Origin of the sequence: Arthrobacter sp. K5, assembly GCF_040448525.1 — a bacterium.
Lineage (GTDB): Bacteria > Actinomycetota > Actinomycetes > Actinomycetales > Micrococcaceae > Arthrobacter > Arthrobacter globiformis.
Genome location: NZ_CP159280.1, coordinates 1 through 57,671 on the forward strand (window position 1 = coordinate 1; position 57,671 = coordinate 57,671).

At 61.5% G+C, this 57,671-nt stretch carries 45 protein-coding genes and 12 pseudogenes (1 of these 57 running past the window's edge); 32 read left to right on the forward strand and 25 right to left on the reverse strand.

The window, feature by feature from the left end; translation table 11 throughout:
* Nucleotides 1–773: 773 nt before the first annotated feature.
* Nucleotides 774–1,165: pseudogene (locus tag ABRP34_RS22380) on the reverse strand (heavy metal-responsive transcriptional regulator).
* A gap of 275 nt (nt 1,166–1,440) precedes the next feature.
* Here ABRP34_RS22380 and ABRP34_RS22385 point away from each other — a divergent pair.
* Both ABRP34_RS22385 and ABRP34_RS22390 read left to right on the forward strand, forming a co-directional pair.
* On the forward strand, nt 1,441–2,355 hold the full coding sequence (locus tag ABRP34_RS22385; RefSeq protein ID WP_353713575.1) for an FAD-dependent oxidoreductase: 915 nt from the start codon (nt 1,441–1,443) through the stop codon (nt 2,353–2,355).
* Nucleotides 2,356–2,490: 135 nt separating this feature from the next.
* Nucleotides 2,491–2,754: a hypothetical protein gene (locus tag ABRP34_RS22390; RefSeq protein ID WP_353713576.1), complete on the forward strand. Its 264-nt coding sequence runs from the start codon at nt 2,491–2,493 to the stop codon at nt 2,752–2,754.
* An 83-nt stretch (nt 2,755–2,837) separates the two neighbouring features.
* Here ABRP34_RS22390 and istB (ABRP34_RS22395) read toward each other — a convergent pair.
* Together istB (ABRP34_RS22395) and istA are read right to left on the reverse strand one after the other, a co-directional pair.
* A pseudogene (istB, locus tag ABRP34_RS22395) lies at nt 2,838–3,654 on the reverse strand (IS21-like element helper ATPase IstB).
* A pseudogene (gene istA, locus ABRP34_RS22400) lies at nt 3,651–5,326 on the reverse strand (IS21 family transposase). Before istA ends, istB (ABRP34_RS22395) begins: the two co-directional pseudogenes overlap by 4 nt.
* 269 nt (nt 5,327–5,595) lie before the next feature.
* Between istA and ABRP34_RS22405 the strand changes: the two are divergent.
* From ABRP34_RS22405 to ABRP34_RS22415, 3 genes are all read left to right on the forward strand, one after another.
* Nucleotides 5,596–6,528: a hypothetical protein gene (locus ABRP34_RS22405; protein ID WP_353713577.1), complete on the forward strand. Its 933-nt coding sequence runs from the start codon at nt 5,596–5,598 to the stop codon at nt 6,526–6,528.
* Between the two features lie 71 nt (nt 6,529–6,599).
* Nucleotides 6,600–7,211: a hypothetical protein gene (locus tag ABRP34_RS22410; protein ID WP_353713578.1), complete on the forward strand. Its 612-nt coding sequence runs from the start codon at nt 6,600–6,602 to the stop codon at nt 7,209–7,211.
* A 2,595-nt stretch (nt 7,212–9,806) separates the two neighbouring features.
* On the forward strand, nt 9,807–10,922 hold the full coding sequence (locus ABRP34_RS22415) for a pentapeptide repeat-containing protein (protein ID WP_353713579.1): 1,116 nt from the start codon (nt 9,807–9,809) through the stop codon (nt 10,920–10,922).
* 895 nt (nt 10,923–11,817) lie between these two features.
* On the opposite strand, the gene ABRP34_RS22420 is transcribed toward ABRP34_RS22415, so the two are convergent.
* A complete protein-coding gene (locus tag ABRP34_RS22420; RefSeq protein WP_353713580.1) occupies nt 11,818–12,510 on the reverse strand; it encodes a hypothetical protein in 693 nt (230 codons plus the stop codon).
* A 448-nt stretch (nt 12,511–12,958) separates the two neighbouring features.
* Nucleotides 12,959–13,852 carry a LysR family transcriptional regulator gene (locus ABRP34_RS22425; RefSeq protein WP_353713527.1) on the reverse strand — a complete coding sequence of 298 codons (894 nt, stop codon included), beginning with the start codon at nt 13,850–13,852 and terminating at the stop codon, nt 12,959–12,961.
* A 280-nt stretch (nt 13,853–14,132) separates the two neighbouring features.
* Here ABRP34_RS22425 and ABRP34_RS22430 point away from each other — a divergent pair.
* The 7 genes and pseudogenes from ABRP34_RS22430 (at nt 14,133) to ABRP34_RS22460 (ending at nt 19,486) form a co-directional block, all read left to right on the forward strand.
* Nucleotides 14,133–15,554: pseudogene (locus ABRP34_RS22430) on the forward strand (NAD-dependent succinate-semialdehyde dehydrogenase).
* Nucleotides 15,551–15,949, forward strand: coding sequence for a carboxymuconolactone decarboxylase family protein (locus ABRP34_RS22435; protein WP_353713529.1), 399 nt, complete (start codon nt 15,551–15,553; stop codon nt 15,947–15,949). Before ABRP34_RS22430 ends, ABRP34_RS22435 begins: the two are co-directional and overlap by 4 nt.
* Nucleotides 15,946–16,854: an NAD(P)-dependent oxidoreductase gene (locus tag ABRP34_RS22440; RefSeq protein ID WP_353713530.1), complete on the forward strand. Its 909-nt coding sequence runs from the start codon at nt 15,946–15,948 to the stop codon at nt 16,852–16,854. Before ABRP34_RS22435 ends, ABRP34_RS22440 begins: the two co-directional genes overlap by 4 nt.
* A complete protein-coding gene (locus tag ABRP34_RS22445; RefSeq protein WP_353713531.1) occupies nt 16,847–16,972 on the forward strand; it encodes a hypothetical protein in 126 nt (41 codons plus the stop codon). The genes ABRP34_RS22440 and ABRP34_RS22445 overlap by 8 nt, the downstream gene beginning before the upstream one ends.
* Nucleotides 16,965–18,074, forward strand: a complete 1,110-nt coding sequence (locus tag ABRP34_RS22450) for a zinc-binding dehydrogenase (RefSeq protein WP_353713581.1) — start codon at nt 16,965–16,967, stop codon at nt 18,072–18,074. The genes ABRP34_RS22445 and ABRP34_RS22450 overlap by 8 nt, the downstream gene beginning before the upstream one ends.
* Before the next feature lie 204 nt (nt 18,075–18,278).
* Nucleotides 18,279–18,860: an MFS transporter gene (locus ABRP34_RS22455; RefSeq protein ID WP_353713582.1), complete on the forward strand. Its 582-nt coding sequence runs from the start codon at nt 18,279–18,281 to the stop codon at nt 18,858–18,860.
* Nucleotides 18,824–19,486 (forward strand): MFS transporter, encoded by a 663-nt coding sequence (locus ABRP34_RS22460; protein ID WP_353713667.1) that lies wholly within the window; start codon nt 18,824–18,826, stop codon nt 19,484–19,486. Before ABRP34_RS22455 ends, ABRP34_RS22460 begins: the two co-directional genes overlap by 37 nt.
* A gap of 111 nt (nt 19,487–19,597) precedes the next feature.
* Here ABRP34_RS22460 and ABRP34_RS22465 read toward each other — a convergent pair.
* Nucleotides 19,598–19,847, reverse strand: a pseudogene (locus tag ABRP34_RS22465) (helix-turn-helix domain-containing protein); the annotation flags it as partial.
* A gap of 186 nt (nt 19,848–20,033) precedes the next feature.
* On the opposite strand from ABRP34_RS22465, the gene ABRP34_RS22470 reads away from it, so the two are divergent.
* A complete protein-coding gene (locus ABRP34_RS22470; protein ID WP_353713583.1) occupies nt 20,034–20,879 on the forward strand; it encodes a hypothetical protein in 846 nt (281 codons plus the stop codon).
* A gap of 91 nt (nt 20,880–20,970) precedes the next feature.
* Here the strand turns inward: ABRP34_RS22470 and ABRP34_RS22475 are convergent, their stop codons facing one another.
* Nucleotides 20,971–22,080: an ATP-binding protein gene (locus ABRP34_RS22475; RefSeq protein ID WP_353713584.1), complete on the reverse strand. Its 1,110-nt coding sequence runs from the start codon at nt 22,078–22,080 to the stop codon at nt 20,971–20,973.
* A gap of 400 nt (nt 22,081–22,480) precedes the next feature.
* Nucleotides 22,481–23,440, reverse strand: coding sequence for a tyrosine/phenylalanine carboxypeptidase domain-containing protein (locus ABRP34_RS22480; protein WP_353713668.1), 960 nt, complete (start codon nt 23,438–23,440; stop codon nt 22,481–22,483).
* Between the two features lie 142 nt (nt 23,441–23,582).
* On the opposite strand from ABRP34_RS22480, the pseudogene ABRP34_RS22485 reads away from it, so the two are divergent.
* Nucleotides 23,583–24,875, forward strand: a pseudogene (locus ABRP34_RS22485) (IS21 family transposase); the annotation flags it as partial.
* Nucleotides 24,872–25,689: pseudogene (gene istB, locus ABRP34_RS22490) on the forward strand (IS21-like element helper ATPase IstB). The pseudogenes ABRP34_RS22485 and istB (ABRP34_RS22490), both read left to right, overlap by 4 nt.
* A 258-nt stretch (nt 25,690–25,947) precedes the next feature.
* Here the strand turns inward: istB (ABRP34_RS22490) and ABRP34_RS22495 are convergent.
* The 4 genes and pseudogenes from ABRP34_RS22495 to ABRP34_RS22510 form a co-directional block, all read right to left on the reverse strand.
* Nucleotides 25,948–26,529: an SLC13 family permease gene (locus tag ABRP34_RS22495; protein WP_353713669.1), complete on the reverse strand. Its 582-nt coding sequence runs from the start codon at nt 26,527–26,529 to the stop codon at nt 25,948–25,950.
* Nucleotides 26,530–26,546: 17 nt separating this feature from the next.
* A pseudogene (locus ABRP34_RS22500) lies at nt 26,547–27,296 on the reverse strand (SLC13 family permease); the annotation flags it as partial.
* A 360-nt stretch (nt 27,297–27,656) separates the two neighbouring features.
* Nucleotides 27,657–27,953 carry a hypothetical protein gene (locus ABRP34_RS22505; protein ID WP_353713585.1) on the reverse strand — a complete coding sequence of 99 codons (297 nt, stop codon included), beginning with the start codon at nt 27,951–27,953 and terminating at the stop codon, nt 27,657–27,659.
* Between the two features lie 142 nt (nt 27,954–28,095).
* Entirely contained in the window at nt 28,096–28,848 is a 753-nt protein-coding gene (locus ABRP34_RS22510) for an IclR family transcriptional regulator (RefSeq protein ID WP_353713539.1), read from the reverse strand.
* Between the two features lie 142 nt (nt 28,849–28,990).
* On the opposite strand from ABRP34_RS22510, the pseudogene ABRP34_RS22515 reads away from it, so the two are divergent.
* The 8 genes and pseudogenes from ABRP34_RS22515 (at nt 28,991) to ABRP34_RS22550 (ending at nt 36,604) form a co-directional block, all read left to right on the forward strand.
* Nucleotides 28,991–30,123 (forward strand): annotated as a pseudogene (locus ABRP34_RS22515) (CoA transferase).
* 32 nt (nt 30,124–30,155) lie between these two features.
* A complete protein-coding gene (locus tag ABRP34_RS22520; RefSeq protein ID WP_353713540.1) occupies nt 30,156–31,493 on the forward strand; it encodes an MFS transporter in 1,338 nt (445 codons plus the stop codon).
* A gap of 15 nt (nt 31,494–31,508) precedes the next feature.
* Nucleotides 31,509–32,911 (forward strand): annotated as a pseudogene (locus ABRP34_RS22525) (aldehyde dehydrogenase family protein).
* A complete protein-coding gene (locus ABRP34_RS22530; protein WP_353713586.1) occupies nt 32,908–34,044 on the forward strand; it encodes a zinc-binding dehydrogenase in 1,137 nt (378 codons plus the stop codon). Before ABRP34_RS22525 ends, ABRP34_RS22530 begins: the two are co-directional and overlap by 4 nt.
* Entirely contained in the window at nt 34,041–34,925 is an 885-nt protein-coding gene (locus ABRP34_RS22535; protein ID WP_353713542.1) for an alpha/beta hydrolase, read from the forward strand. The genes ABRP34_RS22530 and ABRP34_RS22535 overlap by 4 nt, the downstream gene beginning before the upstream one ends.
* Nucleotides 34,922–35,692, forward strand: a complete 771-nt coding sequence (locus ABRP34_RS22540; RefSeq protein WP_353713587.1) for an enoyl-CoA hydratase-related protein — start codon at nt 34,922–34,924, stop codon at nt 35,690–35,692. Before ABRP34_RS22535 ends, ABRP34_RS22540 begins: the two co-directional genes overlap by 4 nt.
* A gap of 127 nt (nt 35,693–35,819) precedes the next feature.
* Entirely contained in the window at nt 35,820–36,497 is a 678-nt protein-coding gene (locus ABRP34_RS22545) for a short-chain dehydrogenase/reductase (RefSeq protein WP_353713588.1), read from the forward strand.
* Complete coding sequence (locus tag ABRP34_RS22550) at nt 36,488–36,604, forward strand: hypothetical protein (protein WP_353713589.1); 117 nt, start codon at nt 36,488–36,490, stop codon at nt 36,602–36,604. Before ABRP34_RS22545 ends, ABRP34_RS22550 begins: the two co-directional genes overlap by 10 nt.
* Nucleotides 36,605–37,438: 834 nt before the next feature.
* On the opposite strand, the gene ABRP34_RS22555 is transcribed toward ABRP34_RS22550, so the two are convergent.
* From ABRP34_RS22555 to ABRP34_RS22570, 4 genes are read right to left on the reverse strand one after another with little or no spacing between them, the layout of a single operon-like run.
* Complete coding sequence (locus ABRP34_RS22555; protein ID WP_353713590.1) at nt 37,439–38,887, reverse strand: amidase family protein; 1,449 nt, start codon at nt 38,885–38,887, stop codon at nt 37,439–37,441.
* A 55-nt stretch (nt 38,888–38,942) separates the two neighbouring features.
* Nucleotides 38,943–39,890: an ABC transporter permease gene (locus tag ABRP34_RS22560; protein ID WP_353713591.1), complete on the reverse strand. Its 948-nt coding sequence runs from the start codon at nt 39,888–39,890 to the stop codon at nt 38,943–38,945.
* A 56-nt stretch (nt 39,891–39,946) separates the two neighbouring features.
* Nucleotides 39,947–41,473 (reverse strand): sugar ABC transporter ATP-binding protein, encoded by a 1,527-nt coding sequence (locus tag ABRP34_RS22565; protein ID WP_353713547.1) that lies wholly within the window; start codon nt 41,471–41,473, stop codon nt 39,947–39,949.
* Between the two features lie 22 nt (nt 41,474–41,495).
* Nucleotides 41,496–42,491, reverse strand: coding sequence for a sugar ABC transporter substrate-binding protein (locus ABRP34_RS22570; RefSeq protein WP_353713548.1), 996 nt, complete (start codon nt 42,489–42,491; stop codon nt 41,496–41,498).
* Between the two features lie 237 nt (nt 42,492–42,728).
* On the opposite strand from ABRP34_RS22570, the gene ABRP34_RS22575 reads away from it, so the two are divergent.
* On the forward strand, nt 42,729–43,415 hold the full coding sequence (locus ABRP34_RS22575) for a LuxR C-terminal-related transcriptional regulator (RefSeq protein ID WP_353713549.1): 687 nt from the start codon (nt 42,729–42,731) through the stop codon (nt 43,413–43,415).
* Between the two features lie 126 nt (nt 43,416–43,541).
* Nucleotides 43,542–44,416, forward strand: a pseudogene (locus tag ABRP34_RS22580) (IS481 family transposase); the annotation flags it as partial.
* Nucleotides 44,417–44,659: 243 nt separating this feature from the next.
* On the opposite strand, the gene ABRP34_RS22585 reads toward ABRP34_RS22580, so the two are convergent.
* The 3 genes from ABRP34_RS22585 to ABRP34_RS22595 form a co-directional block, all read right to left on the reverse strand.
* Nucleotides 44,660–44,881 (reverse strand): hypothetical protein, encoded by a 222-nt coding sequence (locus ABRP34_RS22585; RefSeq protein ID WP_353713550.1) that lies wholly within the window; start codon nt 44,879–44,881, stop codon nt 44,660–44,662.
* Nucleotides 44,882–45,208: 327 nt separating this feature from the next.
* The gene (locus tag ABRP34_RS22590; RefSeq protein WP_353713551.1) at nt 45,209–45,595 is read right to left on the reverse strand and encodes a nuclear transport factor 2 family protein; all 387 of its coding nucleotides are present in this window, start codon (nt 45,593–45,595) and stop codon (nt 45,209–45,211) included.
* A 66-nt stretch (nt 45,596–45,661) separates the two neighbouring features.
* On the reverse strand, nt 45,662–47,128 hold the full coding sequence (locus ABRP34_RS22595) for an aldehyde dehydrogenase family protein (RefSeq protein WP_353713552.1): 1,467 nt from the start codon (nt 47,126–47,128) through the stop codon (nt 45,662–45,664).
* Between the two features lie 208 nt (nt 47,129–47,336).
* Here ABRP34_RS22595 and ABRP34_RS22600 point away from each other — a divergent pair, with 208 nt between their 5' ends.
* Nucleotides 47,337–47,750 carry a GFA family protein gene (locus tag ABRP34_RS22600; RefSeq protein WP_353713553.1) on the forward strand — a complete coding sequence of 138 codons (414 nt, stop codon included), beginning with the start codon at nt 47,337–47,339 and terminating at the stop codon, nt 47,748–47,750.
* A gap of 194 nt (nt 47,751–47,944) precedes the next feature.
* Here the strand turns inward: ABRP34_RS22600 and ABRP34_RS22605 are convergent, their stop codons facing one another.
* A complete protein-coding gene (locus ABRP34_RS22605) occupies nt 47,945–48,160 on the reverse strand; it encodes a hypothetical protein (protein ID WP_353713683.1) in 216 nt (71 codons plus the stop codon).
* Between ABRP34_RS22605 and ABRP34_RS22610 the strand changes: the two genes are divergently transcribed.
* Nucleotides 48,086–49,156 (forward strand): glutamate-cysteine ligase family protein, encoded by a 1,071-nt coding sequence (locus ABRP34_RS22610; RefSeq protein WP_353713670.1) that lies wholly within the window; start codon nt 48,086–48,088, stop codon nt 49,154–49,156. The two genes, ABRP34_RS22605 and ABRP34_RS22610, sit on opposite strands and share 75 nt — an antisense overlap.
* Before the next feature lie 364 nt (nt 49,157–49,520).
* Here the strand turns inward: ABRP34_RS22610 and ABRP34_RS22615 are convergent, their stop codons facing one another.
* On the reverse strand, nt 49,521–50,867 hold the full coding sequence (locus ABRP34_RS22615) for an NAD-dependent succinate-semialdehyde dehydrogenase (protein ID WP_353713554.1): 1,347 nt from the start codon (nt 50,865–50,867) through the stop codon (nt 49,521–49,523).
* On the opposite strand from ABRP34_RS22615, the pseudogene ABRP34_RS22620 reads away from it, so the two are divergent.
* Nucleotides 50,806–51,114 (forward strand): annotated as a pseudogene (locus ABRP34_RS22620) (NAD(P)-dependent alcohol dehydrogenase); the annotation flags it as partial. The gene ABRP34_RS22615 and the pseudogene ABRP34_RS22620 overlap by 62 nt on opposite strands.
* On the opposite strand, the gene ABRP34_RS22625 reads toward ABRP34_RS22620, so the two are convergent.
* On the reverse strand, nt 51,111–51,446 hold the full coding sequence (locus ABRP34_RS22625) for a helix-turn-helix transcriptional regulator (RefSeq protein WP_353713671.1): 336 nt from the start codon (nt 51,444–51,446) through the stop codon (nt 51,111–51,113). The pseudogene ABRP34_RS22620 and the gene ABRP34_RS22625 overlap by 4 nt on opposite strands.
* Nucleotides 51,447–51,542: 96 nt before the next feature.
* Here ABRP34_RS22625 and ABRP34_RS22630 point away from each other — a divergent pair, with 96 nt between their 5' ends.
* Nucleotides 51,543–52,634 (forward strand): NADH:flavin oxidoreductase/NADH oxidase, encoded by a 1,092-nt coding sequence (locus ABRP34_RS22630; RefSeq protein ID WP_353713555.1) that lies wholly within the window; start codon nt 51,543–51,545, stop codon nt 52,632–52,634.
* Between the two features lie 28 nt (nt 52,635–52,662).
* Nucleotides 52,663–53,325, forward strand: coding sequence for an NAD(P)H-binding protein (locus ABRP34_RS22635; RefSeq protein WP_353713592.1), 663 nt, complete (start codon nt 52,663–52,665; stop codon nt 53,323–53,325).
* Nucleotides 53,326–53,461: 136 nt separating this feature from the next.
* On the opposite strand, the gene ABRP34_RS22640 is transcribed toward ABRP34_RS22635, so the two are convergent.
* Complete coding sequence (locus ABRP34_RS22640) at nt 53,462–54,190, reverse strand: TetR/AcrR family transcriptional regulator (RefSeq protein ID WP_353713556.1); 729 nt, start codon at nt 54,188–54,190, stop codon at nt 53,462–53,464.
* A 369-nt stretch (nt 54,191–54,559) separates the two neighbouring features.
* Here ABRP34_RS22640 and ABRP34_RS22645 point away from each other — a divergent pair, with 369 nt between their 5' ends.
* On the forward strand, nt 54,560–55,693 hold the full coding sequence (locus ABRP34_RS22645; RefSeq protein ID WP_353713593.1) for an APC family permease: 1,134 nt from the start codon (nt 54,560–54,562) through the stop codon (nt 55,691–55,693).
* A gap of 42 nt (nt 55,694–55,735) precedes the next feature.
* Entirely contained in the window at nt 55,736–56,089 is a 354-nt protein-coding gene (locus ABRP34_RS22650; protein WP_353713594.1) for a hypothetical protein, read from the forward strand.
* An 832-nt stretch (nt 56,090–56,921) separates the two neighbouring features.
* Here the strand turns inward: ABRP34_RS22650 and ABRP34_RS22655 are convergent.
* Complete coding sequence (locus ABRP34_RS22655; RefSeq protein ID WP_353713560.1) at nt 56,922–57,236, reverse strand: antibiotic biosynthesis monooxygenase family protein; 315 nt, start codon at nt 57,234–57,236, stop codon at nt 56,922–56,924.
* Nucleotides 57,233–57,671: the 3' portion of an N-acyl homoserine lactonase family protein gene (locus tag ABRP34_RS22660; RefSeq protein ID WP_353713595.1), read on the reverse strand. Its footprint extends 398 nt past the window's final position; only the last 439 of its 837 coding nucleotides appear in the window; its start codon lies off the right edge, out of view; the stop codon is at nt 57,233–57,235. The genes ABRP34_RS22655 and ABRP34_RS22660 overlap by 4 nt, the downstream gene beginning before the upstream one ends.

Consider the following 57,671-nt stretch of genomic DNA (forward strand, 5'->3'; position numbering starts at 1 on the left):
GTAATTCCTGATCCCACGATGATTAACCGATCCAGTGACCACGGTCGGGAAGGTCGATTTCACGTCAACGTGGCCTCTCGAAGTGGTGGGAACCCAAGTATGACTATTACGTCGAGCTTCACTCGCCGGATGGGTCCCTGCTGCAGACGCAGACCGTAACGCAGCCCACCGTTTCATTCACCGGGCTCGCCGGGGATACAACTACACCGTGGGGAAATCACTGCCCGTGCCGTCGACCCGCCAGAGGCAGACATACTGCTTTCCCCTGTGAAAAAGTTACAGCATCCACAACCCTCAAGGACTGGCCGGACATTACGCACCCCAGCGGTCACACCTTCAGGGACGCCGACGGCACCGAAGGACGATACCTTCACCATCCCTGCGGTGGTCGGCGTTGACTATCTGGTGAACGGGACGATCACTCCGCCGGGAACCCTACCCTGGCAAGGACAATTAGTCACCGCGACTGCTAGAAGGCCCAACCGGGCTACGTGCTGACCCAGGACGCTTTGACACGACATGGTCAGCCACATTCAAGGTCACCCCGTACACGGCAATTCCCGCGGCGGTGACGCTTTTGATTGTGTCAACGTGATCGGAGCCCACTAGGACGGCCCGGAACGGTACCCACCCGTCCGGACGTCCGGGGATGATGTTGTGAGGTGTCTAAGGGGTTCTTGGCGTGGTTTCTGGGTCTGTGAAAACACTGCCGCGGGTTGGGACGATACCCGGGGTCCCGGTTGTTGGAAGCTGGCGTCTGGCGGAGTAGTGCGTCAGAGGTAGCTGCAGATTTGTTCGGGATCGCAGCTTGCGTCGGTCCCGGACGCGGCAGTGGCGTGAAGGCCGGCGACGATGGATCGCAGCGCCATTAGTTCAGAAATCTGGTGGTCCAGTTCGGCCAGCTGGTTGGAGAGAAGGTCTTGGACGTGGGCGCAGGGGGCTTCTCCGGCGTCACGGAGGCTAAGAATTTCGCGCGTATTTGGGTCAGGGCGAGGCCTGCGGCCCGTCCGCGGCGGATGAATTCGAGCCTGGCCACGGAGTCGTCATGGTAGTCCCGGTAGCCGTTAGAGGATCTTTTCGCTGCCGGGAGAAGCCCGCTGTCCTCGTAGAAACGCAGCGTCTTGGTTGTCATCCCTGCCGCTGCCGCGGCCTCACCGATACGCATCATGAACTCATTTCTTAGCAGGCGGCCAGGACGGCGATTCGTTGACATTCCAGTGTAGGGGAAGGTTGAGAATGGGATGCAGAGCTGGTCTTCGGTTGAAGGCTGCACATGGCGGTCGGTTGAGCAACAGGTGTGCTGGCGGCTGCTTCCCTTCCATCTTCAGGAGTCCCTCGTGTCGGCAGCATCTTTCGATTATGACCTGGCCATTATCGGTTCCGGCGGGGCTGCTTTCGCTGCGGCCATCCGGTGCAACCAGCCGTGGCAAGCGGGTGTTGATGGTGGAGCGCAGCACTGTGGGAGGCACGTGCGTGAACACGGGCTGCATCCCGTCCAAGGCCCTGCTGGCCGCCGCGGAAGCCCGCCATGTGTCGCCCTCGATGCTTCCGGACGGTTCCCCGGTATCAGCACCTCCGCAGAGCCGGTGGATATGCCCGAACTGGTCGCCGGGAAGCGCTCACTGGTCGAATCCATGCGGTCAGAGAAGTATGTGGATCTCGCCGCGGGCTATGGATGGAACCTGCAGCGGGGGGACGGCGGTGTTCGCCGGAACCGCAGCCGCACCGGTTTTGAACATCACCGCCCCGGGCGGAACCACCGAGACAGTCAGCGCGGAACACTACCTGGTCGCGACCGGCTCCACCCCCTGGATCCCTGAAGTGCCGGGAATGGACGAGGTGGATTATCTGACGTCCACGAGTGCGATGGAGCTGCAGGACGTTCCCGCTTCGATGCTGGTGGTGGGCGGCGGGTATGTGGCGCTGGAGCAGGCGCAGCTTTTCGCCCGGCTCGGCACGGAGGTGACCATCCTGGTCCGGTCCAAGCTCGCCTCGGCCGAAGAGCCTGAAGCCGGGCATGCCCTCGCCGGTGTCTTCGCCGATGAGGGCATCCGGGTCGTCCGTCGAGCGACAGCGTCCTCGGTCCGGACCGATGAGGTGTCGGGGGACGTGGTCGTGGATGCTTCCGTCTCAGGAGGAAACGAGGAATTCAGGGCCGCGCGCCTGCTCATGGCAACAGGCCGGCGCCCGGTCACGGAGGATTTGAACCTTTGCATGGTCGGCGTTGAAACCGGGGACCGCGGGGAAGTCCTGGTCGACGGGAGCCTTCGCAGTACTAATCCGAGGATCTGGGCCGCGGGTGATGTGACGGGTCACCCGGAGTTCGTTTATGTCGCCGCCGCGCACGGGGCCTGATGGTGGAGAACGCCTTTGAGGGTGCCGGGCGTGAGGTCGATTACCGGCACCTGCCCCGGGTCACGTTTACCAGCCCTGCCCTGGCCGCTGTCGGGATGACGGACAAGGGAAGCGAACCAGGCAGGGATCCGGTGCATGTGCCGGGTTCTGCCGCTCAAATTTATCCCTCGCGCGCTGGTGAACCGTGATACCCGCGGCTTCATCAAGATCGTTGCCGACGCGGACACGGGTCGGATTGTAGGGATCACTGTCGTGGGTAAGGACGCCGGGGACATCGCCGCCGCAGGGATTTACATTCTGGAGGCCGGGATGACCGTTGATCCAGGTCGCGAATCTCTGGAGCCCCTATCTGACCATGGCCGAAGGCATCAAGATAGCAGCCCAGTCCTTCACTACTGACGTCTCCAAACTGTCCTGTTGCGCGGCATGAAGTGGTCAACGACAACCTATGTGTTCGTGGGGCGGGCGGCCGCGGCTACCTTTTAGTGCGCGTTCCTTGTCAGGCTGTGGGCGAGGCGGTAGGAATCGGTGCCGGTTTCGATGATGGTGCCGTTGAACGTCAGCCGGTCAACGATCGCGGCGCAGAGGCGCGGGTCGGTGAATGTCTTGGTCCAGCCGGAGAACGACTCGTTGGAAGCGATGGCGATGGAGTTCTTCTCTTCGCGTTCGGTGAGGACCTGGAAGAGGAGTTCGGCGCCGCGCCGGTCCAGTTCCATATAGCCGAGCTCGTCAATGCAGAGCAGAGTCCACTCGGCCGTATCTGGCGATGGTCTTGGCGAGGACTTTGTCGTCGGCGGCTTCGACGAGTTCGTTCACGAGCCGGGTGGCCAAAGTGTATTTGACCCGGTATCCCTTCTCCGCCGCGGCGGTGCCCAGCCCGATAAGCAGGTGGGATTTGCCGGTTCCGGAGTCCCCGATCAGGCATGGCGGTGCACCTTTTCGAATCCATTCGCCGGTAGCGAGGGTATGGATGGTAGCGGGGTTGATGTTCGTGTTCGCGTCGAAATCGAAATCACCGAGCCATTTATCCCGGGGAAAGTTCGCGGCTTTGACGCGTCGGATTGAGGAGCGACGGTCCCGGTCATCGCATTCGGCCAGCAGCAGCTCGGCCAGGAAGCCTTGGTAAGAGAGTTGTTCCTTCCCCGCGACGGTCAGAGCTTCGTCCAGAACCGCCCGGATGGTGGGCAGGCGCAATCGGCGGCATGCTTGGTCCACGGCCGCGACCGCGGCCTGCTCAGTCAGACCGCGGCGCCGTCGCAGGGTTGGGGTGATGGTGGTGGCCGGTGCGGTGGGGCTCATGAGATGTTTTCCTTCGACGCGGTTCCTGCGGAGTGTTCGGTGCGTTTGGCCAGCAGCTCGTCATAGGCGCTGATCGCCGGGAGCGGCCGCTTGTCTGGAGGGAGCCCGGCGATGACCGCCGCCGGGTCCATCAGCCGGCGCTGGGTCAGGCTGACAACTCGTTGCACTTTCGCTTCAGCATGAGCACCGCGATGACGGTCAGGACGGGACCCACCAGCAGGGATGCTGGAGGCATGTCGGCGGCCTTCAACCGCCACGACGTCGGCACTGACGGCACCTACTCCAAGGGCTGCGGTGATCCCTGCCTCGATGTCTTCGGCTTCCATCGATCGGTGCAGCAGCAGGACGTCAATCAGTTCACGGGTCCCCGCGGCATCACCGTTGACCCTGCGCGAGGCAGACCAGAAGGCGTCATGGGCGCTGGTGAAAGCACCCGACTCCCGCGCCCTGGCCAAAGCAGTGGAACCAGGCAAAGCGCCGGGCTTGGTCTTGAGGACCTCCAGATAATGGTCCAACTGGACCGACTGCCCGCCCTTGGCAATAATCCGCTGGTGCCGGGCCGCCACCGCGCGGCCGTCGAACACCACAACTTCGGATGCCCGCAATGAAACCCGGACCCGCCGACCGATGAACCGTGCTGGCACCGAGTACTTCACCATCCGCACGGTGATCATTGAGGACCGGTCCACTCTCGGGTTCAACACCAGACCGGGATCGAACTCGTCGGCCGGCAACGGTGCCAGGAACGGGCGCTCGGCGGCGAAGTCCTGGCCGATAGTGCGGATCCTGCCATCAATCCGCCGCTGATCGTCTTGAACCTCCCGGCTCCGGATCCAGTCGTTGAGCTCATCAAGGGACCTCGCCACGGGCATCGGGGTCAGCCGGTTCCGGCGGAACCAGCCCACCTCGCCCTCGACCCCGCCTTTCTCGTGAGCGCCGGCAAGACCTGGCTGGCAATAAAGGCATCAAATCCATAGAACGAGCGAAACAACACCCACCGGTCATTCTCCAGGCGGTTCCGCCCCTGACCGAACACCACGGCCCTGACGGCACTGGTGAGGTTGTCATAGCGGATATGTTTGACCGGCACGCCGCCGATCTCGTTGAACGCCTCGACGTGGCCTTCCAGAAACGCTTCCTGGGCCTGGGTGGGGTAAATCCGGTGGATGGCTTTGCCGGAGTGAGAAAGCCGGAAGATGAACATGTGGCATTTCGTCTTTACCCCGTCCAGCACGATCCAGACTTCACCGAAGTCCACTTCCGCTTCCGCGCCCGGGGCGTGCTCCTGAGGAACAAATACCTCAACCCGGCGGCCGGCCTCCACATCGATCTGCGCCCGGCGGACCCGAACGTAGTCACGCACCGTCGAATACGACAACTCGTCCGCTCCATGCTCCTCGATGAGCCGGGCAAGAATCCTCCGGGCAGTGTGACGCTGCTTCCTCGGCGCCGTCGTGTCCTCGACGAGCATGGCGTCGATCGTCGGTTTATAAGGATCAAGCCGCGGCGAGGACCGTACAGGAGTTTTACGCTCTGGCGGGACCGGGGAACTTAACGCCTTACGCACGGTTTTCCGCGCCACCTGGTGCCTGCGGGCAAGCTCCCGGATTGACGCGCCCTCCACCCGGGCATCCCTCCGAATCTGCGCGAACAACTCCACTCTTGACCCCATCCCGGCCCTCCCGTCGTCGATCCAACACTGGATGGATCAACGTTCACAGGTGGGTACCATTCAAGCCGTCATTAGGTTCGGCATGTCCGGCTGGTGGGTACCGTTCGGGCCGTCCTAGTGGGCTCCGATCAGACTGTCATACTCACCTTTACAGACCCGGAGGGAACACAGCACGACACCTTCGCTATCCCTGCGGCCACCGGCATGGAATACCTGCTGGACGGGAACATCATTCAAGCGGGAACCTACGTTGGGAGGGCACTGTCACGGTGACGGCCCGGGCGCAGCCGGGCTTCGTCCTGGCCCCGAACCTCCCCGCGTCCTGGTCCGCCACATTCAAGGCAACCCCCTACACGGCAGCGCCCCGCCGGTCACGTTCACGGACCTGGACGGAATGCAGCACGACACTTTCACCATCCCCGCGATGGCCGGCGTGGAAGTACCTGCTGGACAGCAACGTTGTCCCGGCTGGGACCTACCCTGGCGAAGGCACTGTCACGATCACGGCGCGGGCGAAAACAGACTTCGTCCTGGCCCCGAACGTACCCACGTACTGGTCCGCGACGTTTAAGGCAACGCCCTACACGGCAACACCCGTAGCCGTCACCTTCACGGACCTCGACGGCACTAACGGCGATGCGTTCACCATCCCATCGGTGCCCGGCATTGAGTACCTCAAGGACGGAAACGTCATTCCAGCCGGCACCTACCCCGCAACCGGCACGGTCACAGTTACAGCGCGGGCTGCGGTGGACTTCGTCCTGTCGACGGGCGCACCCTCGACGTGGTCTGCGACGTTCCGCGGTTCGTTGAGCGGTGCCACTCCCACAATCACCGGCACGGCGAAGGTCGGCTACATGCTCACTGCCATCCCCGGCACCTGGAACCCGGCCGCCGTCGCCTTCGGCTACCAGTGGTACCGGGCCGGGGTCGCCATCGACGGCGCCGCGGCCACCACCTATAGCCCCAACGCCTCTGACGTAACGAAAACCCTGACGGTCCGGGTCACCGGGTCCAAAGCCGGCTACGCAAGCATCACGCAAACCTCCGCTGCCACAACACCAGTCGCGAGCGGTTCACTTGCCGGGGCCGTCCCGAAGATCACCGGCACTGCCAAGGTCGGATACACGCTCACTGCCAGTCCCGGCACACGAGTCCGGCGCCCGTCACGCTCAGTTACCAGTGGTACAGGTCAGGCGTAGCCATTACAGGTGCTACCGCATCCAGCTACCGACCCGCTCCCGCCGACATCGCCAAGACCCTCACGGTGCGGGTGACAGGTGCCAGAATCGGCTACGGGAGCAACACCCAAACCTCCGCCGCAACGGCAGCAGTCGCAAGTGGCTCGCTGGTGGCAGCCTCTCCCCGGATCACTGGCACCGCCAAGGTCGGGTACACGCTCACGGGGACCCCGGGTATCTGGGGTCCGGTCCCGGTCACCCTTCGCTATCAGTGGTACCGGTCAGGAGTGCCCATCGCCGGTGCCACCGCCGCCACGTACAGGCCTGCCGCGGCCGACATCACCAAGACACTCACGGTCCGGGTAACAGGCTCCAAAGTCGGCTACACCAGCGTGGTCAAAGCCTCCCCCGGAACAACGGCCGTGGCCCGGGGCACGTTAGGCGCCCCGGCTCCCAGGATCACCGGCACCGCCCGCGTCGGATACATGCTCACCGTGGTCCCGGGCGCCTGGACGCCGGCCCCCGTCACGCTGCGCTACCAGTGGTACCGGTCCGGAGTGGCCATCGCCGGGGCTACCCGCTCCACTTACAAGCCCGCCGCCGCCGACCGTGGAAAGACCCTCACGGTCCGGGTGACAGGCGCCAAGGCGGGCTACGTGAGCATCACCAGAGGCTCGGCCCCCACGACCTCAACGTTGCGATAGCGGCAGGAAGCAGCGAGCAGATCGACCAGGCACATCAAGAAAGGTGACGGCGGCCTGGCGCCGGAACGGCGTCACGTCACTGACATTCGGATCCTGGCCTGCGGAACGAAGCAGGAGGCGTCGGCGCGGGCCCGAAATGGGGGCAGCACCTGACACCGCGGCGGACTTCCGGACGTACAGGTACACAGTCTCCCCGCTGATCCCGTAGTCCCGGGCCAACATGACTGGAAGCATGTGCCGTTGGCTTCTGCCGGCATGGGCCGTCCCTCGGGAGGCGTGCAGGGTCGCCATTCGAACATATGCGCTGTTATCGGCGTTAAGTTCCGCTGAAGCGACCTTGAGGAGATCTGACCCTAGTTCCAGCAGCCGACAACTGTGCGAGTAAGGCCAGGAGTAGGCATGAAAGACGTTCCGCAATCCCCGGGCGTTTGAGGTGCAGGAGTAACGCCGTCCTCCTCTCAGCCCGACCGTCCCTTCAAGGGCTGCAATCCGGACGACGGACACCGCGCAAAACTAGCCGCACTGCCCTCCGAACGACCGCCAACAGGCCTGTTCTGACTCAGCCTCGATTAGAGCAGCTGCATTGTCTTCAGAGCCCTCAGCATTTCGCGAGCGAACTGAGTCTCAGGTGCGTGCGCACGCTCCTGCCTGCTTTTGACTGAATACCAACCGGCACGTCGAACGAGGCCAAGACATGGGACCCATGCTCACTTCAGTACAGCCAGGTTCCGGAGCTGCATTGCAGATAGACATGCGGCCGTCACATTTCCAGAAGGAAAGTTAGATTTTTAGTTGACTTGACTGACTGGAGCGCCACTTCGGTACGCGCAAGTGCATGGAGGGGATCTTCGCGTCGAAGGTGCGCAGCGACTGCAAGTCTGTCCAACAGAGCTCCAACCAGTGGCCCGGTAGTTCGTATGGTCGCGGAGAGGGCAACGGGCGTAACTCTCCGCCGTGCATTACGAGATTTCTATGACGATACAACCGACGAAGCGCTCCACCCATGTATCCTTCAACGCGGTTCAAGACAGCTTGGGGATTTTGCTTGAGCTCGGCAATTCTCTGCACCGCAGCTTGGTCCCCAGGGCTTAGATCTGGAGTGTTCGCGATTTGGTCCCAGTGCTGGAGCAGGAGAGCGCAACGAAGGACGTTATCATCGCCGAGTTCATCGAGCCCTGCTCGAATTTTGGTGTCGAGCGAGGGTGACTTTTGCAGACGGTAGCTCATACGAGTGAATTCTGCTCGAGGCCAGGCAGCGGCTAATATCTTGGCCGCCCGGGTTGCCACGATCACTCTCCCTCCCACAGCCTGGTCGGACTCCCCAGGGTCAATCAGAAGGGACTCCAGGGCGGCCCATGCATTGGAAACTGCCACTGGAGCGGGTGATCCGATCAGATGAGAAGCCAATTCGAAGGCATCGTCGATTCTGCCGTGTGCATCGCCAGCTAGACGGTCCTCATATAGCAGTCCCGACTTCGCCAGGGACATCGCATTGATGGCTGGACCACGGGCTCTGAGGGAAACAGCTTTCCCTTCTTTACGCCACCACTTAGGGACGTACGATAGCGGCTTCGGCACTCGGAGAAAGCGGGTCCTACTCAGCAGTCTCTCTAATTGGGCCCTCACCTCTTCAGCCGCGGCAATTTCGTCCCTTGCGCAGACTTCGAACCAAAGCCCCCCTGACTGATTTCGAGGTGGTTGCTCGCCAATGCTGCGCATGAGTCGAGCCATCTCCGTCGGATCGATCCACGAGGATCGTTGTTCCATCAGCTCCCGTTCAGGTACATCCAACAGGAGGACCCAGCCTTTGAACGTTGCGGCCGGACGGGCAGCCAAACGTCGGAGCTCCTCGATCAGTTCCTCTTCGGTCGCCTCGGAGTGTCTGGCAATGACCTTCCGTAAGTATTCAGGGTGGAATCCCAAGTCAAGCGCGTAAGACGCCATGTAGCGGGAGCCCCGCTCAAGATGAACTGATCCTTTCTTCGCCGCCTCCAGCCAACCGTCGAGATAATGCCCGGCCACGTACTCGGTAATTCGCTCAAGTTGTCGTCGTCGCTGGCTGGCGTAGCTCAGTGGATGCTTTAGCACTGTCTCAAGCTGCGTTCGGATCGCCGGGTTTGCTAAACCATGGTCACGTCCTAGCTCTGGCAAGAGGCTAGAACGCAACCACTGCACGGCTGAGTCAGAGAGCGCACCCCTTACGGACCAACTGGATGCCTCTACGAGCTCTTGCAGGGCCAGTACTGTTCCCGTGTGCCATACACGCCGATCCCATGGCGTCCACGCCTCTATCTGCTCCACCACACGTGCCTGCAGCAGGTTTACCACCATTGCACCCCTCAAACTTTGATATGGCCTCTAACGCGCGCTACTATCGTGTCAGGTCCAAAGGACCGAAAGCTAAGGCCGGGGAGCCGCGTCCAACGACGCCGCTCCCCATGCCTCTTTAAACGCCCCCCCAAGCGCGCTAACGACGCTGTAGGCCGAGAGCCAAATACCGGGTGGCCGGTAGTTCGCCTTCTCCTCGAACATAGCCAGCGTTGGCTACCGGAGAGGCCGGGGCTGGAAAACTGATGAAGGGAAACGTTGGCACGTATGACCCGCAAGGCACGGGAACAAGAGGGTGGCAAGGTTGGAAACATTAAGGGTAGCTGGATATCGGAGCGACCCCTGTTGTTCGTCTCATTGCTGGCGGTCGTCATAGGGACGGTTTACGTTGGCGGTTTTGCCGGATGTCGTACTCCTGCCCTCAGCGAAGTGACCTTGTGTAAGAACTCGTTGACGCAACCTTGGGCGACCCTCATTGCAGGAACCCTGGTTCTGCTAGGTGCCATCCTTACCTACCTTTCAACGGAAAAGACACGCGGTCTCACTCGTCAAGAGTTGAACCACACCCAGGATGAAGCTGAGCGTGTTCACCAGCGACAGATGGAGTCCGCACTAAATGACAGGTTCGTAACGGCAGTAGAGCAATTGGGCAATAAGGAACAGGATCCGGTCAAGCTGGGAGGAGTCTATTCACTCATGGCTCTGGCTGAGGACTGGGTGGCCTTCGGCGAACAATCGAATCTCCGAGAACGCGCTAGAAAGCAAGCGCAAGTGTGCGTGGACGTCCTGTGTTCATATGTGAAGTCCAACACCCACGTGCGTGCAAATCCAAACAGGGCCGGCATAGTTGCGGGTGCCAAACTGAAGTCCGTGTCGAGGCCGGAGTCGGACCTGAGGGCCGTGATATTCAGGGTCCTGATGTCCACACGCCAGCACGTCCGTCCTCGAACGATCCCGCACCCTCTTAGTTGGACACGTCTGAACTTCGACGGCGCCGATATGACTGACGTAAATATGAGCTCCGTTCAGGGCGAAAACATTTCCCTCATTGGCGCGAACCTCTCGCGAGCAGACTTGAGCCACTCCATGTGGTTCTTCGGTAACTTTCAACGCACTCAACTGCGTCGAACGAACATGTCGCAGACTGACCTGAGTGGTGCCTGCATGGAGTGGGCCGACTTTGAAGGCGTGGATCTCATGCACGCCAAGGTTGAGGGTGCCCATTTCCATCATGCGCACCTAAGGGGAGCTGACTTCTCCAAGGCGGTGGGCTTAACACATGAACAAATTGAAGAAGCTCATTGCTGGGACGATACGACTTCTTGGCCCGAAGGATTCCGGCCCTCGTGGGCGATAAAACGGCCTGAGGATGAATGTCGCTGACGGCGGTATTGGAGGCGACAGCGCCTTGATCTTCCAGCGGGTAAGCGCCCGATGGTTTGAACGGAATGCTAAAGTGCGTCCTCGCAGAATCAGATCGATACTGTTGGGTGGCTCGCTGTTGCTAGGTTGCGAAAGTGGCAATCAAATTGAACGGTCAGTGGGGCGTGTACGGTCTCAATGTAGTTGGTAACGCCTACATGGGCTTTCGCCAACTCCGTCAGATAGATCCGGCGTCCGGCGTCTCACTCAAGGCTGCGATTTCGTAAATGTTTGGCGTCGGGTCGGGCCGAGACTTGGCAGTCTATGGATCAACGCCATCCGTCTGACTGAAGTTGGCGTCTCCGGATCTATAACTGACCCGGAACCGTGGGCTTAGTAGTCATCTAACTTGCCCGCCATAGGCTTCGGTTAGTGGCATCCAGTTCGAAGTTGGGGTGCACGTCCCTACATCCTTCTGCAGCGCTCCCGGGCCCGGTGTGGGACAGGGGCACGTCTGGGCAGCTCCCCTCCCCGAGGGCGGGTTTCCTTGCTAGGGCTCGTGGGTACCTTTGAGAAGATGCCGCTGGCAAGTAACACTCCCGCTGCAGCCATGGAGAGTCCGCCAATACTCAAGACCCCAGAGCCGGTGTTATGCAAGGTGCTGGCCCCAGCGATCAACAGATCCTTGTCCTCAATTTCTACTCCGTACGGCCAATTGGGCCGTTGCCGCAGTAGTTCAGCACATCCGGGCGGGCCGGACGGAATGCACTCGGTATTGTATGTGACACGAGAAAGCCATTTTCCCGCCTCTTCATAGGCAAGGTAGGCGCTGAAGAAGCAGAGGCATCCGATGAGGAAGGCGACTGTGGCTGCGGCGCCGAAGGTCCGACGGAGGATTCTCTTCATAAAGAGGCCTTCAGCCCCGGCCTGTTGCAAGCTTGAATATTGTCTTCTCGACCTGGACGGGGGTTCGTCCATATGGCTTCCCCCAATCGTTCAGTGTTTCCAGATACTCGGCGTATGAAGCGGACTTATTGGGATTCAGGTCGATAAGGGCGTGTTCGCGAAACCAACGGGCTATTTGTTTATCAAGGATCGGGGCAGCGGTAGCGTCGTCAGGCCCTTGCAATGATGAACAGAAATACAGCCATTTCGTGAAGTACGACGGACCCAGATGTTTAATTTTCCCGTCGTTATTCATGAGCCTGAAGGCATCTAAGGGCCCCTTCTTACGCACTATCAGCGAACCAGCCTCCAGGCGCTCGGCGACTGACGTTTGAACTGATAGACGGAAGGCGGGTGCACTCCTATCGTTGGTTTGGGTCAGCACCCACCGGGTGCGGAGTGGACCTAAAGCGGTCGTGCCCCATCCCCAGACCATGGCCGGGACGAAGGCAGACAGCACACGCCCCCGAGCAAGTTCGTGCAACACAACGTCGCGCGTGGACTGGCGGTCAACTCGATCCGGAAGTTCATCCAAGGTCTCGAGCACCTCAGGTAGGTCATGTAGTTCCTGCCTCCACTTGTCGCGAAGCCAGGGAAAGGACTCTTGCGGCTTTGGTTCTTCTGTCAGTAGTTCATCAAGGACAGAGGGAACATCAGGACTCATGGTGACAGTTTTGCGTACAGTGACCATGGACCCGAAGAGCGCCACGGCAGAAGGCTAGACGTTCTGGCTAGAAGCCGGGGCGTTTCTTGTTATCCGCTGAGTGTCGCGATGAGGCACCGCCAGCGAGCAGTATCTCGGGCAGGGCGTGTGCACACCGAGAGGACAGCATGCCCACGAAAAGCTGCCGCCAAGGATCCACTCGAAAAGCGTCGCGATGAAGGACCGTCATAGGGCTGGATGTGTCAGGTTGAGATCTAGGACCTTCGCCGGGCTGCGTCAGATAATGCGAAATCTGACCCTACTCTGACACCTTTTAGGCAGTTGCCTGATGTCAGGTTGGGTGTATGCCAAGCCGACAAGAAAGGGCAACGTGTGCCGAGGGGTGGCGATCCAACGTCGTGGGGGTTTAGGGCGGGCATGGACACGGACGCGGCGGGGCCTTCGCCCGTTAGGCGGCCGCGGCCGCGGTCTGCTCTGCCGTGTTGAGGTGGTCCTTGAGTTCGGTGATGAAGGCTTTGAGGTTCGCGGACCGGCAGTCTCGCCGCCACATCAGCCACGTTTCCGCTGTGCCGAGGCTGCCTTCTATCTCATGCACCTGAACGCGGCTTGCTCCGGGCAGCGTCTCGAGGAGGGATTTGGGAATCATGCAGATACCGCCGCCGGCCGCGACGCACGCAAGCATGCTGTAGTACGAGGAGATTTCGACGATTCGTCCCGGGACCATTCCCTGAGACTCGAGCCAGTCCTCAAAGCGCTGGCGGTAGGAGCAGATCGTGCCGAACATGAATGCGGTCGGGTGGGATGCCTTGAAGTCGTCGTTGATCTCTGTGACCGTCTGCGGGGTGAGGATTACGAGATCCTCCGCGAAGGCCCTAATGCCGGTGAGTGAAGGTACAGCTGGCTTTCCATCAGAGAATGCTGCTGTGAGTTGACCATTCAGCAAATGGTCGAACAGCACTCCTGAGGAGCCTGCTTCGAGTTCGACGTCGACCGCGGGGTAGCGGAGATGGAAGCTGGCTAGGATCGGTGGTATTCGGACGGCCGCCGTGCTTTCTAGGGCGCCGAGACGGAACTTGCCGCGGGGTTCGCCTTGGGCCGTGAAGGCTTTGGCGTCGTTGCACATGTCGATGATCTTTTGGGCATGCTCGCGAAAGACCTCCCCATCGGCTGAGAGGGAGCTTTGCCGCTTGTCCCGGACCAGGAGTTTGACACCAAGTTCTCGCTCCAGCTGCTGAATCCGCGTCGAAACGTTCGACGGAGCGCGTAGAAGTTTGTTTGCGGCTTTGGTGATGCTGCCTGTCTCCGCCACGGCAAGAAAGATTTCCAGCTGTGAGATCTCCATTGTCCTCGTTCTCTCTGAGTGAAGTGATCATGTTGAAACATCACGTTTAGAGAATGATGACAGCCTCTGCGCGTCATTACAACCGCCCGGACACGCCTCCCCGGTCTGCGGGTCACGACGCGTCTCACCGGGCAAGGAAGGAGGCGGGGAGAACCCAGCCATCCTTCGATCGTTCTGTTTTTGAGAAGTGAAGCTTCGGGAACTTCATATTTATAAAGGTGACAGCGGCTTCTAGAGTCATTGTTAGCCCCATCACAAACGAACTTGAAGGAACACCATTATGGGCACCATCGAAGTTGCCGTCGCGAAGTCGACGAACCCGGCTACCGGCGAGGAAGTCGCGGCCTACCCCTACCTGGATGAGCGGGGCGTAGCGGGCATTGTCCAGACCGCCGCCGAAGGTTTCGCCGTCTGGCGCGACACCACCCCTGCAGCGAGGGCCGAGGTTTTCCGCCGGCTTGCCGGGCTGCTGCGCCGCGACACGGCCAAGGTTGCCAGTGTGATCACCGCCGAAATGGGCAAACCCGTCACGCAGGCCCAGGCGGAGGTTACCAAGTGCGCAAACATGCTTGACTGGTACGCCGAACATGGGCCGGCCATGCTGGAAGACACGGCGACGACCATCGGTCCGGAAGCCTACGTCTCCTACCTGCCCACGGGTACAGTGTTGGCGATCATGCCGTGGAACTTCCCGGTTTGGCAGATCTTCAGGGGCGCAGCCCCATCATCCTCGGGGGCAATGGCTACCTCTTGAAGCCCGCCTCGAACGTGGTCGGCTGCGCTTTGGCGCTGGAGTCGCTGTGGGAGGAAGCAGGGCTTCCGAAGGGCACCTTCACGGTTGTGAACTGCGACCGCCACCAGGTCCCGGCGATCATCCACGATCCAGCCATTACCGGCGTCGCCGTTACCGGCGGGACCGTCGCGGGGCAGAGCGTGGCGGCGGAGGCCGGCCGTGCGCTGAAGAAGGTCATTCTGGAACTCGGCGGCTCGGACCCGTTCATCGTTCTTGCCGACGCCGACCTGGACAAAGCCGTTGACGCTGCGGCCACCGGGCGGATGGTGAACGCGGGCCGTGTGCATCTCGGCCAAGCGGATCATCGTCGAGCGCCCCGTCTATGCCGAGTTCACCGCCAAGCTCGCCCGACGGGTCGAAAGCCTCAAAGTCGGGGACCCCACCGACCCCGAAACCTTCGTCGGCCCGATGGCCAAGGAAGAAGGCCTGCTTGACGTTGATGACCAGGTCAAGCGCTCCGTTGCCGAAGGAGCGGAGCTTCTGACCGGTGGCCACCGCATCCCCGGGCCCGGCTCGTTCTACGCCCCGACCGTCCTGGCCGGCGTCACCGAAGCCATGACCGCCTTCAAAGAGGAGATCTTCGGACCTGTCGCGACCGTCATCGCCGCCGAGGACGCAGAGGACGCACTGGCCAAGGCCAACAACTCCGAGTTCGGACTCAGTGCCGCTATCTGGACTGCCGACAGTGCGAAGGCCCGCGCCATGGCCCGGAAAATCGACGCCGGCGGGGTCTTCATCAACGGACTCTCCGTCTCGGACCCCCGGATCCCGATCGGCGGGGTGAAGAAGAGCGGTTTCGGCCGGGAACTTTCCTACCTGGGCGTGCACGAATTCACCAACATCCAGGCGGTGTGGGACCAGACCCCACTCAACGCGGCCAAGGAAGCAGCACAAGGAGTAGCGCAATGAGCACCACGACCATCAACCAGGAACTGTTCGACAAGGGCCTTGCCACCCGCCGTGATGTCCTCGGCAACGAGTACGTCCAGCGCAGCCTGGACAGCGCGGACGAGTTTTCCATGTCGATGCAGGAACTCGTCACCCAGTACTGCTGGGGCGATGTCTGGAACCGCCCGGGCCTGGAACGCGCCCAGCGCAGCCTGATCAACCTGGCCATGATTAGCGCCCTGAACCGGCCGCACGAACTGAAGGTCCATGTCCGCGGTGCGGTCCGCAACGGTGTCACCAAGGAGCAGATCAAGGAAGTCTTCCTCCAGGTCGCTATCTACTGCGGAGCCCCGGCCGCTTTGGAAAGCTTCCGCCTCGCCCGTGAAGTCTTCAAGGAAATGGAGGCCGAAGCATGAGCACCATCGGCTTCATCGGCCTGGGCAACATGGGCTTCCCGATGGCCTCGCGGCTCGCCGACGCGAACCACACCCTCATCGTGGACGACCGGGACAAGGGCGCAGTCCAGCGATTCCAGGACCAGCACCCCACGTCCCGGACGGCCACGGACGCCAAGGCCTGGCAGGACGCGGACATCATCATCACGATGCTTCCCAACTCCGACATCGTCGAAGCCGTACTCGCCGGGGGAGTGGCCGCGGCCGCCTCGTTGAACACCCTGTTCATCGACATGTCCTCCTCCGAACCTATTCGCTCCCGCGACCTCGGCGCACGGCTCGAACTACAAGGAATGCGGTACCTGGACGCCCCCGTCTCCGGCGGGGTACGCGGAGCCCAAAACGGGCAGCTCGCCATCATGGTCGGAGGCCGCTGGCAGGACCTGGACCAGGCCAAGGACATTTTCGACGTGCTGGGCAAATCCGTCATCCACGTCGGCGACGCCGGCTCCGGACACGCAGCCAAGGCCCTGAACAACCTGGTCTCCGCGGCTTCGGTCGCTGCCACCGTCGAAGCCCTCCGCGTCGGGGAACGCTTCGGCATCGACCCGGCAACCCTGACCCAGGTCCTGAACGCCTCCTCCGGGCGGAGCAACACCTCCGAGAACAAGGTCGCACAGTACATGCTCTCGGGCACCTTCGGCTCCGGTTTCCCGATCGGGCTGATGACCAAAGACATCAAGATCGCCACCGCCCTAGCCGATTCGCTGGGCGTCGAAGCCCCGTTCAGCCACGACTGCGAAACTATTTGGCAATTCACCCTCGACTCCGGCCACGGCGCCGAGGACCACACGAGGATGTACGAATATCTCGCCACCCCAACCACCACTCCGGCTTTCAAGGATGAAAGGCAAATCCATGCATGACTTCGCACTGGTGCTGCAGACCGCGGCCGAGGACTTCGAGTTCAACCGCGAGATGCGCTACTACACGGGCAAACTCTCCGTCGCCGTCGGCGACAACAAGGAGATCCTCGATGTCTGACGCCGCTTACGGCCGCGTTGCCGTCATGACCAGCCCCCGCGAACTCGACTACGCCGAGTACCCCCTTCCCGCCCCGGGACCCGGAGCGATTCTGATGAAAGTGACCAGGGCCAACGTATGCGGCTCGGAACTCCACATCTGGAACGGCAAACACCCTGTCAAGAAAAGCGGCGGGCTCGGCCACGAAATGGTCGGCACCGTCGCGGCCCTGGGTGAGGGTCGGCCCACCGATAACGCCGGTCAGCCGCTCAACCCCGGCGACCGCATCGTCGCCACGTACTTCCAGACCTGCGACCGGTGCGCCCGCTGCCTTGGCGGACAACCGAACCTCTGCGACAACGCTTACGAATTCTTCGGCAAACAGCCCGCCGAGGCACCCCACTTCCACGCCGCCTTCGGCACCCACTACTACATCCACCCACGCCAGCACGTCTACAAGGTCCCGGACGAAATCCCCGATTCCGTAGCGGCCAGCGCCAACTGCGCCCTCTCCCAGGTCACCTTCGGCATTGACCAGATCGGTCTGCAATACGGCGAAACCCTGCTTATCCAGGGTGCCGGGGGACTGGGCCTGAACGCCGTCGCCGTCGCCAAGGAACGCGGCGCCACCGTAATCGTCATCGATCCCTCCGGACCCCGGCTCGAACAGGCCCAGCGCTTCGGGGCCGACCACGCCATCAACATGGCAGACATCCCGGACCTCGAGGACAGGATCGCCGCCCTCCAGCAGCTCACCGGAGGTCAAGGCCCCGACGTCGCCATCGAACTAACCGGCGTCCCCGACGCCTTTGCCGAAGGACTGCGGCAGATCCGGCGCGGCGGCCGCTACCTGGTCATGGGCAACCTTTCCCCTGGCAGGACGGTGCCGTTCGACCCAGGCTACGTCACCCGCAAAGCCATGACCATCAAGCACGTGGACCGCTACGAAGGCCGCTACCTCTACAAGTCCCTAACCTTCCTAGCTGAGCATCAGGACAAGTACCCCTTTGACGCCATGATCGACGCGACCTTCACCCTCGACGGCGTCCAAGAGGCCCTCGAAAAGTCCCTCGCCCGCGAAGTCACCCGCGCCGCGATCCTCATGGACAACACAAGCGCCTGAGCCGGCGACAAATCCACCCCCGCATCCTGAAAAGAAACGCCATGACAACAGCACACCTCGCCGGCCTGACCCCTGATCAGGTCCGCCGCAAAAGCCTTATCTCCGGCACCGTCGGAGCAATCATCGAATGGTACGAATACACCGTCTACGGAACGGCCGCCGCCCTCGTCTTCGGCACCCTGTTCTTCCCCTCCACCGAACCGGGTGTATCGCAGATCGCGGCCCCTGGCCAGTTTCGGCGTCGGCTTCCTCGCCCGACCCGTCGGAGCTTTCGTCTCCGGCCACCTCGGTGATCGGATCGGACGCAAGTCCACCCTCATCCTGACTTTCCTCATCATGAGCATCTCCACAGCAGCCATTGGCTTGCTCCCCACCTACCAGAGCGTCGGGTTCTGGGCTCCGGTACTGCTGTGCGTCCTTCGCCTCACCCAGGGCTTCGCCGTCGGCGGCGAGTGGGGCGGTGCTGCTATCATTGCCGTCGAAAACGCCCCGAAGGGACGCCGCGGATTCTTCGGGGCCTGGCCGCAAATCGGCGTCTCCTGCGGGCTGCTGCTTGGCACCGGGGCCGTAGCCATCTCCCGTGCCATCTCCGGGGACCAGTTCATCGTCTGGGGCTGGCGCCTGCCCTTCCTCGTCAGCGTGGTGCTGGCAGCCGTGGGTCTCTACATTCGCCTCAACGCCAGCGAAAGCCCAGCCTTCCTAGCCGCCAAGGCCGAAGCGGAACGGAAACAGGAAAAACAAAAGCGCCGATCCCGGTCGTTTTCAAAGAGCACCGCAGGTCCCTGATCATCGCTCTGTTCTCACGCTTCGCCGAAGCAGGAAACTACTACCTCTTCACCGTGTTCCTGCTCTCCTACGTCGCGACGACCCTAAAGCTCCCGGCCAGCTACGGACTGGTCGCCGTCATGATCGGATCTGCTCTAAACATCGCCATGATCCCTGTCTTCGGTGCCATCTCGGATAAAATCGGCCGAAAAAACACGTTCTTCTTCGGCGCGGCCGTCATCACCGTCAGTGCTTGGCCCATCTTCGCCATGATCCAAACCGGCAACCCGTTCGCGATCATCGCCGGCGTAACCATCTTCCTCACCCTCGGCCACGCCGCCGTCTACTCCGTACTCCCCGCCTTCTACTGCGAACTGTTCCCCACCGAAGTCCGCTACACCGGCATCTCCGTCGGGTACCAGACGGCAGCCATCCTCCTGGCCGGATTTACCCCGGTCATCGCCAGCGCCCTCGTCCTCTGGTCTGGAGGCACCTGGCCCCTGGTCGCCATCATCGTCGTCACCACCCTCATCGCGGTAGCCGCCGTCGCAGCCGCCAAAGAATCAAAGGACCTCGACCTGGACACCATCGGAAAGACACCAGCAACCCTTAACGGCGAGCCCAAACCAAGGACCCGTACCCGCTGACCTCCAACAATCTGGACCGGGCAAAAACCCGGGCAGACGACGGGTCCACGGCTAACGGTGGGCCCGTCGTCTTCCGGAGGGCGCGGGGGCGTGGTCAGGGGCAGTGCCCAGTCACGCGACGCACCTCCACTCAGGCGGCGGCCCGGAAGGCGGCCCCCACTGGTACACCGTTTGCCTGCTGATGCCGTAATCACTGGCGAGGACGGCTTTGGGGATTCCGGCGGCCGCCCGCTGCACCAGCCCGGCCGCCCGTTCCGGGGTGAGGGTCTTTTTCCTTCCGCGGTAGGCTCCCCGCTGCTTAGCCAGCGATGCCTTCCCGCTGCCGCTCCCTGGTCAGCCAGCGTTCGAATTCGGCGAAGGCGAGGGCTGGAATGACCACGACCCCGCCGCCCTGGCCGCGGCCGACCGGATCCGTCACGAGGTTCACCGCCGCTACGGCATCAACACCCGCGACGTCGGCAGTGACGCCGGATACCTGGCATCAGGCGTCGAAACAGTCAGCGCTGAACAGGCCCGCCTCCAAGGCGTCCGGGAGCACGACAAGGCAATGGCACTCATTGTCGCGGCGCAGGCCGAAGACCTTTGGGCCAAGGCCGAAATGCTTGCACCCGTCATGGAGAAGCACCAGGTCCCCGCCGAGTACCTGACCAACCAGGCCCTTGTCGCGGCACTGCAGGCATCACAGGACGCCACGACTCCCGAGGCCCTCGAGGCTGCCGACACCATCGTGAAGGAACGCCTGTACCTGATCGGCAAAGACGGCATCAACGGCCCCACCATCGACCAGCTCCGCGAAGAAACCACAGCGAACTTCAACGGCGCCGGCGACAACCACTTCACGGACGCCTCCTTCGTGAACGCCGCCAAAGACTGGCACGAAGCCAAACTCCTCGCCGAAGGCGGCTTCACCGGCACCCCCGACCAGCCGCTCGAGCAGCGCTACGAACGCACCGAAGCCGAACTCTTCGCCCGTATCGAGGCCATGGGCCGCGAGATCGAGAACAGCGTCACCGGCACCAACAGCCAACGGCCTGAAAGTGAAGGCGCAAAGACCGAAAACGGTCCGGCAGCCGAGTACGGTTCCGAAGCCCATCATCAGGCGTTCGCGGCATCCCTTGCCGGGACGGCCACAGACGAGCAGGTAAAGGGCAGGCTCGCAGCAGCACGCAGCGAAGGCACCCACCCCCAGGAAGCACTGGCAGCCAATGCGCCCGCCAAGGCACGGAAGGCAAGCCCGGGCGCCGCGCTCGGCGCGCAGAAAACGAAGAACGGTCCAGCCGCTAAGGCCTGTTGCCCGGCACGAAGCTCGCCGTGCCGGGCATGCCTTGATCGATATGATCACACGCCTGAGTGCCGTCAGTGGCTCGTATTTGTCCAGATGGTGTCTGGATAATTAGCCCACGCCCGGGTCCGCCGGGCCGTGACGCCGTGACAGGGTTTCGAGATCCGGCACGGATTTCTTCCCCTGCTGCACGTTGGTGCCGTCAGGACGGAAGATTCTTCAGAAGGTACTGCCGGAGGCCGGGAATGGCGAAGGTGACCTTTCCGTGACCGGCTGACTCAATGAGCCCAGCGGCAAGGAGCCTGGTTCGGTACTTGGCCACAAGCGTTGGCTTGGACCCGGTCCGTTGAACTATATCGCCGGCTGTTGAGGTGTCCTCATCAACGGCCATGGCTTGAAGAAATTCGAGGTCTTTGTTGGAGGCCGTCACCAAGGCAGCTTCGATCACCACGCGCTCGTTGCGACGAATGGCGGCGGCTACGGCTCTGTCGACTGCGGCAGGTGAGAGGGAAGCCTCGTGAATCTCAGCTTCTCTCCAAAGGAAGTAGCCGACGAGTTGGATAAGGAAGGGGTAGCCCCCTGTGGCCGTAGCTGCCCTGCTTACCAGGTCGGGGGTGATGCTGATCCCGGCGCTGCTGAATGTTTCCGCGAATGATGTTTCGACATCACGAACCGCGGCTGCGTGAAGGTCGATCTTGTCTGCCCTGCGAAGGAACGTCGCGACGCCCTCGTTTAAGAGGTCCGATACCGCAGACGGCAGACCGGCGAAGATTAACGCGATGGGCAGCCGGTCCTGGATGAAGTGCTGGACGTTCGCGGCCAGTTGGGACAGCTCCGTCCGGTCGGCGGCGTGGATCTCATCTACGGTAATGAGGAGCCCGGTTCCGCGTTGGTCCAGAAGCGTGAGAAGATCCTCCCCAAGCTCACGCCAGTCCACCTGGCGTTCCGGTGACAGCTGTGTCGTGACGCCGAACCCGGCGACCGTAACGGCCGTGATACGTCGTCGCGATTCAGGTCCGTCTCCGAGCTCTTGGCTTAGGCGGCGCATTTTTTCGCCGATCCGGCCCATGAATGTCCCGGTCGCGGTCTCTGAAACCACAGCCCATCCGTGTTCCCGGGCAACGTCATGGGCGGCTCCAAGCATTACCGTCTTGCCGATGCCCCGTGCTCCGGTAAAGATGGACAGCAGACCAGGTGCCCCGGAGCCGAGTCGAAGACCGTACTCGAATTCATCTAGAAGCCCGGCCCTGCCTATGACCTCCGGTGGTGTAGCCCCGGCCGTTGGACGGAAGGGATTCTCTATGTCTAACATGCGCTCAGCCTACAGGTGAATTCTGGTGAATTTGGTGAATTTGCCGTGGGGGTGAATTTGGTGAACTTGGAAGCCCGATCCAAATCGCACCGATAGCAGGGACCGTACAGTAGTCACAGCCGTGCATACCCCTGTGGGCGTAAACGATGCCGCGGAAATCCACCTGGGGAAGCATGGGCCTTCGGTTCCAACTCGTGGATGCCAGGGCCTTTGGTGGACCAGGAAGCCGCGGGAACAGGTGAACTCGTTCTCTGCCGAGGTGACCTGAACTACGGGTTCCTGAGCGACGACCTAAGGCCCGGCGCCTTCAGCGCCAGGCCATCGGATTCGTGGCCCGCAAGGCCAGGACGCGCGCGCTCAAGACGGCTGACATCCCTCCTCCTTCAGCCAAGATGAATGGCTAGGCATTGAAGATGTTAAGTGCAGTGGAGTCATGGTGCAGTTCTGGTCGCTTCAACTCGCCTTCGGCGTGCAATTCCAAGGCCAGGGACAGGTGTTCAGTTGACCATTTGACTCCTTGGAGGAGCTCTAGGCCGTGGTTATTGGTTGAGGCGAGTTTTTCGATCCTTCTTAGGCCGCCCAAGTATCCGCAATCGTTGGTCAATCCGCCGTTGTTGTTAGGGTTGCTCAGGCCGCGTTTGACTCTGATGGCTATGTCCACGGCTGCAGGCTGCCCGATGTGCTGTTGCAAGCCTGCTGCGATAGTGAGGATTCCGCTCGTCTGTGCTTGATCTACGGCAATGACGCGTGCGGCGTAGGTGCGGAGTGCGGAGGTGTCCAGCCGTTGCATTTTGGTCTCGGCCCACAATGCCAACCCTTCTTCGGTTGCCACGGCTGACCCTAGGGCCACGAAGGCAAGTGGTTGGTGTTGGCGAGAGGCGTTGGCCCAGTGCAGGACGTGTCCGCCCACCTCCTGCACCAGGAGTCGGTTGGCTTCGCATGCTGTGAAGGTCGCGTCTGCGCGGATGCGCATGCGTTTGAGGGGTCCATTAACGCTCGCCCTTGAGGACATGTCGAGGCTGACTTGTACGTTCCAGTCGGGGAGGTCGTAATTGGCCAGTGCCGTTCTGAATCGCTGTGCCAGGTCTTCGGCCGTTACCGTTGCGGAGGACGGTTCTGCTGGAGGTGGTGTGCGTCGAAGCAGGGAAGTGGCTTCATCAATTAGTGCGTGGCTGGGGAGTCCATCCATTGTGACGGCCATTTCCCGGTACTGGTCATCGTTGGCGGATGCGAGGGCCACGCCCCGGGCGCGGCATGTTTGAAGATGCTCGTGCAGGGCGTCCCGGAGACTGCCGGACAGGTCCACAGGCACCATCTCGCTGATCTCGTTGAGTGCAGAGAGGTAGCCGGTCAGGTTGATTTCCGGGTACTGAAAGCGGTGGGGTAGCTGGAGAGCTCGTCACTGACGGCTCGGGCGATCTCCTTGCGATGCTTTGCCGCGTCGAGTGGGTGGGCCCAGGTGCTTGTACGAAAGTGCTTGGCCGAGTCGCGGAGTGCCGTGACACGCTCCGGGCGCGGAGGCTAAGGTCGATTTCGGTGACGTGTGGGTGGATCTGGACGGGGTGCGGACCCGGTGTTACATGTTCGCTTTCCGGCTAAGTCATTCTGGAAAGTCCGTCCATCGCATATACCCGACCTGTGTGCAGGAGGCCTTCCTGGAGGGTCATATCGACGCGTTCCAGGTCTTGGGTGGTGTCCCGACTGAACACATCCGCTACGACAACCTCACTTCAGCCGTGACGAAGGTTGTCTATGGTGCCGGGCGGCAGCGGGTGGAGAACGAGCGTTGGGTCCTATTCAAATCGCACTTTGGCTTCGATGCCTTTTACTGTGAGCCTGGGATCGCCGGCGCCCATGAAAAGGGTGGGATCGAAGGCGAAGTTGGCAGGTTCCGGCGGAATTTCCTGACTCCCGTGCCGGTGGTGAAGACCTTGGCTGAGCTCAATGACAGGCTCAGGGTCTGGGACGCGGAAGAGGACGCCCGGAGGATCGCACAAAGGCTCCGCACCATTGGGGACGATTTCGCTGTGGAACAGCCTCTGCTTGCACCCCTGCCGGTGGGGGGCTTTGATCCTGGCCTGGTGTTGACGCCTCGGGTCGATCGATCGTCGCTGGTCTCGTTCCGTTCGATGAAGTACTCGGTTCCGGCGCGGTTTGTCAATCGGAAAGTCCGGGTGTCCCTGCAGGCGACGCAGGTGAAGATCTTTGACGGCCGGACGCCGATCGCGACCCACCCACGGACCGTGGGCAGGGTCCGGCAATGCGTGCAGCTGGACCACTACCTTGAAGTACTCCGGATAAAGCCTGGCGCGCTTCCGGGCTCCACTGCGTTGGCGCAGGCCCGTGAATCAGGAGTGTTCACTCCGGCTCATGACGCGTTCTGGGCTGCCGCCCGGAAAACCGACGGTGACACCAAAGCGATCCTGGAACTCATCGATGTGTTGCTCTTACTCAGGGTCATGGACGCTACCGAAGTCATTGCCGGGATCGCCGCTGCCCTATCGGTGGGCGCGGTCAGCGCCGACGTTGTCGCTGTCGAGGCCAAGCGCGTGGCCGCTGAACGCAGCGCGCCTGGGTGGGTCCAGCCCGATTGCGATTCCGGCGAGAAAGAAGAAATCGTCGAGCACCGGATTGTCAGTCTCACCCAGCGCCGTCTTGCCGACCCGGCAGCTGTGATCGCTGGTCTGCCACCGGAGAAGCGACCTGTCCCCACGGTTGCTGGGTATGACCAGCTACTGGCCAAACGTGCCACCGCATCCGGACCGGCAACCAATTCCAAGGAGCAGATCTCATGAGCCCAACCACGCCTGTTGTCGTGTCCCAGGCCCTGCGGCGACGCCGTGGACTGACCGAGCAAGCCGCCGTCGCTGCGGTGGACCAGGCTTGCCGGAGGCTCCGGTTGCCCACGATCAGGGCGGTCCTGGACGAAGCACTCCATGTCGCTGGCAAGGAACAGCTCTCATATCAGGGCTTCCTCGCGGGAGCTACTTCTGGCGGAGTGTGATGACCGTGACCGGCGTTCCTCGACACGAAGGGTCAAGTCAGCTGGCTTCCCGAGGGATAAGTGGCTTGGGGATTTGGATTTTGAAGCGAACACGAACATCAACCCGGCAACGATCCACACCTTGGCCAGCGGAGATTGGATACGCAAGGGGCAGCCCCTATGCCTTATCGGTGACTCCGGCACCGGCAAGTCCCACCTGCTCATTGGGCTCGGCACGGCCGCGGCGGAGAAGGGCTTCCGGGTTAAATACACCCTCGCTACGAGGCTCGTGAACGAGCTCGTGGAGGCCGAGAATGATAAAGCCCTGGCCAAAACCATCGCACGCTACGGGCCGCGTGGACCTGCTCTGCATTGACGAGCTGGGTTACATGGAGTTGGACAAGCGAGGCGCCGAGCTTCTGTTCCAGGTCCTCACCGAACGCGAGGAAAAAGCGTCCGTTGCCATCGCCACCAACGAATCCTTCTGTGGGTGGACCAAAACCTTCACCGACCCACGCCTTTGCGCGGCCATAGTGGACCGGCTCACCTTCAACGGCACCATCATCGAAACCGGAACAGACTCCTACCGACTCGCCCACACACTAGCCCAACAAGCCGCCGACTAGACCGCGTTAGTTGATCCGGAACGATTGAGGGTCGGTCGCTATAGCCAACGCCACGGGTATGACGCAGCAGTGCCTCTGGGAATTACCCGCGGGCACTGCTGCGTCCGCTTGCTAGCGCCCTAGTCTCTAGGGCAACACCTGTCGCGTACGTACAAGCGGCCACGCCACGTTCAGAAAATCTGGGTCGGTTCCTACGTGCCCCTATTGAAGCAAACGCGTTCGGGCTTTCGCCCAAGCGTTGGCTGCGGAGACGTTCGGTTAGAGGGTTCCGGGCAGTACGAGCAGTCCCACCAGAGCAACGGGGCCGATGATCACCATGCTCATGCCCCAACGCATCAGTCTGGATGTCATGCGGGCCCGTTCTGATTCTGGAGCGGTGGCGATGACTGTTGCGCCGACTGTCGAGTATGGAGAGAGGTCCACGAGTGCGGAGCAGATGGCGAGTGCTGTGATGATTGCCCAGCCGGGGATGCCTCCGGTTGCGACGAGGGGAAGAGACAGTGGAATGATCGCGGCGAGCATGCCGGTGGTTGAGGCGAAGGCGGAGATCAGCCCGGCGGCAACGCACAGTGCGAAGGCGCTGAGGAGGGGGGTTCCGGCGGCCTCGGCGAAATGGCCGATGAGTTCGATGGCTCCCATGTGTTCCAAGACGCCCACGTACGTGATGACGCCGCCGACCAGCAGGATGGTTGGCCAATCAATTTTGGTGATTGCGGTCTTGCTGGTGGCCGGGTCGAGAAGGGTGAGGACAGCACCGAACGCGAAGCACAGAATTCCACATCGGGGTTCCCGCCGGTCAGAGCAAGCCAGATTAAGGAGATGAGGAGCCCGGCTATGCAGGTGATGGTTGCGATCTGCGCCGTCGTAAGCCGTGCTGCTTTGGTCTTGGTGTCGACTGGCGCATCAACGCTGGTGGCCACGGTCCCTGGGCTGGAAGGGCGGTTTTCCTGAAGGGGAGATGAATATCCAGAGGTTTCGATGTCATGGGGGGTTTGGGTCCGCTGGCTGCGCGGCAGCCGGGTGCCGCCGAACATGAGGAACGCGGCAACCAAGAGGACGAGGTTGGTCACGATGGCTACGGTGAAGAGCACGAGTGGGTTTAGGTCAATGCCAGCTTCTCTGGCAGTTCCGTAGCTGATGATTCCGAAGAGGCTGGTTGGGGCAAAGGCTCCGGCTGTCAGTCCGGTACCTATGGCCAGGCCCATGAGCATGGGGTCGATCATGTATTTCTTTGCCAGAGGCATTGCTATCGGTGCGAGTGCCAGGGCGGCCAGGGACGACCCCATGGCTGCTACCCCGCACGAAAGGGCAAAGAACAGGATGGGGAAAAGAGCGGCCCGGTCTCCGACTTTTGCTATGGACCGATCGATGAGTTGGTCGATTGTGCCGTTGGCCTGGGCTATGCCGAAGAAGAACGTCACCCCGGCCAGCAGGATCATGATGCCGACAGGGAAACCCCCGATGATGTCTTTGAGGGACATCGAGGCCAGCGAGAGTCCGACGCCGCAGGCAGCGGCGAGGGATAGCACGCCGATGTGCCCTTTGCGGATCGAACCGGCCGCGAATACTGCTATGAAGATGACCAGTGCTGTGAGCTGAGCAACCATACCAAGCCTTTCATGAGTCAGCCGCAGGCACGGGGTCGGGCATCGTTGCCCTGTGGTGCCAGCGAAGTAGAGGATACGAAAGAGACTGCCTGGCGTGGCTAGGCGGCGGAGTTCTAGGTCCGCACACAGCGCTACATGGTTGTCGGTGTTGGTTTTGACAACTATGGGTGTTTCATATTGTGGAACACCGTCTCTCTGCGTGGAATGAGATTAGTCACAGTATCCCGTCTGGTCAAGCAACCTCGGATCATTCGCCCGATATGGTGGACCGGCGGCCACGTGTGCAGGCCTGAGATCATTCGCTGGTACGTCGCAGCACTAGAGGAAAAGAGCGTGGCTGCCGTGGTGATGACCGCCATTTCATTGAGGTTTACCGATGCCGGCCCTGGGGGCTTGGTCGATGACGTCGCGGTCTTGCGGATCGCGGGGGAGGCTCGCAGCACGCTGCTTGGGGCACCGCCCGGGGCTGGTCTGATCAGGCACGCACCGGCGCCTTTCGACATTTTTTCGGGTCTCGGGGCCGGAATTCAACTCCGGATTGTCCAGCATCATGTCCGTTTCTGGCGTCCACTTTTCTACCGGGACCTTCCAGTGTTCGTTGAGCTTGGCGTTGGCCGAGTTTCTCATGTCACGTTCCGTATCGGCTTCCGGATTCACGGGTCACTCAATGACCTGGACTACGCGACGGGCATGACTGAAATAGTCCTGGCCCGCAATGGGCGGGCGATTAGGCTTCCTCCGAAAGTCACAGCAGATTTGCAGCGCCTGGCTGCAGTCGATGCTCAGGGAACCGGCTGAGCTATCCGTTTTGACCGAGCTTCATGGCGGCGCTGATTTCCGCGGCAGCTTCCCGGACCATCGCCCCCAGAATGCCCTCATCCTCCGGCATGCGGTACGTCGGCATAAATGCCGACAATGACGCGACCGGGTTGCTGCGGCCGCCAAAGATGGGGGCAGCAAGGGAGCAGATGTCCTCCCGGAGCTCACCGCGGACGATGGCGAACCCGCGCTCACGCACCTGGGCAAGATCCGCCTCAAATTCCTCGGCAGAGGAGATTGTGTCCGGGGTGAACACCTCAAAGGACTCAGGATAAAGGTTTGCCCGCTGCTGCCCCCCTGAGAACGCCAGGATCGCCTTGCCGTTGGCACTGGCATGGACAGGGGAATGCTGGCCAACGGGCCAGTGGATCCGTACCGGCTGGGTGGATTCAACCTGGTCAATGACCACCACTTCACCCGATTGCGGTACGGCCAGATGTACCGCCTCGGTGCAGGCATTTCGCAACCGTTCCATGACGGGTTTGGCGGCGGTCCGCAGGTTGCTGTCTGCGGCCACGCGCTGCGCCAGGATGGCCGGGGCTGCACTCAGCACCCACTGCCCACCTTGGCTTCCTGACTTTCGGGCAACCCAGCCAACGGTTTCGAGGGTCGTCAGGAACCGGTGAGCTGTCGACTTGGGGAGGTCCAGCCGACGGGCCAAATCGCTGACACCCACAGGCTGTGTTTCAGCGACCTCCTGAAGAACCCGAAATGCCTGGATGACAGATTTCATGCTTGACCTCCATGATCATTGTGACTAACATCATTCCGCCTTGTAGAACACTGTTCCACATTATGGGACGAAAGGAATTACGATGTCAACCCATCTGAGCCCCAGCGATGCGGCCGTCAGCACGACTCTGCCAATGGAGGGCATGCGCGTCGTCGACTTCACGACCGCCTTGTCCGGACCTTTCGCCACTCAGACTTTCGGTGATCTCGGTGCAGACGTGATCAAAGTTGAACGACCCAGCGGCGATGATTCGCGCAGCTGGGGCCCGCCCTTCGTGGGAGAGGCAGCTTCCTACTTTCTGTCCATCAACCGGAACAAGCGCAGCATTGCCCTTGACCTTAAAAAGAAGAGGACCGCAGTGTCGCCCTCGAGCTGATCAAGTCCGCTGATGTTGTGATCGAGAATTACCGGCCAGGGGTCGCTGACCGTTTGGGCATCGGCTACGCTGCCGTGCGGGAGCTGAACCCCTCAGTTGTCTACTGCTCGATTTCCGGCTACGGCGCGGACCAGCCGCCCAAGCCCGGCTACGATCAGGTCGTTCAGGCGACGTCGGGGTGGATGAGCCTGACAGGCATGCCGGATTCAGAGCCTCTGCGCACCGGCGTTCCGGTCGGTGATGTCGCCTCCGGCATGAACGCCGTCCAGACAGTCCTGGCCGCGCTACTGCGCCGGGAGCGCACCGGTAAAGGGGCCTTGGTTGATATAGCCATGCAAGACACCCTGGTTTCCATGCTCGCCTATCAGGCCGGCCGCTACTTCGCTACCGGAATCGCCCCCGGGCGAAGCGGCAACCACCACCCCACCGTCGCCCCCTACGGCTGCTACCGAACACTGGATGGAAACGTCGTGATAGCGGTGGGCAACAACACCCAGTTCGCCCGGCTTTGCGAAACTCTTGACCTCCCCGGACTGCTCAGCGACGCTGACTTCCGGAACAACGTAGACCGCTGCAACAACCGCGACAAGCTGGACAGCGTGCTCAACGCCCGTACCGCGGCCATGACAAGCCCCGAACTTGTACAGGCGCTCGAAGAGGCGGGAGTGCCGGGCGGTCCCATCCGGGACCTCAAGGAAGTCTTCGAGGATCCAGCCACGGCATCCCGCGGCCTCGTTCTGACCTTCCCGGGACCTTCGGGCGAGAACTTCAGCGTTCCTGGGGGCTCCTGGCACCTGGACGGACAACACGCCACCGTGCACAGGCCACCTCCGGCCCTTGGGGAGCACGACGCGGAAATCCGGGCCGAACTCCTCCAGCTCACTTTCCCCCAACCATAGGCCTCGCCCCACCCCGTTCAAAGGAGAACGCCATGGCATCCACCCGCACCAAACCCCAACAATCCGGCACGACAGGCACGACCAGCATGCGGCGCCTCATCGCGGCCAGCCTGGTCGGCACCACCATCGAGTGGTACGACTTCTTCATCTACGGGTCGCTGGCCGCACTCGTATTCAACAAGCTGTTTTTCCCCGACAGCGACCCTCTCGTAGGCACGATGCTGGCTCTCGGCTCCTACGCCGTCGGGTTCGCCGCCCGGCCGCTTGGAGGGATCGTCTTCGGTCACTTTGGAGACAAACTGGGCCGCAAGAAACTGTTGATTGTCAGCATGCTCATGATGGGCGGATCCACGGTCCTCATCGGCTTACTGCCCACTTATGCGGCCATCGGAATCATGGCACCAGTACTCTTGACGCTGCTGCGCGTCGTCCAGGGCGTCGCACTCGGCGGTGAATGGGGCGGTGCTGTCCTGATCCTGGCAGAACAGGCAAAGCCCGGTCGGCGCGGCTTCGCTGCCAGCTGGCCGCAGGTCGGCGCGCCGCTGGGTAACGTCCTGGCCGCCGGTGTGCTGGCATTGTTTGCAGCCACCTTGCCTGATGAGCAGTTCCTGTCTTGGGGATGGCGTGTGCCCTTCCTCCTCTCTGCCCTCCTGTTGGGTATCGGTTACTGGGTCCGGATCTCGGTATCCGAGCCCAAGGTCTTCGAGGCCTCCAAGGCAGCAGATGAAGCCAGCGGCCATCAAAAGGTACCGGTCAAGGAAGTGTTAACAAAGCATCCCAAAGCCTTGCTCCAGGCTCTGGGCGGCCACTTCGCCGTGAACGTTCTCTACTACACCGTGACAGCCTTTGCGCTCGTCTATGTCACCCAGCTTGGATCCAACCGTGAAACGGCCCTCGTCGCCCTGATGATCGCCAGTGGAATTCAAACAGTGCTCATCCCGCTGTTCGGCGCCTGGTCAGACAAAGTCGGACGCAAGGTCCCGTACCTGATCGGAGCCTCAGGCATGCTGATCTTCGCCTTCGCGCTGTTCCCAATGCTCGGAACAGGCTCCTTCCTGGTGATTGTGGCCGCGATGTCCATCGGCCTGATCCTTCACGGCCTCATGTACGGTCCGCAAGCGGCCTTCTACGCAGAACTCTTCCCAACCCGGGTCCGCTACACCGGCATCTCGGTCGGAGTCCAGCTGGCCAGCGTATTCGCCGGGTCAATGGCACCCATCATCGCCACGGCACTGCTTGCCCAATTCAACTCATGGATTCCCGTCGCGATCTACCTGGCTATCTGCGCAGTGATCACCATGGCCGCGGTCGCCTGGGCCCCTGAAACCTACAAGCGTTCCCTGACCGATGTTGACTCCACCAACTCCTGAACCAGAAAGAGAAAAATGAATCGCGACGAACTGTACATTGACGGCAAGTGGACTCCCGCTGCCGGAACCCGAAAGAACGTGTTCTCCCCGGTTACCCTCGAGGCTGTCGGTCAGGTTCCCGAAGCCACCGCCGGGGAAGTTGACGCTGCAGTCCAGGCCGCGGCCGGGGCTTTCACCGGCTGGTCCCAGTCCGCTCCTGCCGAGCGCGCAGCACTGCTGCGCCGTGTCGCCGAGATCCTCGAAGAGCGCCGGGAGTCGTTCATCGACACCATCACCGCTGAACTGGGAGCACCCCGACAGCTGGCAGAACGGGTGCACCTGCAGCTTCCCATCACGGTCCTGCGGACCACCGCGGACCTCCTCGAGCAGTACAGCTTTGAAGAGTCAGTCGGAAACAGCACGATCTACCGGGAACCTGTCGGCGTGGTCGCTGCGATCACCCCTTGGAACTATCCCCTCCATCAGATCACCGCAAAGATCGTCCCGGCACTGGCCGCAGGCTGCACCATCGTTCTCAAACCGGCCGATCTGACCCTCTCACCGCCTACGCCTTCGCCGACGCGATGCACGACGCGGGATTCCCTGCAGGCGTCTTCAACCTGGTGTCCGGACCTGGCTCCCTAATCGGCGAGCAGCTGTCCCTGCACCCGGACGTGGACATGGTGTCCTTCACGGGATCGGTCAACGTCGGGCGGATCGTTGCCCGGGATGCGGCGAGCACCATCAAGAAGGTGTCGTTGGAGCTGGGCGGGAAGTCCGCCAGCCTGATTGCCGAAGACGTGGAGGGCGCGCTGCTGGCAACGGCGGTGAAGGTCTCCGTCGCCAACAGCTTCCTGAACTCCGGCCAGACCTGCAGCGCGTGGACACGGCTCCTCGTCCCTGAGGCGCGGTACGAGGAAGTCAAGGCCCTGGCCGCGGAAGCCGCTCGCAAATACGTGCCCGGCGAACGTGTCGGCCCGATGATTTCCGAGGCTCAGAAGACCCGCGTGCTTGACTTCATGCGCCAAGCAGAAGCCGATGGTTTCGAAACCATCCACGGCGGAAGCGATGCCACAGACCTTCCCGAACAAGGCTGGTACGTCCAGCCATCCATCTACGGCAAAGTCACCCCCAACTCCCGCCTCGCCCAAGAGGAAGTGTTCGGCCCCGTGCTTGCGGTGATCACCTACCGCGACGAAGACGAAGCCATCGAGATCGCCAACGGAACAGTCTTCGGACTCTCCGGCGCGGTCTGGGCTGCCGATGAGTCCCACGCGGTTGCCCTGGCCAAGCGGGTCCGGACCGGCCAGATCGACATCAACGGCGGAAGATACAACCCCCTGGCGCCCTTCGGCGGCTACAAGCAGTCCGGCCACGGACGCGAGCTCGGCAAGGCCGGGCTTGAAGAATTCTGCGAATTTAAGGCGGTACAGCGATGAGCACCAATCAGCCACTGACTCCCGAGGACGTCTACGCCGAGGCAATCCTCGCCTTTGTGCACCGCAAACCCGGTGAACAGGGCCAAGTCGAAAAAATCAGGCTCAGGAAAACCGGACCCGACGACGTCCGCGTCAGGATCGACTCCGTCGGAGTATGCCACTCAGACCTCTCCCTCTCCAACGGGACCCTGGGGCAAAAGATGCCCGCAGTACTCGGCCACGAGGCCAGCGGAACCGTACTGGAAGTCGGCCAGGACGTCACAACGGTAAAAGCAGGCGATACCGTAATCCTGCTGTGGAACCCGTCCTGTGGCGAATGCTGGTTCTGCAAAGCCGGAGACAAGCACCTGTGCGAGCATGCAGCCGATAACACCCAGCGGCCCCTGGCACTTGACGCTGAAGACAACACCGTCTGGGCCGGGCTCGGAGTCGCCGGTTTCGCCGAGCAAACAGTCGTTCCTGCACGTTCGGTAATGCCCATCGAAGGAATCGATCCAGACCAAGCCGCCATGCTCGGTTGCGCCAGCACAACCGGCGTTGGCGCCGTTGTGAACTCCGCCAAAGTAGTCCCTGGCCAGTCAGTGGCCGTAGTGGGACTTGGAGGCGTCGGCCTAAGCGCCGTCCAAGGGGCGCTCCTCAGTGGTGCATCCCAGGTCATCGCCATCGACCGCAGCCAAGAGCGCCTAGCAATCGCCGAAACCCTGGGGGCAGTCGCCGTCGAAGCCGGCGAGGACATAGCAAAGCGCGTCCGGAAGCTCACGGGTAACCGCGGCGCCGATGCAGTCATCGATTGTGTGGGTGCAGGAGCAACCATCCGCCAGAGCTGGCAGATGACGCGCCGCGGCGGCACGACGGTCGTCGTGGGCATCGGCAGCAAGGACGACCAGGTCACGTTCAGCCCGCTCGAACTGTTCTACTTCTCCCGCTCGCTTGTTGGTTGCGTCGCAGGAGGTGGGGATCCCGGCACCGACTATCCCCGCCTCATTGAATGGGTCAAGTCCGGCCAGCTCGTCACGGACGGCCTAATCACCGAAAGACTGGCCTTGGACAGCGTCGAAGACGCATTCGACCGCATGAAGGCTGGATCCGGAGGACGCACCGTGATTCATCCATCGGCAGGACCCCTGTCATGACCCGCCTCAGCACAAGTGCGGACGGAACCGCGATCGCCTACCGGGTGGACGGTGAGGGCATACCGGTGCTCTTCATCCACGAATTCGCCGGAGACATGGACAGCTGGGACGCGCAAGTCCAAGAGCTGTCCGCCGATTTCAAGTGCATCCGGTATGCGGCACGTGGATATCACCCCTCCGATATTCCAGGTCCCGGCTCGTATTCCCAGCAGCACGCCGTCCAGGACGTGCTGGCCGTCCTGGACGCCGAAGGCATCGATGCAGCCCACATTGTCGGTCTCTCGATGGGAGGCTATACGACGGCCAACATCACCGCATTGCATCCGCATCGCGTCCTCTCTGCGACGGTGGCCGGCTGCGGTTGGGGCTCAGACCCCGACACCCGCGAGAAGTTCGTTGCTGAGTCGATGGGCCTCGCCGGGCGGCTTCGTGAAAGTGGCTGGTCCACCTTGGCCGGCCCGTACGCCGAGGGTCCCACCCGCATCCAGCTCAGGACCAAGGACGACAAGGCCTGGCAATTGTTCCGAGACGGGCTTGCCCGCCATTCAAGCGAAGGCTCTGCCCGCACCATGGAAGGAGTCCAGAGCAAACGTCCTTCCCTGGACGAGCTCATTCCAGGTCTGCGCGAGGCACAAAAACCGATCCTCATCCTGACCGGTGACGAGGACGACGGCTGCATTGAAGCCAACTTCAGACTCAAAAAAGCACTGCCAACAGCGGCATGGAGAGTGTTCCCCAACACCGGACACACGATCAACCTTGAAGAACCGGAAGAGTTCAACCGCTCCGTCCGGTCCTTTGTCCTCTCAGTTCACAGCGGACGCTGGAACAGACGCCACCCCGCAGCCATGACCTTCTCCTCGACGGGACTTCCGCAATGAGCGAAACCAGCACCGTGGTGACGCTCAAAATCCTCGAAGGCATCAACCTGCCGGCCGGGATTGCCGTCGAGTTGCAGGGAAGGGTCCTGCATGTCATATTCGACCGTCCCGAACGCAAAAACGCCATGAACCTGCAAATGTGGCAGGTCCTGCCCCGCATCATTCATCTTGCTGAAGGCAACGACCAGGTACGGGCGATTGCCTTCTCCGGCAGGACCGCGGATTCCTTTTCGGCCGGCGCGGACATCAGCGAATTCAGCACCGTCAGGTCCGGGGCAGCGAACTCGCGTCACTACTCCGCTGCCGTGCAGGAAGCCGAACTCGCCATCATCGAATGCACCAAACCGACCCTTGCCCTGGTGCGGGGTTGGTGCGTAGGAGGCGGGTGCGAGCTGGCCCTCGCCTGCGACATCAGAATCGGTGACACCACGGCAAAAATGGGCATCACTCCGGCCAAACTCGGCATCGTCTACAGCCAGACCTCCACGACGCGACTGGTCGAAGAAGTTGGTGCCGCCTGGGCGCGACTGCTGCTGCTCACCGGCGAAATCGTCAAAGCAGATACAGCCCTGCGCATTTCCCTCCTCCATGAGGTCCACCTGACCGAAGACGTGGAAGCCCGCTGGAATGCCGTCCTCGGTCGAGTCACCGGAGGAGCCCCCGTCACCCGCCGGCGCCAAGGTCCTGGTCGGCCGTGCAGCAGCAGGTCAAGGGCAGGAAGACGCCGTGGCGAATTCCTGGTACGAGCGCTCATACGCAAGCGATGAGTACCGGATTGGCGTGACCAGCTTCCTCGCCCGGGAGAAACCGGATTTTTCGGCCGTCCCCTGGCCAACCGCCATATCGGCCGGCGACCAGACCATACCCGAATAAGACCATCGAGAGGAAAAGCAGATGGACCTGTCCATACGTGGGAAAGTCGCCCTCGTAACCGGAGCGTCCCAAGGCATCGGCCTGGAAACGGCCCGGGTACTGGCCGGCGAAGGATGCGCCCTCATTCTGGTCAGCCGTGACAAAGGCCGGCTTGAAACCGAAGCGGCCAACATCCGCCGGCATTACGAGGTTCCCGTCCGAGTAGAAGCCGCGGACCTATCCTCAGCCGCCGAACACACAAGACTCAGCGCCAACGTCGACGGGATCGACATTCTGGTCAACAACGCGGGGGCCATTCCTCCCGGAACCCTACAAGAGATCGACGATCAGCAGTGGAGGGATGCCTGGGACCTCAAGGTCTTTGGCTACATCGGCCTCACCCGTGCCCTCTACACCAACCTCGCTAAGTCGAAGGGCGTTATCATCAACATCATCGGCGTAGCAGGGGAACTCTACCGGCCGGACTACATCGCCGGATCGACCGGCAACGCCGCGCTCATGGCATTCACCCGAGCCCTGGGAAAGGCCGCAAGTAGTGACGGGATGCGCGTCATCGGCATCAACCCCGGACCGGTTTCCACCTCCAGAAACGAAATGATGCTCAAGGCAAAGCCCAGACCGAACTGGGCGACGCGAATCGCTGGCCGGAACTCAACGCCTCCCTGCCCTACGCCCGCTCGGCCACCGCCTTGGAAATAGCCAGCGCGGCGGCATTTCTCGCGTCGCCTCGCTCGGGCTACACCAACGGGACAATCCTGACTATCGACGGGGCGGCCAATCCACATAAACAGGTCTTCACGTCGTGACACAACTCGTTGAAAAATGGGCACAACGAACTCTTCCTCAACCCGGACGCTTGAACATGAACACGTCAAGACGAGGAAACCGGCAATCCAAGCTGTGACTTAGCCGCCAAATGAAGGGTTCTTGCACGACTGCAACCCGCAGTCCGAGCGCGTGAACGCACTGTCGCACGGGTCCGGGACGATATCCGCACCGTCCCGTCCACCTGCTTCGCCAGAGCCTTGTCCAGGCATGGGAACACCGCAGCGACCCTCTGTCACCGTTCACGAACTTCCTGCCAGAGCCACATGACGCTTAGCTGATATTCACAGGGTGCGAGCGGCCGCGCCAGTTATCAGTGTCCGGGCCTGCCGCGGCTATCCGGGGTGGTCTCCGATTAGGCTGCGATCCCAAGGCGGAGTGGGTTCAAATCAGATTGACATTCTCAGTCAACCGTGGTTACTGCGTGGCCTTTACCGCCAACGTCCGCCCCTGGGCCAGCCAAGGCATGCTCGGATGGCGCTGCCGCTAAACCCTGAATCACATGCTGCGGATCCCCGGGTTTCCCCCAGGAGCCGCAGCATTTTCTTGTCTTGCCACTTAAGTCTTGCTGCCTAAGTGGCAAGACAACCTCTGAGTCCCGAAAGTGCCCGCCCGCTGCCACGCGGGATTCTTGGCCACCCTCAATACAGGTTCATGCGACTTGGGCAGTCCGGCTGGGTAGGGGCGGTACAAATGGGGCTCGAGATGTTCGAGGCGGCCTACCTCGGCGCGGAGTCCGGATTGAATCGTTCCGCCAAGGGCCGGAGGTCGGAGACAATCATGCACACCAGGTGCGCCGCATTACGCCTCGTACCCTAGACCGTCCTTTCTTCCAGCAGCGACGGCTGTTTATGCGACCAGGGCCGGGCGCTTTCGAAAGCTGCTGCAGCCCGCAACACTTTCGCGTCAGCGTGGAATCCGCCCGAAATCTGCAGCCCAACAGGGAGCCCCTCCGACGTGAACCCTGCCGGCACTGTAATAGATGGAGTTGTCATCATGTTGAATGGGTATGTGAGTAGCCATCCAAGGATCTGCTCGCGCAGGGGCTTGCCCTCGAGCCAGCTCGGAGCGAACTGTTCGAGAGGGAAAGCCGCGGAAGTTAATGTGGGTGACACGAGCAGGTCGAAGCCTGACATGAACTCCCGAAATGTATTCCACATTTGACCCCGGTAAAGATCAGCCCGGCCCTTGTCGTCTCCGTTGAGTGTCCTGCACTGCCTCATGATCTCCAGAAGGTTTTCATCCACTTGCCCCTCCATGGCGGGCCAGTCAAGCAGATCTGTCTGACCGGCAAAACCCGGCAGCCAAACACCATTCCACATCGCTTCCTCTGCACCGTCCCATGCGGGGGTGGCCTGCTGGACAACGGCCCCAAGTTCTTCGAAAGCATCCATGGCGGATCGACAAATTGCTGCAACTTCGGGGTCGACGTAACCGAGGCCAAGGTCCGGGGACCACGCAATCCGCCAGCCACCAATCGGCTTCTTGATCTCCTCCGTGAAGTCGACATCTATTTTGGGCAGACTGGTCGGGTCCTCGTCATCCGGACCTGCCATGACATTGAGCATAAGCGCGGCATCAGCCACCGTCCGGGCAATCGGGCCATGGTAGATCCAGGTGTAGTACCGTCCTCCGAGAACTGTCTGGGGGATAAGGCCGTGCGTAGGCTTCATTCCAACAACGCCACACATTGACGCTGGGATCCGAACCGACCCTGCGCCGTCACTTCCTTCGGCAAGGGGGCCCAGTCCTGCTGCAACAGCCGCAGCGGCACCACCGCTCGAACCGCCTGCCGAATATCCATGCTTCCAAGGATTATGTGTGGCGCCATAAAGGTGACCGTCAGTTCCACCGTAGTAGCCACCCTCGGGCATGTTGGTCTTTCCCAAGAAAAGGCCCCCTGCTGCTTTGAGCCGTCTAACTACGGCAGCTTCGTGTTTTGCAAAGGTTCCCTTTAGTGGCAGATAACCATACGTTGCCGGTAGGCCCTTCATGGCGGTCAGTTCCTTGACGGAGAATGGCACACCGTGAAGTGGCCCCAGCTGCTGCGCTTCTGAATCAGCCATCTCTTCGAGGCGAAGGGCGTCCTTATGGATTTGTTCTTCGTCGAAAGTCACGTAGGCATTCAGCTCGGGATTCAGTGCTTTGACACGTTGAGTCATGGATGCGGCGATATCAACGGGCGACAACTCCTGATGACGCACCCTCTCACTCATTTGGGTTGCGCTCATCCACGGGATGTCAGCAACGACGTCCAGTTCCATGGGATCTCCTAAGTTTATGATTTGTTGCCGTGAATAGCGGCCGAATTGATGAGGGTCATTTGGTCCGCTGTACCCAGAAGCGAACAGCTTCGAGGCCGGCGGCCAGTACCAGGACACTTCCAGTTACTATCCCGGCGATTTCCGGACCCAGATTCAGCAGCGTCAGCCCGTTTTTTAGAACTGCGATGAGCCACACACCGAGAACGACCCTTAATACGCTTCCTCGTCCGCCGTTGAAGGGTATGCCGCCAAGCAGCACGGCGGTTAGGACGGTCACTTCGAATCCGACGCCCAGGGTGCCTGAAGGTGCACTGTCCAAGCGAGCTACCTGTAGGACGCCGGCGAGCCCGGCGGCAAGCCCGACCACAATGTAAAGGAGGACGGAGATGCGCTTCACAGGGATCCCCACCAGGTAGGAGGCTCGGGAGTTCACGCCTATGGCGACAATCCTGCGTCCAATCGGGAGGCGATTCATAGCGACCAGGGCTATCCCGATGACCAACAGGGCGGCGATCCCGAGATAGGACACCCCAAGGACTGAGCCGTTACCCAAGACATTCACGTCCGCCGGAAAACCGTACAGTGAATCGGGGGCGAGAAACTGCGCAACGCCCCTAGTAGCTGCGAGCATTCCGAGTGTTACTACCAATGGCGATAGGTTGAGCCAGCCAATGAGAACCCCATTAATTGCACCTATCACCGTCCCTACTAGGATCCCGACGATGAGCCCGGGAATGATGCCAGCGCTAAGGAACGTCAACCCTGAGCAGACCCCCGCGAGGGCCAAAGTTGAGCCCACCGAAAGATCAACGTACCCGGCCATCAGCAGGACCGCCGCGACGACGGCAACAATGAAGGTGGGGCCATTTTGGGTTAGGACCGCGAGCAGATTGCCGCCTGTGAGGAACGACTTCGTGACGACCGAGAAATGCACCATGAGACCGATGGTCGCTGCTGGCATGAACCAGTTGATGCCCCGTAGGACAAGTCTCTTGGTCGTCATACTTGGTTCCACTGGAGCACTGTTTGGCGCGCTAACGGTGGTCGATTCCAACGCTGTCACTTTGTCCTTCCTTCCACTCCATCAAAGCTGCCGTGGGCAGCTGACAGTAGGTGACTTTCGGTGATGTCCTCGGTAGCAATTTCGGTGGGGACACCGTCCACCAGAATGAAGACCCTGTCTGCGAGGGCAAGAAGTTCCTCGGGTTCGCTCGATGCGAAGATCACGCAGCGATGAGAATTAGAGGCAAACGCGCGGAGTAATTCGTAGATCTCGTGGCGCGAGCCGATGTCAACGCCCTGGGTTGGTTCGTCAAGGAGCAGAACGGATGTGTTTCCAAGGTCAGCAGCCCACCGTCCGACGACCAACTTTTGTGCATTTCCGCCCGAGAACGAGTCCGCGGGACTTTTCGGGGCCACCGGGTGGAGCCGGATCTTTCTTGCGATGCTGTGAAACGAGGCCCGCTCCCGAGACGGGCTGCGAAAGCCTTTGGAAAGCTGAGGATAGTGTGGGAGCAGCACATTTTCCTCTGCGGTCATACTGCCAAAAAGTGACTGCACCTTTCGATCGGCAGCAACCAGGGAGACGCCGGCGGCCGCAGCCTTCGCCAGTGAACCAGCTTCGAGGTGAGCGCCTGAGAGGCTGACAGTTCCTTCTACCTGTCGTCTCACGCCTGCGATGGACTCGAGGAGGTTCGTCCTTCCCGAACCAAGGAGTCCGAACAAGCCCACGATCTCGCCTGCGTGGACGGTTGTGGTGAGCGGTCCGGTAAACGTGCACTGGAGATTAGTCAATTGCAGTATCGGCTCGCCTGGGGTGCAGTCACGTTTAGCTCCGGTGAGGGCACTTCCAGGGGAGATACCATCCACCAGGTCCTGCATTTCGAGGTCCTGCCGGGCGCGCGTCCAATAGACCTGGCCGTCCCGGAGCACGGTCACGGCATCAGCAACCTGTAGTACCTCGTTCAAGAGGTGTGTCACGTAAATTACGGTGAGTCCTTGTGTCGTGGCCAGCCGCCTCACGAGTCGGATCAGCGCAGTGACCTCATGCGGCCCTAGCGCCGCTGTCGGCTCATCCAAGATCAGCAGATCCGGTTTCCTGCGAAGCGCCCGGGCGATTTCGACGATCTGTTGCTCTCCTACTGACAGCGACCCGACCAGTGCGCGAGGACTAATGTCTACCCCCAGAGACTCAAGAATGTTCGCCGCTTCCCGCTCCTGCCGGCGCGCATCTACTGCTCCGACAGCGTTCCGGCGTTCTTGGCCAAGAAATATGTTATCCGCGACATTGAGTGAGTCGATCAATTGAAAATGCTGGTAGATGATTGCGCATCCGGCTTCGAAGGCCTGGGTTGGGGTTAGGCCGCTGTATGAACGTCCTCCAATGACAATCTCGCCGTCGTCAGGATGCGTGGCACCGCTAAGACACCCTAGGAGAGTGGACTTCCCGGCACCATTTGCACCAAGTAGGGCATGTACGGTGCCAGCGGTGATTTTCATGTCGATGCCCCGGAGGACGTTATTCATCCCGTAGGACTTTCGAATGCCAGACAGCTGTAGGCCGTACGGCCCAACAGCCTCATGCACGTCAGTATCCCGTATCACGTCGCTAGTCCTTGCGCTCAAAGTTCTTGAGGAGGTCCGCGACAACCTGCGGATTGTCGGCCTTGGCCAAAACGGTTGGCGTCACGAGGTTGGCTTCACCCTTGCCTGTGACGGCGGCCAAGGCGGCATCGACTATAGAGGCTGCAAGGTCATCCATCGGAATCGCGGAGCTTGCCCTGTACATGCCGCCCTGCTGAACGGCAGCCAGCCCTTCGGGAGATCCGTCCTGTCCCGCTATGTAGACAAGCGCTGGATCGATTCCAGCGTTTTTGAAGGCCTTCATTGCACCGATAGCAGACTCGTCGCTGAGACCGACGAAGATACGGAGATCGGGGTGTTCGCGAAGTGCGTCTTCGGCAATCTGCAGACCGCATGCTTGGTCCGTACAGTTTTGTTCGGAAACCACCTTGATCCCGGCCGCTTCGATCGCATTGATCGGGATTTCGTACCGGGGTCGGGACGGCGGAAGCGTCGTCAGCGTTGTGACCGCAGCGGTTGCCCCGCCGTTGGGGTAGTTCTTCTTGATCCAAGCTGTCACGTCTTCTGCAATCTGCTCGCCTTGGAGCTTGTTGTCAAAACCGACGCTGCCATCTTGACCGTCCATGCTGGTCAGATAGGTCAGCCATTTGGTGCCTTGACTTTGGGCTTGCCGTTGGAGGCCAGCGAATGCCGTCGAGTCCACAGGCCATAGCACGATTGCGTCAACCCGCTGCGTTACCCAGCTTTCGATGGTTGCGCGCTGGCTTTCCAGCTTCATTCCTGTGGTGTTGTCGAGGAGCAGCTCGACGCAACTAACTTTGGTGGAGTAGTCCTTGGCGAGCGACTTAAGGGCTTTGATTACTTCGGCTTCGCCGATCGGGTGGCTGAAGCCGACGGTGTACGTTTTCGGGCACTCCGCGCTGGTTGCGCTCGAAGACGGCGTGCTGCATCCCGAAAGCGTAACTGTGGACGCTAGCGCCAACGTCACAGCACATGCGGTGAGGGCTGGTTTGAATCGCATAAAGCTCCTATAAGACTGGAATTGAGGTCCAAAGGGTGGGGGATCCCTGCGGAATAGAGCCAGCTTAGAAACCTGAAGTTCTATCAGGTATCGGGTATTTGACGTATATTTGGTGTACTCGGCGTCACACGCAGCCCCGTGATGCAAAGATTGACGCCAACAACGCGACTCATTGCTGTCCTGCCCGAACCTGGCAGGGCAATGAAACACTTTTCGAGACAACACCGTGGGGGCAGCGTGGACTTCGACTCTCGGGTGCTCTTGCTCCAAGACCTTCAAAGCGCCGAAACAGCGCGTCGGCGCGCGGCTTACTTCGATCTTGTGCGCCACGAAAGCGGGGCAGGAGCCATCCTGCTCACATACATGGATCCGCTTTCACGGGCCCATGTTCCGGTTGGGAGCGCGGGCTACCGCGAAGCCATAGTTGACTACATCGTGCGAGATCTGCTGATAAATGATGGCGGTGCGCGACGCGCGTTGCTTGACGAGTCCACTATTTATGACTGGGACAACCTGCCGGGGTTCCGCGCCTCAGCGCCAGCGCTGATGCATTTTGGGCCGGAAGGATTCAACAACGGGGTCACGATGCCCTTGACAGGCAAAGCGGGGTTAATCGGGACTTGCAACCTGAGCACGGAACATCCCTCGTGGCGGGAGCCCACCACATCGATGCTGGCGGCGCTCCGCCCAGTTCTCGCAGAGATGGTCGAGCGCGTCCAGCAGAGCCGCAGTCTGGGTCTAACGCCCCGCGAACTCGAAATCCTGCGTTTGGTAAAGGACGGGCTCACGGACAATCAAATTGCCACCGAGCTGTTTCTCTCTCCTCGAACGGTTTCGACACATATGGAAAACGTGCGGACCAAGCTCGCAACCTCGACGAGGACGCGTGCCGTCATCCTCGCCATGAATCTTGGCCTGATCTAGCTGTTCTGCCCAGGGACGCGGTTGGGTGAATGTGATGACTCGCTGGAGTCGTTGACTCATGGGTGAGGACCTCCTGCGCGCAGTGGAGTTGTTTGAACAACCGCTGACGCGACCAGGAGGTCCTCAATGTCCCACGCTAATGCCGCTTTGACTCCACCCCAACGGTTACGCGTTGCGCGGCTCGTCGTTGATCACGGCTGGCCGGTGTCCCGGGCTGCCGAACAGTTCAATTGCTCCCGGCCGACGGCCAAACGGTGGGCAGCCAGGTATGCCTCGATGGGCGCAGCTGGCATGTCCGACCGATCCTCAAGCCCGCACCGGGTGGCGAACCGGACTCCGCCGCACCTGGTTCGCAAGGTCGTGCACCTGCGCTGGAAGCACAGGCTGGGCCCTGTCGCGATTGGAGCGAAGCTGGCCATGCCTGCCTCCACGTCCACGCGGTCCTGGTCCGGTGCTGGCTAAACCGGTTGCATTACGTGGATAAGCGCACCGGAGAAGTCATCCGCCGCTACGAACACGACAAACCGGGGGCGATGATCCACGTCGATGTGAAGAAGCTCGGCAACATCCCGGACGGTGGCGGCTGGCGCTACGTTGGCCGGCAGGAAGGCAAGAAGAACCGCACTCTGACCCCGGCAAAGCCGCGAAACAACCACCACAACCCGCTGATCGGCACCGCCTACGTGCACACAGTCGTGGACGACCACTCACGCGTTGCCTACGCCGAGATCCATGATGACGAAACAGCGGCCACCGCAGCCTCCGTGTTGAAAAGGGCAGTGTCCCGGTTCGCCGCCCGCGGCGTCACCGTCGAGCGAGTCCTTTCACAACGGATCAGCATACAAATCGAACCTCTGGCGGGACACCTGCCGGGACCTGAACATCAAGGCCAAAAGACGCGACCTTACCGTCCACAAACCAACGGCAAGATCGAACGGTACCACCGCACACTGGCCGACGGATGGGCCTTCAAACGCTTCTACGCCACCGAATCAGCCCGTTGGGTCTTGTGATTATTGTTTTTCTCGTGTCCTGTTGTTGACCCGTGCTTTGGTGATGGGCGCCTAGGCGGCTACTGCGGATCTGCCGGATGGCGTACGGGCTTCGAGTTGGTGAGTAAGTCGCTGCTGCTATTTGCGGCAGGAGACCACTTCCACCCTACTTTGACGGGTCGGCCGGAAACGAGAATGCGAGGTAGGGTCAACGGAGCCAATCAATCATGCGGAGTCCTGTACTGAGGCAGGCTATGCGGGTGTGATGATCACGCCTTCGCGGTAGTCGAACGCCCTGCGCACATGCATCCGCTCGGTTTCGACCCAAACCACGCCGCTGTCGTCGGTCTTTACGTCGATGACGGCCTGATAGGGCTCTCCAACGGGCTCGGTCACGGTTACATGCTGACCGGCCGACAGGCCGGACCAGTTTTGGCTGACGGTCACCTCTGTGAGGCGCTGTGCTGTTTTCATCTCAGCTCCGATCTTTGTCGTGGAGGGTTCCAGCCGCAGCGGCGTAGGACAGGTGGCTCCTGGCGCAGTCATTGCGCCGGGAACCCCCTGGCTGTTTGGGTCATGCCGGACGGAACTGGTTCTTAGAGTTGGAAGCCGGTGTATTTGGTTTCCTGGTAGGCCTCGAGGCCTTCGGTGCCGCCTTCGCGGTGGAGTCCGGATTGGTTGGTTCTGCCGAAGGGGGGCGGCGGGGTTGGAGACGAGTCCGCGGTTGAGGACGGTAATGTCGGCGACCACGCGGAGGGGAGGCCCGCAACATGCGAGCCTCCCCCCCGTACAAGCCTTGGCCTAGGCCTCGTACTGGTGGTACACCTTGGCGATGATCTTCCACTCGCCGTCCTGCTTCAGCAGGGTGTGGAAGTCGGTGTAGTCGGCGCCAATGGCGTCGTTTTCCATGTCGACCTTCACGACGGCGGTGGTCTGGGTGATGCCGATGATGTCCACGCGCGTCTTGACGTCGGGAGCGGTTCCGTTCTCGGCGACGAAGTCGTAGAGGTTCTTGATGGGGCCACCCAGAAGCTGGCCGTTGGTGAAGCCGTACATGGTGGCGTCCTGGTGGAAGGCCTCGGCTACGCCTTCGGGGCTGCCGACCCGCAGGCCTTCGACGTATTTCTGGACGGTCGCGACGATCTGGTCGTATTCGTCAGTCGGAACTACTTTGAGGTTCTTGGGCATGATTTCTCCTTGGCTGGCCGGGTGTCTGCAGACATCCGGTTGGGGTTTTCTTGGGGGAAGGTCTGGCTAGCGTTTGCGGATCACAACGGTCTTGTTGTTCGTATGTGAGGCGAGGCCTTCGTCGCCGTGTTCGACGCTGAGTCCGGACTGCTTATGGCCGCCGAACGGGGCGTGGTCCGGGTGGCTTTGTCCCTGGTTGATCCACACGTTGCCGGAGTCAATGCGGTCTGCCACTGCCAGGGCCCGTTCCTCGTCGCGGCCCCATACGGTGGCGCCGAGGCCGAACACGGTGGCGTTGGCGCGCGCGATGACGTCATCAATATCGTCGTACACGAGGACCGGCACGATCGGACCAAACGGCTCCTCCTGCACGATGCGGCTGTCTTCCGGAGGGTTGTTCACGATCGTGACGGGCACAAAGTTGCCGTCCAGTGACTCGTCGATCGTGCCGCCCAGCGGAACGTCGTATCCATTGCGGCGGGTGTCCTCGAAGAGGTCGCGCAGCTTGTTGTACTGCATCCGGTTGTTGATGGGGCCCAGGTCGCTGGTGGGATCCATGCCGTCGCCAACCTTCTGCGTCCTGGCGTAGGCCACGAATGCTTTGACAAAGTCTTCGTGGAAAGAGCGGTGCACGTAGATGCGCTTGGCCGCGATGCACCACTGGCCCGAGTTTCCGAACGCCGCATTGAACACCTTGGGCACGGCATCCTGCCAGTCTGCGTCCGGGAGCAGAATGGCGGGATCGTTTCCGCCGAGTTCCAGGGTCACTCGCTTGATCGTGCCGGCGGCAGACGCCATGATCTTGGTGCCCGTTTCCGTGGAGCCGGTGAAGGTGATCATTCCGACGTCCGGGCTTTCAGTAAGGATCTGTCCGAGCTCGTTGCCACCCGTGACGATGTTGAAAACGCCCGGCGGGAAGACCTGTGCGGCCAGTTCCCCGATCCGCAGTGCGCAGAGCGGGGTGTAGGGAGACGGCTTGAGGACAACGGTGTTGCCGGTGATGAGCGCGGGGACCGTCTTCCACAGGACGTGGAGGTAGGGGTAGTTCCACGGGATGATGGCCCCGACGACACCGAGCGGGGAGCGGCGCAACTCGACGCGGTGCGCGTCATCTTCCACCAGAACCTTGGTTTCGAGCCTGGACTTGGCGGTGTTCGGGATCCAGGGGTTGGCAAGGTTCACTTCGAAGGTGGCCTGGTTGTGCCGGGGCTTGCCCTGCTCAAGGGAGAGCAAGGTAATGAAGTCGTCCTTCTGGGCTTCGAGCGCCTCGAAGAATTCGACAATGATCGCTTCTCGTTCGTCGGCCGTGAGGGCTGCCCAGGCGGGGAAGGCCCGTTTCGCGGCTCCAATGGCACGTTCCATGTGTTCCCGGGTGCCCTGCGGTGCGCTGGCGATGACCGAGTTGTCGGCTGGGTTGAAGACTTCGAAGCCCTCGTCGGTCGTGACGATGTCGCCGTCAATGAGCAGTCCGTATGGCGCGTTGAAGTCTGCGGGCTTGATCGCGTTCTTACCTTCCGCGATGGATACTCCCATGTGTTCTCTCCTAGTGCTGCGTGCCGGATTCCGATTAGAGAAGAATTCTGAAACAGATTCAGGTTTCAGTTTAGATGCGCATCCGGCCAAGATCAAGACCTTCCCTAAAATAGTGAAATGCGATATTGTTTCACTTTAGGATGTGACCGACGCCACGCGAGGCGGCGGACTCCACAACTCCCTTCCCAATGACGCTCAAGGAGCACCCATGAAACTCGACGGTCAATGCCTTTGCGGTGAGGTTACCTACACCATCGACAGCGAGCCCAAGTTCACTGCTGTCTGCCACTGCACCGACTGCCAGCGCCAGACTGGCGGCGCCTATTCCCTCGTCGTAGGCGTCGATGACGAGAAGCTGACCATCTCCGGCGACGCGGTGAAGACCTTCATCACCGTTGGAGAAGAGCACAAGACCAACACGAACCGTTCGTTCTGCTCCGAATGCGGCTCTCCGATCGTCGGTCGCATCGATGCCATGCCCGGCCTGGCCTTCGTCAAAGCGGGGACGCTGAATGACACGTCGTGGCTCAAGCCAACGGTTGAAGTCTGGTGCCGGTCCGCCCAACCGTGGGTTGCCCCCCTCCCCGGCGCGGAGCGCTACGACGGCGACATCCCTTCCTAAGCGGCCCCGCGTGCGGTTGCGCGCGACAGAGGGGTTGGGTGGGCCGGCAAATGGTGGCGGCCCACCCAACCTCTTCTTCTTGAAAGGACCCAGAGGACGTGACTTCCACCCAGACCCCACTCAGCACGCACGGCCCCACCGGTTGTACGGAAGATCCCCTGACTCCAGCCGCTGCCGAGGACTGGATCCAACGCTCATGCTTTACGCCCGGTCCCGCAGAACAAATCGGCCTTGAACTCGAATTCCTTGTGGGCCGCGTCGGAGACCCATCCCTTGAGCTTCCGTTTCCAGAGGATAACCATCGGCGTCTGTTCTCCGAACTGAGCCACGTGGATGTGGCAGGAAGTCTGACGCTTGAACCGGGCGGGCAGCTTGAGCTCAGCTCGCGCCCGGAAGCGAATCTCCAGCAAGTTGTACGCTCCGTGCACGACAGCCTGCAACTGCTGCGGGAGCGGGCCTCCGCTCTGGGGGCCTCCCTAGTTGGCGCTGGCGTTGCCCCCTACCGGGAACCGCAGCGGATAACACAAGCCCCCCGCTACGCTGCCATGGAGCAATATTTCGAACCCTGGGCTCCGGCCGGCCCAACCATGATGTGCTCGACTGCGTCAGTGCAGGTCAACGTCGAAGCGGGTGCGAGTGATGCCGAGATCCGTGAGCGCTGGCACCTTCTGTATGCGATCGGCCCTGTGCTTGCCGCAACGTTTGCAAACTCCTCCTGGATCACTGGACGACGGAGCGGCTGGAAGAGCACGCGACTTGCCGCCTGGCTCAACCTCGACCCGGCCCGAACGGGCGTCCCGTATATCAAGGCGGCCCACGATCCCGGCGCTGCGTATGCCCGGTGGGCCCTGGACGCCCCCCTGATGATGATTCGTCGGTCACAGGGCGATTGGCGGGCTCCTGCGGGGCTGACGTTCCGCGAATGGCTGTCGATGGGGACTTCGGCAGTTCCGGACCGCCAGCCGGCCACCGTTGCGGACCTACAGCAGCACCTGAGCACGCTGTTTCCCCACGTTCGACCCAAAGGCTACTTTGAGGTCAGATACTTGGATGCACAGCCCGGTTGCTGGTGGGCCGTGCCTGCTGCCGTGGTCGCTGCGCTCATCTCTGATCCTGCCACCGCTGAAACGGCGAAAGACATCTGCGCCGCGTCACCTGACTGGGAAGCTGCCGCCCGGTTTGGACTCGAGAATCCTGCCGTCGCCACTCGAGCCGCGCAATTGTCGGCGCTGGCCGTCGACCGGCTGCGGCTTGACCCGGCCACTGTAGGCCTTGCCCGCCTCGTTGAGGAGTATGCGGAGAAATGGACGCTCCGCGGTCTCTCACCAGCAGATGACCCCCCATCTGCGTGGGCGGCACGCGACCAGGGTTGTTGCGCGCTGGATGGCTCCATCGTCGGGGCCTGAAGTCCGGCGCGCAACAAACGCTAGGCGGGCGCGATGACAACGCCTTCGCGATAGTCGAACGCCTTGCGAAGGTCCATAAATTCTGTGACTACGCTCATCACGCCTTTGCCCTCCGTCATTTAATCGATGACCGCCTGATAGGGTTTCGCCAACCGGCTCGCTCACGGTTATGTGCTGACCGACCGACAGGGCGGACCAGTTCATGCTGATGGCGACTTGTGGGATTCCTGTGGCCGCATTCATCGCGGTCTCCTTCCTCGGGATTTTGGTTTCTGTAGTTCCGGCATGCAGCAGAGGGTTCCTGGCGCAGTGATTGCGCCGGGAACCCCCTGGCTGTTTGGGTCATGCCGGACGGAACTGGTTCTTAGAGTTGGATGCCGGTGTATTTGGTTTCCTGGTAGGCCTCGAGGCCTTCGGTGCCGCCTTCGCGGTGGAGTCCGGATTGGTTGGTTCCGCCGAAGGGGGCGGCGGGGTTGGAGACGAGTCCGCGGTTGATGCCGGTCATGCCGGCGTCGAGGGCGTCGGCGACGCGCAGGGCGCGGGAGAGGTTCTCGGTGAAGACATAGGAGGCCAGCCCGTAGGGGGTGTTGTTGGCCTCATGGATGGCTTCGTCCTCGGTGTCGAAGGTGTAGATCGCTGCAACGGGGCCGAAGATTTCCTCGGTGCGGATGTCCGCGTCCGCGGGGATGTTGGTCAGGACAGTGGCCGGATAGAAGTAGCCGTCCCCGTTAATCGGTTTTCCGCCGGCGAGGCAGGTGGCGCCCTTGGCGACGGCGTCCGTGACAAGCTCGTGGACAGTGGCCCGTTGTTTGTCATCGATGAGCGGGCCGAGCGTGGTGGCAGGGTCGTGGCCTTCACCCGTTGTGCTGGCGGCCATCCGCTCGGTAAAACGGGCGATGAATTCGTCGGCGATGCCGGATTGGACATAGATCCGGTTGGCCGCGACGCAGGATTGGCCTCCGTTACGGAGTTTGGCGAGCATGGCACCTTCAAGGGCCTTGTCCAGGTCGGCGTCGTTGAACACGATCAGGGGCGCGTTTCCGCCCAGTTCCATGGAGGTGTTCATGACGTTCTCCGCGGCCTGGGAGAGCAGCGTCTGGCCGACCTGGGTGGAACCGGTGAAGGAGACCTTGCGGACACGAGGGTCGGTCATGATGGCGGCGACCACACCGCGTGAGTTGCCGGTGACGACCACGTTCACGACGCCGGCCGGAGTGCCGGCCTCTTGCAGGACCTGGGCCAGGAGCAACGATGTCAATGGTGTCTGCACCGCGGGTTTAAGGACTGTAGTGCAGCCGGCCGCGAGGGCGGGGGCGATTTTCCGTGCGCCCATCGCGAGCGGGAAGTTCCAGGGGGTGATCAGCAGGGACGGTCCGACGGGGCGTTTGGACACAGCAATGCGGTACTGGCCTCCGGGTTCGACGCCGTACTGGCCTTCGGAATGAAGCCTGCCAGCGGACTCGGCGAACCAGCGGAAGAACCCGGCACCGTAATCGACTTCGGTCTGGGCCTCTGCCCATGGCTTGCCCATTTCGTCCACGATCAGCCGCGCGAATTCATCGCGCCGGCCCAGGATTCCTTCGTAGGTGCGGAAGAGGATGTCGGCGCGGTCCCGGGCAGGAGTCGCGGCCCAGGCACCCTGAGCCGCGACCGCGCCGATAGACGTCGACGCGTATCTCTCGCTGCTGGCGCTCGACGGCGCGCTGGTCAATCTGGGCGCGCCAGCCGAACCCCTTTCGTTGAATGTCTTCTCACTTCTTCGAGGCCGCAAATCCTACGCGGGGTCTATCATCGGCGGCATCCAGGAAACCCAGGAGATGCTGGATTTCTGTGCCCTGCGCGGAATTGGTTCTGATATCGAACTCGTCTCCGCCGGGCAGGTCAATGAAGCATTCGAGCGCATCCTCGCGTCCGATGTTCGGTACCGGTTCGTCATCGACGTCTCTACGCCTAACTAGCCTCCGGGCATCGCCGTTATCGCCGCCGAACGTTCGGCGGCGATAACGGCCTCCAGCAGACCGGGGAACAACTGGTCGAGCGCAGCGCGGCGCAGCGAATTCAGGATCGCCGTTCCCTGGTATCGCTGTTCGATGATCCCGGCTTCCCGCAGGACCCGGAAATGGTGCGTGGACGTGGATTTGCTGACCGGCAGGGCAAAAGCAATGCATGCCTGGTCATCGTGCCCGTCAGCCAACTGGTTCACGATGCGCCTCCGGATGGGATCGGCCAGGGCAGAAAGAACGGTGTCAATCCGGATGTGATCGGGCATCGGGTGGTCCAGCGTGCGCATGCCTTGATTATCCAAGATGTTCTCCAACGACGGTTTGGCTAATACGACACTCATCGTACTACGATGTCCACCGAACCAAGTTGCAAGGAGATCGGCATGACCAACGTTTTCAGCCCCATCACGCTGCGCGGATTAACCATCCCCAACCGCGTCTGGATGTCCCCGATGTGCACCTACTCGGCCGCAGCCGATGGGGAACACATTGGCCAGCCCACCGATTTCCACCTTGCCCACTACTCTGCCCGTGCCGCAGGTGGTGCGGGCCTCGTGATGGTCGAAGCGACCGGCGTCGCGCCTGAAGGCCGCATCTCGCCCTTCGATCTTGGGCTTTGGTCCGAGTCGCAGGTGGAGGCTTTCGGTCGGCTGGCGGGAGCCATCCGGGCGGGCGGGGCTGTGCCGGCAGTGCAATTGGCGCACGCCGGGCGCAAGGCATCGGTGAACCCGCCTTGGCTCGGCGGAAACCCCGTGAACCAGGCCGCAGGCGGCTGGCAAGCCATGGGCCCGAGCACTGTGGAATTTCCCGGTTTTCCCGCCCCGGAGAGCCTGACGCACGGGCAAATCGCCGACGTCGTGTCTTCCTTCGCCCATTCGGCCCGACTGGCCAATCAGGCCGGCTTCGAAGTCGTTGAGATCCATGCTGCGCATGGCTACCTGCTCCACTCCTTCTTGTCACCGGTATCCAACCTTCGCGACGACGAATACGGTGGAAGCCTGGAAAACCGGGCCCGCTTGGTACTGGCCGTCATTGACGCAGTACGGGCTGTGTGGCCCGAAGGGCGCCCGGTTTTCCTGCGCGTTTCCACCACTGACTGGATCAACGAAAATCCCGACGATGACCGGCGTGCCTGGAGCGTTGAAGACACCGTCCACCTCGCCGGATGGGCCAAGGAGCGTGGGATCGACCTTGTTGATGCCTCCTCCGGTGGCCTAGAACCAGCACTGATTCCCGAGTCAAGGGATTACCAGGTCGACAAAGCCGCCCAGGTTCGCGCCCGGAGCGGTGTCCCCGTTGCCGCCGTCGGCCGCATTTCCGACCCGGAGTGGGCCGCTGAGCTGATCCGCGACGACGCCGCAGACGCCGTGTTCATCGGGCGCGCCCTGTTGCGGGACGCGTCTTGGACAAACAACGCAGCAGCAGCGTTGGGCGCCCAGCCCCGATTCCTGCACCAGTACGACTACGCACTGTAACAAAATTTACTGACGCAAGGAGATGACCATGAAGGTGTTCCAGATTGGCGCAGCCGGAGGTGTCGGCCGCCGGCTGGCCCTGCTGCTCAGCGAACGCGGTGACGAGGTTACCGGAATGTTCCGTAACCCCACCCAGGCGGAAACCGTAGCTGCAACTGGCGCGAAGCCCGTCCTCGGCGACCTCATTGCAGACTCCGTCGAAACCCTCGCGGCCCGGCTACGAGGCCATGACGCCGTTGTGTTCTCCGCCGGCGCCCACGGCACCGGCCTGGACCAGACCACGCTGATTGACGGAAAGGGCCTCGAGAAGGCAGCTGATGCCGCCGCCCTCGCAGGAGTTTCACGATTCGTGCTGGTTTCTGCGTTCCCCGATTCTGGCCGGGGCGGGCCGGTCAACGACCGCTTCGAGCACTACATGAGGACCAAAAAGACCGCCGACGTCTACTTGGCGCAGACCGACCTTGACTGGCTCATTGTCCGCCCTGGCCTGCTCCGCGACGAGCCCGGCGACGGCCGTGTCACCGCGGGACCCGCCATCCAATACGGCGACGTGCACCGTGACAATGTTGCAGCATTTATCGATGCGGCCCTGCACACGCCCGCGCTCAACCGGACCATCGTCGAGCTGACCGACGGTCCCACACCCGTCGCCCAAGCGGTCACCCAGCTGGTCGGCCGAGCCTGCGGCTAAGCCTCGCCAGCATTGCCCACGTACGCGCAGAAGATGTCGTCTTCCTGAACCGCGAAACTAAATGCCGCTACGCCCGGCCGGGACCTCCCGGCCGGGCGTAGCTCGCTTTCCTGCATGAACGTTGGATCCAGGATTCTTAGGGGAGGTAGGTGGCCAGATACTCGATGCTTGACCGTTTCATTTCTTCGAGCAGTGCTTCGTTGCCGCGGTCCGGCGATTCCCTGTAGGCAAGGTCAAAACCCTTATCCAGCATTCCGACGAAGATCTGAGTGACTACGTCCAAGGGGACTTTCGGCGCGTCAGCCCGCACCTGCGTGATGGTGCGGGCAAGGTATGCTGCCAGCTCGTTGTCGTGCATACGATTCGCCCGGATCATTCGGCCCGTAAACTCCGTTGAAAACCAGATGGCCCGGAAAGCCGGAGTCTCATTGAAGAACTCAATATGGGCCTCAACGCCTGCCTCGGCTCTCGCCTTCCACCCGGGGCCACCGAGGTGAAAATCGACGCGTTCCAGTCGGTTGTCGAGATCCTGGAGGCAGGAAACCAGGATCTCCTCAAGCAGCGCCTCGCGGCCGTCGAAGAAGTTGTAGAGCCATCCGACCGACACCCCGGCTCGCGCGGCAACTGTGGTTGTGGTGACGGCCTCCGGGCCGCCTTCAACAAGAAGATCGATCGCCGCCGCCAAGACATTTTCCATCTTGGACCGGCTGCGCTTCTGCACCGCCGTGCGGTGGGCCCCGACGGTCCCCGACGCTTCGGTCATCAGCTCGGACAGTGAACGTGGCAGTTTCGGAGGCGCCAGGGGCGTATCCCTCGCCAAGACGGAATGCGATCCATCCATCTCTCGCTCCGCCGCCTGGCTCATCGTCGCAACCCCTCCACAGCCTTTCCTTACACTCCGGCGCATAGGCACGCTCTTCACGCCAGTCTAGAGGTTAGGCGGCTCACCCGCGCACCCTAAAAATTTCCTATTGCCTGAAACACGCTGGATACCCCATACTCACAAAGACGAAACACAAAAATGTTTCACTTTCTCATACTGCTGGAGCAGTTCTGCACTGACCCAACGCAAGCTCCTCATCGCGTGCGGCGACCCCGGCACCGATGATGGCGTCACGCCTGCACTCGACTCGGCCAGTCGCCGACCGCATCACACCCCACCGCATCAAATCCCCAATGACCTTCGGGTGGACTGCCCCTGCAGCACACACCGGAATTCCCGAAGAAGGACCCCATGGCAACTACCAACGCTGCAATCGCGGCACCCGAGCAACAAGATGTTCATCGCCTCAAGTCCGGTTCGCTCGGTCTCATCGGCATTCTCTTGCTCGCCTTCTCCAGCGCCGCCCCCTTGGTGGGTTGCCTGGGAAATATTCCCCTTGCAGTAGCGTTCGGCAATGGCGTCGGCGCTCCTGCCGGATTCATCGTCGCCATGGTGGTGCTGCTTTGCTTCGCCGTCGGGTACGTAGCCATGACCAGGCGGCTGAGCGCTACAGGCGGCTTCTACAGTTTCATCAGCAACGGCTTGAACAAGCCCCTCGGCCTCGCCTCGGGACTGTCCTTGATGCTCGGATATCTGTGCGTGGAAGTTGCCGTACTGGGTGCCATCGGTTACTTCGGGGCCGCCGCACTTGAGCAAGCCACGGGAATCAAAATCCCGTGGCTCGTTATCGCAGGTCTTGCCCTCGTACTGGCCGCTGTCGCGTCGTACTTCGGGGTTGAACTCTCTGCGAAGGTGCTCGGAGTACTCTTCATCTTCGAAATCGCCATCCTCGCGATTGTCAACGGTGCGATTTTCATCAATGGCGGCCCCGAAGGAGTCAGCCTGGAGCCCGTCAATCCCGTGAACGCCTTCGGCGGCATCGCACCGGGCATCGGCATCTTCTTCGCCTTCTGGTCCTGGCTGGGGTTCGAAGTCGTCCCTAACTATGCCGAGGAGGCCAAGAACCCAAGAAAACTCGTACCTCTGGCAACCTACCTGGCCGTGCTCGGCATCGGCCTCATTCTGTTCATCACGGCCTGGGCAACAATCACCGGATTCGGCATGGGCCGTGTTGTCGAGGAAACCACCGGACAGTTGGGCCAGTCCTACATCTCCCTCGCCCACACCTTTGTGGGACCCTGGGCCGTAGACTGCATCAACGTGCTCATCATCACCGGGTGCTTCGCATCAATCCTTGCCTTGCATCAGACCGTCTCACGCTACATCTATGCGATCGCCCGCGAAGGTGTGCTGTTCCCCAGCAAACTGGGCCACACCCATTCCCGCTACGGAAGCCCCCACCACGCTGCCGTGGCCACCTTCTTCGGAGCAGCCTTGGTGTTGGGGCTTTTCACAGCGTTCTATTTTGCAGCCCCCTCAGCCTAGGAATTCGCAGGAAACGACTTCAACACGGCGGCATACTCCGAAGTGTTCGGCTGGTTCGCCATCGCCTGCACCTTCTGGGTCATGCTCAACCAGATCCTCTGCTCCATCGCCACCATCCGCTACCACAGCCTCCCGGCACACCGCGAGCACGCCCACTGGTGGCGCACCATGGTTGCCCCCGGCATCGGAGCCATCGGGCTAGCAAGCGCCCTGTACCTGCTCTGGTCAAACCTCAGCACACTCGGCGGCGACATCATCTGGGTCAGCCTCATCCCATGGTTCTGCATCAGCTGGTTCGTACTCAGCCTCCTCATCGCCTTCTGGCTGAAGTCGAACCGGCCGGCAGCTTATGAGGGACTGGGACGCGTGCTCTCAACGACGGCCGATGACGCCTAAGTAAAGACCGCCAACGCCAGAATGCCGCCCCAAGGTCTTGGGGCGGCATTCTGGCGATTCCGGCAGTGACCTGTCAACGGCCGATTGTGAGGATGAGTTTTCCGCCAACCCCCGTTGTCCAATTGGTCGAGCGCCCAGTCCCTCTCCGTCCACGGCAGGACAATCGCGACATGCGGGCTTCGAGGTCGCCGCTCGCTGTCATAAGGAGCAGTAGGGCGAGGTCGCGCCCGAAAGGGCCAGGGTCGAAGAACAGTTCAAACCCCAAGATCTTCACGAGTGCTCTGTTGCAAACATCCCGGACGTCGAAGGTGGTTGGCGAAAGTGACCAAGCACCGCTCCCGGGTCCAGCAAGGCAAGGCACGACGAAGGTCGCCGACGGACCCGATGTACCGCGTTTCAAGTGGTTATCGATATCTTCAGCTAGAACGCCGGAGAAGTCCGAGCCAGGGTCTGTCTGCGGTTCTATGAGATGGCACGAACTTTAACGAGGCCGATCCGGCGGGCCGCTGCCGGGGTGACCAGCAACGCGGGCATGGTCGGCTTTTCGGTTCGCACGGCCTTCATGGGAATGTCCTGTCGGGTCGGTTCTGGGACGAAGATCGCCGACCGTCCCTTACCTCGGCGAAGCGGCTCGGAGGTCAGGGACAAGGCTTTGGCAGTCCCGTTCGGCGACCCAAACCATGGAGCCGGTGGGTGATGGCGTCGGCAGCAGCCGGGTATGGTTCGCCGACGGATTTCGTACACCGGGGCGGGCCTGCACAGAGTGAAGCCCGGACCAGTTCGGGCTGGTCCGGGCGACGGCGGGGAGGTTGGTGTGAATCCGCGGTGCTTCTTACGGTGCTTCCGCAGGGCTGTTGGCGGTCACATACGTGGAAACGGTCCGCGACTCGAGTTCGGGAATGATGTGGGTCGCACCGATTTTAAGGAAGTGCTGCGTTTGCCGGTGGAGTTCGAAGTCATCGGCGGTGTTGTAGCTCTCAAGAATGACAATCTTTCTGTCGTCCTCGACTCCGCGGAAAAACTCGTAAGAAATGTTCCCGGGTTCATTGCGGGTTTCAGCCGCCATGTTCCTAAGGTGCTTGAGGACCTCTTCGGTATTGCCTGGCTTGGTCCGGTACCGGGCTACGACGTTGAATGTGCTGGTCATGGTGTCTCCTTGTTTGTTGAAGGGGTCCCGCCAATGACTACTCCGGCTCCAGCGGGAAGGTCTGGACACGCCCGGAAGCGTGTGAGGACGTCCGGATCGTGGCCAGGGATGACGGTGAGTCCGCGTTCCTGCTTTTCCCTGCGGATAAAAGCGAAGGCGTCATACATGGTTGGCAGGTCGCTGACGGCGGTGAAGGGCATGTCGCGTTCGAGCTCTTCGTAGAAGTGGACGGCGTCGGAAGCCGTGAGCACTTCGCCTTCCGATGTGGGGACATAGACAATTGCCTGTCCCGGCGTGTGCCCGCCAACCTCCACCAGCCTGATTCCTGGAACCGGCGAAGTTTCGCCGGAGAACAACTTGAGCCTTCCTTCGGTCTCAGCCAAGCGAAGCTGATCGATTTCTCCTTCTTCCGAGTAGAAGGAGAACTGAATGTGC

Bases quoted from the DNA above. Each gene is read 5' to 3' on its own strand.
- ABRP34_RS22385 (WP_353713575.1), top strand. From the start codon at position 1,441: ATGGTGGAGCGCAGCACTGTGGGAGGCACGTGCGTGAACACGGGCTGC.
- ABRP34_RS22390 (WP_353713576.1), top strand. From the start codon at position 2,491: ATGTGCCGGGTTCTGCCGCTCAAATTTATCCCTCGCGCGCTGGTGAAC.
- ABRP34_RS22415 (WP_353713579.1), top strand. From the start codon at position 9,807: ATGACCCGCAAGGCACGGGAACAAGAGGGTGGCAAGGTTGGAAACATT.
- ABRP34_RS22420 (WP_353713580.1), bottom strand. From the start codon at position 12,510: ATGAGTCCTGATGTTCCCTCTGTCCTTGATGAACTACTGACAGAAGAA.
- ABRP34_RS22425 (WP_353713527.1), bottom strand. From the start codon at position 13,852: ATGGAGATCTCACAGCTGGAAATCTTTCTTGCCGTGGCGGAGACAGGC.
- ABRP34_RS22435 (WP_353713529.1), top strand. From the start codon at position 15,551: ATGAGCACCACGACCATCAACCAGGAACTGTTCGACAAGGGCCTTGCC.
- ABRP34_RS22440 (WP_353713530.1), top strand. From the start codon at position 15,946: ATGAGCACCATCGGCTTCATCGGCCTGGGCAACATGGGCTTCCCGATG.
- ABRP34_RS22445 (WP_353713531.1), top strand. From the start codon at position 16,847: ATGCATGACTTCGCACTGGTGCTGCAGACCGCGGCCGAGGACTTCGAG.
- ABRP34_RS22450 (WP_353713581.1), top strand. From the start codon at position 16,965: ATGTCTGACGCCGCTTACGGCCGCGTTGCCGTCATGACCAGCCCCCGC.
- ABRP34_RS22470 (WP_353713583.1), top strand. From the start codon at position 20,034: ATGGCACTCATTGTCGCGGCGCAGGCCGAAGACCTTTGGGCCAAGGCC.
- ABRP34_RS22475 (WP_353713584.1), bottom strand. From the start codon at position 22,080: ATGTTAGACATAGAGAATCCCTTCCGTCCAACGGCCGGGGCTACACCA.
- ABRP34_RS22510 (WP_353713539.1), bottom strand. From the start codon at position 28,848: ATGAAATCTGTCATCCAGGCATTTCGGGTTCTTCAGGAGGTCGCTGAA.
- ABRP34_RS22520 (WP_353713540.1), top strand. From the start codon at position 30,156: ATGGCATCCACCCGCACCAAACCCCAACAATCCGGCACGACAGGCACG.
- ABRP34_RS22530 (WP_353713586.1), top strand. From the start codon at position 32,908: ATGAGCACCAATCAGCCACTGACTCCCGAGGACGTCTACGCCGAGGCA.
- ABRP34_RS22535 (WP_353713542.1), top strand. From the start codon at position 34,041: ATGACCCGCCTCAGCACAAGTGCGGACGGAACCGCGATCGCCTACCGG.
- ABRP34_RS22540 (WP_353713587.1), top strand. From the start codon at position 34,922: ATGAGCGAAACCAGCACCGTGGTGACGCTCAAAATCCTCGAAGGCATC.
- ABRP34_RS22545 (WP_353713588.1), top strand. From the start codon at position 35,820: ATGGACCTGTCCATACGTGGGAAAGTCGCCCTCGTAACCGGAGCGTCC.
- ABRP34_RS22555 (WP_353713590.1), bottom strand. From the start codon at position 38,887: ATGGAACTGGACGTCGTTGCTGACATCCCGTGGATGAGCGCAACCCAA.
- ABRP34_RS22560 (WP_353713591.1), bottom strand. From the start codon at position 39,890: ATGACGACCAAGAGACTTGTCCTACGGGGCATCAACTGGTTCATGCCA.
- ABRP34_RS22570 (WP_353713548.1), bottom strand. From the start codon at position 42,491: ATGCGATTCAAACCAGCCCTCACCGCATGTGCTGTGACGTTGGCGCTA.
- ABRP34_RS22585 (WP_353713550.1), bottom strand. From the start codon at position 44,881: ATGAAAACAGCACAGCGCCTCACAGAGGTGACCGTCAGCCAAAACTGG.
- ABRP34_RS22590 (WP_353713551.1), bottom strand. From the start codon at position 45,595: ATGCCCAAGAACCTCAAAGTAGTTCCGACTGACGAATACGACCAGATC.
- ABRP34_RS22595 (WP_353713552.1), bottom strand. From the start codon at position 47,128: ATGGGAGTATCCATCGCGGAAGGTAAGAACGCGATCAAGCCCGCAGAC.
- ABRP34_RS22600 (WP_353713553.1), top strand. From the start codon at position 47,337: ATGAAACTCGACGGTCAATGCCTTTGCGGTGAGGTTACCTACACCATC.
- ABRP34_RS22625 (WP_353713671.1), bottom strand. From the start codon at position 51,446: ATGCGCACGCTGGACCACCCGATGCCCGATCACATCCGGATTGACACC.
- ABRP34_RS22630 (WP_353713555.1), top strand. From the start codon at position 51,543: ATGACCAACGTTTTCAGCCCCATCACGCTGCGCGGATTAACCATCCCC.
- ABRP34_RS22635 (WP_353713592.1), top strand. From the start codon at position 52,663: ATGAAGGTGTTCCAGATTGGCGCAGCCGGAGGTGTCGGCCGCCGGCTG.
- ABRP34_RS22640 (WP_353713556.1), bottom strand. From the start codon at position 54,190: ATGAGCCAGGCGGCGGAGCGAGAGATGGATGGATCGCATTCCGTCTTG.
- ABRP34_RS22645 (WP_353713593.1), top strand. From the start codon at position 54,560: ATGGCAACTACCAACGCTGCAATCGCGGCACCCGAGCAACAAGATGTT.
- ABRP34_RS22655 (WP_353713560.1), bottom strand. From the start codon at position 57,236: ATGACCAGCACATTCAACGTCGTAGCCCGGTACCGGACCAAGCCAGGC.